45 protein-coding genes and 1 riboswitch (1 of these 46 running past the window's edge) are annotated in these 57671 nt (G+C 51.6%); of the genes, 7 read left to right on the forward strand and 38 right to left on the reverse strand.

The features are described 5' to 3' along the window. The 3 genes from I8J30_RS23235 to I8J30_RS23245 form a co-directional block, all read right to left on the reverse strand. Nucleotides 1–319, reverse strand: a 319-nt coding sequence (locus tag I8J30_RS23235) for a 5-oxoprolinase subunit C family protein (protein ID WP_476703948.1), incomplete at its 3' end; no start/stop codon positions are given. Further along, nucleotides 316–1035 (reverse strand): 5-oxoprolinase subunit PxpB, encoded by a 720-nt coding sequence (gene pxpB, locus I8J30_RS23240; protein WP_210662219.1) that lies wholly within the window; start codon nucleotides 1033–1035, stop codon nucleotides 316–318. The genes I8J30_RS23235 and pxpB, both read right to left, overlap by 4 nt. A 134-nt stretch (nucleotides 1036–1169) precedes the next feature. Further along, nucleotides 1170–2555, reverse strand: a complete 1386-nt coding sequence (locus I8J30_RS23245) for a VWA domain-containing protein (protein ID WP_240548318.1) — start codon at nucleotides 2553–2555, stop codon at nucleotides 1170–1172. 159 nt (nucleotides 2556–2714) lie between these two features. Between I8J30_RS23245 and I8J30_RS23250 the strand changes: the two genes are divergently transcribed. Next, nucleotides 2715–3017 carry a hypothetical protein gene (locus I8J30_RS23250; protein ID WP_210662221.1) on the forward strand — a complete coding sequence of 101 codons (303 nt, stop codon included), beginning with the start codon at nucleotides 2715–2717 and terminating at the stop codon, nucleotides 3015–3017. Nucleotides 3018–3108: 91 nt separating this feature from the next. On the opposite strand, the gene I8J30_RS23255 is transcribed toward I8J30_RS23250, so the two are convergent. Further along, nucleotides 3109–3690, reverse strand: coding sequence for a TetR/AcrR family transcriptional regulator (locus I8J30_RS23255; protein WP_210662223.1), 582 nt, complete (start codon nucleotides 3688–3690; stop codon nucleotides 3109–3111). Nucleotides 3691–3959: 269 nt separating this feature from the next. Between I8J30_RS23255 and I8J30_RS23260 the strand changes: the two genes are divergently transcribed. Continuing rightward, on the forward strand, nucleotides 3960–6884 hold the full coding sequence (locus tag I8J30_RS23260) for an MMPL family transporter (RefSeq protein ID WP_210662225.1): 2925 nt from the start codon (nucleotides 3960–3962) through the stop codon (nucleotides 6882–6884). 53 nt (nucleotides 6885–6937) lie between these two features. Here I8J30_RS23260 and I8J30_RS23265 read toward each other — a convergent pair whose 3' ends face one another. Together I8J30_RS23265 and I8J30_RS23270 are read right to left on the reverse strand one after the other, a co-directional pair. After that, nucleotides 6938–7552, reverse strand: coding sequence for a hypothetical protein (locus tag I8J30_RS23265; RefSeq protein ID WP_091212975.1), 615 nt, complete (start codon nucleotides 7550–7552; stop codon nucleotides 6938–6940). Between the two features lie 100 nt (nucleotides 7553–7652). Next, nucleotides 7653–8441, reverse strand: a complete 789-nt coding sequence (locus I8J30_RS23270) for a phytanoyl-CoA dioxygenase family protein (RefSeq protein ID WP_210662227.1) — start codon at nucleotides 8439–8441, stop codon at nucleotides 7653–7655. Nucleotides 8442–8582: 141 nt separating this feature from the next. Between I8J30_RS23270 and I8J30_RS23275 the strand changes: the two genes are divergently transcribed. Continuing rightward, nucleotides 8583–9473, forward strand: a complete 891-nt coding sequence (locus I8J30_RS23275; protein ID WP_210662229.1) for an AraC family transcriptional regulator — start codon at nucleotides 8583–8585, stop codon at nucleotides 9471–9473. A 57-nt stretch (nucleotides 9474–9530) separates the two neighbouring features. Here the strand turns inward: I8J30_RS23275 and I8J30_RS23280 are convergent, their stop codons facing one another. The 10 genes from I8J30_RS23280 to I8J30_RS23325 all read right to left on the reverse strand — a co-directional run bounded on the left by I8J30_RS23280 (nucleotide 9531) and on the right by I8J30_RS23325 (nucleotide 21368). Then, nucleotides 9531–10496, reverse strand: a complete 966-nt coding sequence (locus I8J30_RS23280) for an aldolase catalytic domain-containing protein (protein ID WP_091212968.1) — start codon at nucleotides 10494–10496, stop codon at nucleotides 9531–9533. Nucleotides 10497–10602: 106 nt separating this feature from the next. Then, nucleotides 10603–12144 (reverse strand): methyl-accepting chemotaxis protein, encoded by a 1542-nt coding sequence (locus I8J30_RS23285; RefSeq protein WP_210662231.1) that lies wholly within the window; start codon nucleotides 12142–12144, stop codon nucleotides 10603–10605. Nucleotides 12145–12218: 74 nt separating this feature from the next. Next, nucleotides 12219–12308, reverse strand: a riboswitch (cyclic di-GMP riboswitch). A 107-nt stretch (nucleotides 12309–12415) separates the two neighbouring features. Further along, complete coding sequence (gene fumC, locus I8J30_RS23290; RefSeq protein ID WP_210662233.1) at nucleotides 12416–13795, reverse strand: class II fumarate hydratase; 1380 nt, start codon at nucleotides 13793–13795, stop codon at nucleotides 12416–12418. 168 nt (nucleotides 13796–13963) lie between these two features. Further along, nucleotides 13964–14353, reverse strand: coding sequence for an acyl-CoA thioesterase (locus I8J30_RS23295; RefSeq protein ID WP_210662235.1), 390 nt, complete (start codon nucleotides 14351–14353; stop codon nucleotides 13964–13966). A gap of 713 nt (nucleotides 14354–15066) precedes the next feature. After that, nucleotides 15067–15495: a hypothetical protein gene (locus I8J30_RS23300; protein ID WP_210662237.1), complete on the reverse strand. Its 429-nt coding sequence runs from the start codon at nucleotides 15493–15495 to the stop codon at nucleotides 15067–15069. A gap of 53 nt (nucleotides 15496–15548) precedes the next feature. Continuing rightward, nucleotides 15549–16682 carry a galactonate dehydratase gene (gene dgoD, locus I8J30_RS23305; protein ID WP_210662239.1) on the reverse strand — a complete coding sequence of 378 codons (1134 nt, stop codon included), beginning with the start codon at nucleotides 16680–16682 and terminating at the stop codon, nucleotides 15549–15551. Between the two features lie 56 nt (nucleotides 16683–16738). Then, nucleotides 16739–17512, reverse strand: a complete 774-nt coding sequence (locus tag I8J30_RS23310; protein WP_210662241.1) for an SDR family NAD(P)-dependent oxidoreductase — start codon at nucleotides 17510–17512, stop codon at nucleotides 16739–16741. Nucleotides 17513–17522: 10 nt separating this feature from the next. Next, complete coding sequence (locus tag I8J30_RS23315) at nucleotides 17523–18845, reverse strand: carbohydrate ABC transporter permease (protein WP_210662243.1); 1323 nt, start codon at nucleotides 18843–18845, stop codon at nucleotides 17523–17525. Nucleotides 18846–18918: 73 nt separating this feature from the next. Further along, nucleotides 18919–19824 (reverse strand): carbohydrate ABC transporter permease, encoded by a 906-nt coding sequence (locus I8J30_RS23320; protein ID WP_210662245.1) that lies wholly within the window; start codon nucleotides 19822–19824, stop codon nucleotides 18919–18921. An 80-nt stretch (nucleotides 19825–19904) separates the two neighbouring features. After that, nucleotides 19905–21368 carry an extracellular solute-binding protein gene (locus I8J30_RS23325; protein ID WP_210662247.1) on the reverse strand — a complete coding sequence of 488 codons (1464 nt, stop codon included), beginning with the start codon at nucleotides 21366–21368 and terminating at the stop codon, nucleotides 19905–19907. A 205-nt stretch (nucleotides 21369–21573) separates the two neighbouring features. Here I8J30_RS23325 and I8J30_RS23330 point away from each other — a divergent pair, with 205 nt between their 5' ends. After that, on the forward strand, nucleotides 21574–23415 hold the full coding sequence (locus I8J30_RS23330) for a cache domain-containing sensor histidine kinase (RefSeq protein ID WP_240548330.1): 1842 nt from the start codon (nucleotides 21574–21576) through the stop codon (nucleotides 23413–23415). Then, a complete protein-coding gene (locus I8J30_RS23335; protein ID WP_210662251.1) occupies nucleotides 23393–24991 on the forward strand; it encodes a response regulator in 1599 nt (532 codons plus the stop codon). Before I8J30_RS23330 ends, I8J30_RS23335 begins: the two co-directional genes overlap by 23 nt. 525 nt (nucleotides 24992–25516) lie before the next feature. Here I8J30_RS23335 and I8J30_RS23340 read toward each other — a convergent pair. The 17 genes from I8J30_RS23340 to I8J30_RS23420 form a co-directional block, all read right to left on the reverse strand. Next, complete coding sequence (locus tag I8J30_RS23340; protein WP_091212936.1) at nucleotides 25517–26254, reverse strand: Bax inhibitor-1/YccA family protein; 738 nt, start codon at nucleotides 26252–26254, stop codon at nucleotides 25517–25519. A gap of 49 nt (nucleotides 26255–26303) precedes the next feature. Next, complete coding sequence (locus tag I8J30_RS23345; RefSeq protein WP_210662253.1) at nucleotides 26304–27089, reverse strand: DeoR/GlpR family DNA-binding transcription regulator; 786 nt, start codon at nucleotides 27087–27089, stop codon at nucleotides 26304–26306. Nucleotides 27090–27104: 15 nt separating this feature from the next. Next, complete coding sequence (phnW, locus tag I8J30_RS23350; protein ID WP_210662483.1) at nucleotides 27105–28205, reverse strand: 2-aminoethylphosphonate--pyruvate transaminase; 1101 nt, start codon at nucleotides 28203–28205, stop codon at nucleotides 27105–27107. Between the two features lie 11 nt (nucleotides 28206–28216). After that, complete coding sequence (gene phnX / locus I8J30_RS23355; RefSeq protein ID WP_276316175.1) at nucleotides 28217–29026, reverse strand: phosphonoacetaldehyde hydrolase; 810 nt, start codon at nucleotides 29024–29026, stop codon at nucleotides 28217–28219. Between the two features lie 8 nt (nucleotides 29027–29034). Next, on the reverse strand, nucleotides 29035–30714 hold the full coding sequence (locus I8J30_RS23360; RefSeq protein WP_210662256.1) for a putative 2-aminoethylphosphonate ABC transporter permease subunit: 1680 nt from the start codon (nucleotides 30712–30714) through the stop codon (nucleotides 29035–29037). Next, on the reverse strand, nucleotides 30711–31760 hold the full coding sequence (locus I8J30_RS23365; protein ID WP_210662258.1) for a putative 2-aminoethylphosphonate ABC transporter ATP-binding protein: 1050 nt from the start codon (nucleotides 31758–31760) through the stop codon (nucleotides 30711–30713). The genes I8J30_RS23360 and I8J30_RS23365 overlap by 4 nt, the downstream gene beginning before the upstream one ends. Nucleotides 31761–31894: 134 nt before the next feature. Continuing rightward, complete coding sequence (locus I8J30_RS23370; RefSeq protein ID WP_210662260.1) at nucleotides 31895–32998, reverse strand: putative 2-aminoethylphosphonate ABC transporter substrate-binding protein; 1104 nt, start codon at nucleotides 32996–32998, stop codon at nucleotides 31895–31897. A 739-nt stretch (nucleotides 32999–33737) separates the two neighbouring features. Beyond that, nucleotides 33738–35489, reverse strand: a complete 1752-nt coding sequence (locus tag I8J30_RS23375) for a sensor histidine kinase (RefSeq protein WP_210662262.1) — start codon at nucleotides 35487–35489, stop codon at nucleotides 33738–33740. A 136-nt stretch (nucleotides 35490–35625) separates the two neighbouring features. Next, nucleotides 35626–36468, reverse strand: coding sequence for an NAD-dependent epimerase/dehydratase family protein (locus I8J30_RS23380; RefSeq protein WP_210662263.1), 843 nt, complete (start codon nucleotides 36466–36468; stop codon nucleotides 35626–35628). A 35-nt stretch (nucleotides 36469–36503) separates the two neighbouring features. Beyond that, nucleotides 36504–37724 (reverse strand): enolase C-terminal domain-like protein, encoded by a 1221-nt coding sequence (locus I8J30_RS34065; protein WP_210662265.1) that lies wholly within the window; start codon nucleotides 37722–37724, stop codon nucleotides 36504–36506. A 45-nt stretch (nucleotides 37725–37769) separates the two neighbouring features. Beyond that, nucleotides 37770–40457 carry a glycosyl hydrolase family 28-related protein gene (locus I8J30_RS23390; protein ID WP_210662267.1) on the reverse strand — a complete coding sequence of 896 codons (2688 nt, stop codon included), beginning with the start codon at nucleotides 40455–40457 and terminating at the stop codon, nucleotides 37770–37772. Nucleotides 40458–40611: 154 nt separating this feature from the next. Beyond that, complete coding sequence (locus I8J30_RS23395) at nucleotides 40612–42225, reverse strand: DUF3502 domain-containing protein (RefSeq protein WP_210662269.1); 1614 nt, start codon at nucleotides 42223–42225, stop codon at nucleotides 40612–40614. A 69-nt stretch (nucleotides 42226–42294) separates the two neighbouring features. After that, a complete protein-coding gene (locus tag I8J30_RS23400; RefSeq protein ID WP_091212899.1) occupies nucleotides 42295–43179 on the reverse strand; it encodes a carbohydrate ABC transporter permease in 885 nt (294 codons plus the stop codon). A gap of 33 nt (nucleotides 43180–43212) precedes the next feature. Beyond that, nucleotides 43213–44250 carry an ABC transporter permease gene (locus I8J30_RS23405; protein WP_338044927.1) on the reverse strand — a complete coding sequence of 346 codons (1038 nt, stop codon included), beginning with the start codon at nucleotides 44248–44250 and terminating at the stop codon, nucleotides 43213–43215. A 326-nt stretch (nucleotides 44251–44576) separates the two neighbouring features. Beyond that, nucleotides 44577–44741: a hypothetical protein gene (locus I8J30_RS23410; RefSeq protein ID WP_210662271.1), complete on the reverse strand. Its 165-nt coding sequence runs from the start codon at nucleotides 44739–44741 to the stop codon at nucleotides 44577–44579. A gap of 90 nt (nucleotides 44742–44831) precedes the next feature. Beyond that, nucleotides 44832–46619, reverse strand: a complete 1788-nt coding sequence (locus I8J30_RS23415) for a cache domain-containing sensor histidine kinase (protein ID WP_210662273.1) — start codon at nucleotides 46617–46619, stop codon at nucleotides 44832–44834. Further along, nucleotides 46612–48255, reverse strand: a complete 1644-nt coding sequence (locus tag I8J30_RS23420; protein ID WP_210662275.1) for a response regulator — start codon at nucleotides 48253–48255, stop codon at nucleotides 46612–46614. Before I8J30_RS23420 ends, I8J30_RS23415 begins: the two co-directional genes overlap by 8 nt. A gap of 320 nt (nucleotides 48256–48575) precedes the next feature. On the opposite strand from I8J30_RS23420, the gene I8J30_RS23425 reads away from it, so the two are divergent. Beyond that, a complete protein-coding gene (locus tag I8J30_RS23425) occupies nucleotides 48576–49649 on the forward strand; it encodes a M42 family metallopeptidase (RefSeq protein WP_210662277.1) in 1074 nt (357 codons plus the stop codon). Between the two features lie 157 nt (nucleotides 49650–49806). After that, nucleotides 49807–50340 (forward strand): hypothetical protein, encoded by a 534-nt coding sequence (locus I8J30_RS23430; RefSeq protein WP_210662279.1) that lies wholly within the window; start codon nucleotides 49807–49809, stop codon nucleotides 50338–50340. A gap of 49 nt (nucleotides 50341–50389) precedes the next feature. Here I8J30_RS23430 and gntK read toward each other — a convergent pair whose 3' ends face one another. The 5 genes from gntK to I8J30_RS23455 all read right to left on the reverse strand — a co-directional run. Beyond that, nucleotides 50390–51934 (reverse strand): gluconokinase, encoded by a 1545-nt coding sequence (gntK, locus tag I8J30_RS23435; protein WP_210662281.1) that lies wholly within the window; start codon nucleotides 51932–51934, stop codon nucleotides 50390–50392. 191 nt (nucleotides 51935–52125) lie between these two features. Then, nucleotides 52126–53718 (reverse strand): ABC transporter substrate-binding protein, encoded by a 1593-nt coding sequence (locus I8J30_RS23440; RefSeq protein ID WP_210662283.1) that lies wholly within the window; start codon nucleotides 53716–53718, stop codon nucleotides 52126–52128. A 78-nt stretch (nucleotides 53719–53796) separates the two neighbouring features. After that, nucleotides 53797–54717 (reverse strand): carbohydrate ABC transporter permease, encoded by a 921-nt coding sequence (locus I8J30_RS23445; RefSeq protein WP_210662285.1) that lies wholly within the window; start codon nucleotides 54715–54717, stop codon nucleotides 53797–53799. Between the two features lie 13 nt (nucleotides 54718–54730). After that, entirely contained in the window at nucleotides 54731–55711 is a 981-nt protein-coding gene (locus I8J30_RS23450) for an ABC transporter permease (RefSeq protein WP_240548321.1), read from the reverse strand. A gap of 657 nt (nucleotides 55712–56368) precedes the next feature. Beyond that, nucleotides 56369–57671: the 3' portion of a GH39 family glycosyl hydrolase gene (locus I8J30_RS23455; RefSeq protein ID WP_210662287.1), read on the reverse strand. Its footprint extends 707 nt past the window's final position; 1303 of the gene's 2010 nt are visible here — the last part of the coding sequence; its start codon lies off the right edge, out of view; the stop codon is at nucleotides 56369–56371.

Below are 57671 nucleotides of genomic sequence, written 5' to 3' on the forward strand. Positions count from 1 at the left end.
CCGCGGAACCGAAATGAATGACCGTTCCGGCGTCAATCCACACCGGCCGCCGCAGCGGAAGCGCCTCGCCGTCGATCGACGGTGCCAGGTCGGCGCCGCATACGGCGATCAGCATCGCCTCTTCCGCCAGCAGCTGCGGTCCATTCAGCGTGAGCTCAAGCCCTGCCGCGCCGGGCGCATTGCCGACGAGCAGATTCGCCGTCCGCAGCGCGATGCTGTCCATCGCGCCGCCTTCGGGAATACCGAAGCGCCGCCAGCCCGGTCGCCCCAAATCTTGTACCGTTGTATGTAAGCCCGGTTTGATGATGCGTAGACTCATGGCGTTTCACCTTGCTCCTTCAGGTCCTGCTCGGAAATCGGAACAAAACGCAGCCTATCGCCCATGCGAAGCAGAAAAGGCTCGGCTCTCTTCGGATCAAACAACCGAAGCGGTGTTTGGCCGATCAGCTGCCATCCTCCCGGCGTCGATAACGGATAAATGCCGGTCTGCCCGCCGGCAATGCCGACAGCCCCCGCGGGCACGCTGCTTCGCGGCCGGGCAAGACGCGGCTGACGGAGCTCGGCGGGCAAACCGCTCAAATAGGGAAAGCCCGGCATGAAACCGATCATGGCAACCTGATACTCCGCAGCAGCATGGCGAGTAACGAAACTCGCTTCCGTCATGCCCGCACGTGAGGCGCATGCTGCCAGATCAGGTCCATAATGACCGCCATAACATACCGGGATTTCGATAAGTCTGGGTTCAATCGCATACTGATGCCGCGTATCCAGCAGAACCCGTTCTACATCGGCAGCCGCCTGCTCATAGTCGAACCTTTCATAAACAACGGTTACCGTATCATAGGCCGGAACCGCATCGACGAGCCAAGTAAGCCCGGCCTCTCGCAGCAATTCCGCCATTCCGGCAGCGAGCAGCCAGCGCTCTCCTTCCTGCATCGCCGTATCCAAATATACGACAAGTGCCCGATCTCCAAGAGGTCTGATTCTGAATGCTCGCGCTGCAGACTCGCCCACATAATTCACCATTTTTCTCATATTTTCAACATTGCAATTCCGAATTGGAAGGGAATCCCGCTTAATGATAATCTCCTCTAGTTTGTACCATTACGTGCCTTTTTGTCCAGCATCTTTACAAAGCTTTTCTAAAACATTTTCCGACATAAAGCGTTCTATTCTGACGTGTAGCGACTAATGACCTCCACGAGTAAATCATTGAGACGTTTCACCTCATATTCCCCGACAGCCGGAGCCATGTGATCATTCCCGATACCGCTGTGATCCGTTAGAAATAAATAAGTCCCGCCCGTCGCCGTTGCCATGAAACGCATCAGATATTCGGTCTGTACATCTACGCCGCTGGAAGCTACCGGAATGATCCGTATTCCTTCTGCTGCGGCCGATTCCATCAGCTCATGAATGCGTTTGGTCACCTTGCGCTCATGATGCGGCGGAGCGTCAAGCACGAGAAACAACAGTCTGGCCCTTGCTTCGCCGCTCCATTTATGATCATCGATGGCATTTTCCAGTGCTTCGTCCACCGCTTCCGGAAAATCGCCTCCGCCTGCTGCGCTTTGCTGGGAAAGCTGTTTGACGGCCGTATCGATATCCTTCGTAAACGGATAATCTTTAACGAGATACTTATCGCTCCGATCCCGGTAGAAATTCGTGCTGACTTGAATATCCAGCTGCTGTCCGTTATCCCGGCCGACGCGGGCCACGACATCCTTCAGCTCCGATTTCAGAAAATCCAGCTCATCCTGCATGGAGCCCGTTGTATCCACTACGAGCATCAGATCAACGCCAAGCGACGGATTCACCCGTTCGTTTAGATCCACCTGCAGCGCGGAACCTCTTGGAATCTGCACATTCTCGTATTGCTTCTCCTGATTGCCCGAACGAATGATAACCCCGTACCTCTCTTGATTCTGCTGTTCATCGAATAATCCCGCATAGGCTGACGCTTCTCCATCGATATTGGTCCGCGACTCCCATACCGTATCGCCATCGTCATCAATAAGGCTGACCTCTGCATCGGACACCGGCTTCCCGCCTCCGGTCACGACAACTTCCAATCGATTCTGCGGAAACACAGACCAATAGGATTGCTGCTCTCTGCCCTCGCCGCTATTGAGCAGCTTGATCCATTCCCTCCAGGAGGTAAGATCGTTCCACTCTCCGGCAGTCAGCTGGCCCGGCTCTGAGTCGTCGTACTGACTTCCCGGCGAAGTCGTCTCGTCTTTATCGCCGGAGGCATCATCCGTCGGCGGTGCAGGCTCTTCCGAAACGGATGAATCTGCTTTGTCATTGCTGCTTGAGTCGGTAGTAGCTTCACCGCGGTCGCTTGTGCTGCTGTCGTCCCTTGCTTCCGTGTTCGAACTGTTGCTTGCAGAATCCGTATTCGCCGCGGAATCGTTCTGATTATCGGCCGAGGAGCACCCCGCCAGCAGGAATGTTAGCGCAGCCAGCAGCAGAAGCGACGTTTTCATCTTTCCTTTTACCATTACATTCGCTTTACTCGGTGCATGTTCTCTGTTTATTCGTTTCCGTTGTTGCATCCGAATTCCCCCTCGATTCTTTTGGAAGCCAAACCATTATATGTAAGAGTCGGCTTATATCCATCGACGGAACCCGGTTGTAAATTGTTGCATTCTCGGCGGCGCGACAGTACAATCGGGGGAAGTATATTTTGGGGAAGAAAGGATCGCTGCTGCCATATGGAAACTTACTCGCTTGCAGAGCTGAGCATTATCTACAACAATGTCATTACAAAATTAATTTATAGGTCTGCTCATTTGGTTGTGGTCACGGACGCCGGCTACAAGCTGTGGTACATCGAGATCGACGGCATGACGCAAACCGCACTCCTTCACATGTTCCATGAATCCGAAGATATCGGCATTTCCTTATCCGGCATCACGGTCGGCGGCAAGCCGTTCCAAGCAGGCGGGTATTTCCACCCGAATGCCCAGCATCACGCTGCGGCTATCCGCGGTGACGGCGAGCTGAACGGCTTCTAGAAGCTATAGATTGAAACGCATAAAAAAAGCAGCTCGGTTCTCCTTCCAAGGTGGAAGGAATGAACCGGAGCTGCTTTTGTCATATATGGGATTACTGCACGGCAATGCCTTTGAAGAAGAGCTCAAAGGTAATGGCCATTCGGGTATCGAGCGAATCCTCGGACTCTTCCATCGACCAGACGAAGAGCGTGCCGAAGTAAGCTTGAAAGGCTTGCTGCGCCATCATCTCAGCCGGCATGTCTCTGCGGAATTCGCCGTTCTCCTGCCCCTCGGCAATAAGCGGCAGCAAAGCTTCTTTGAGCGTAGTGAGCATCGAGTTATGGTTATCAAGCGCCTTGGCGCTGCCCAGCATGGCTTGAAATAATGCGCGCGTAAGCGGTTTGCTAAGCTCGAATTGCTTCACGATTTGGAATAACAGCAGCTGCAGACGGGGCACCAGCGGGCCGGGCTTGTCTTTGAGCTTCGCCACCTCGTTTAACGCAAAGATCGCTTGCAAGTCACAGATTAGTTCATCCTTGGAAGAGAAATAATTGAAAAAAGTGCCTTTTGCAACGCCGGCTTGCTTGGCAATACTTTCAACGGATGTCTGCTCGTAACCCAGCTCAGCAAATAAAGAGAGCGCAGCTTCTTTGATTCGAATGCGTGTCTGTTCTTTCTTGAGCTCGCGGTTCATCGCTATATCCTCCATCTGAGTTGTTCGCGTTCAGTCAATGCTAATTGTAGCACAGCCCTTACGCTCCGTAAACATGAGTTGACCACCGGTATAAAATGCTGCTTTTCTTCTCGAATTCATACGATCGAGAATGAAACCGAATTCATGAAACAGGCTAATTTTGAACCTGTGAAATAATTATGACCGTTAGTTCAAAATTATTGACGGATGGTTTTGTCTTGCGCTATAACTATTCATAGAGAACCTTTTAGTATCGAGGAGGTATTGAAATGTCCGAACGTATCGTTCGAGGAATTGCCCGCGCCAAATGGGCAGTCCTGATCGCTTGGCTGGCGATAACCGTCGCCTCCATGTTTGCGCTGCCTGATCTGGCGGCCATTGTCCGGCAAACCGAGCAGAAATTTATTCCGGCCGATTCCGAATCCGTCGTAGCCAAGCAGCTTATGGAGCGGATCAATCCGGAGACAACCACCAAATCCAGTGCGATCCTCGTTTATTCCCGCGAAGGCGGCATGACAGCGCAGGACCGCGATTGGCTCAAGGCCAAAGCTGCCGAGCTTGCACAGCTAAGCGGCAAGGATGGCTTCAAGTCGGTACAATCGGCTTATGAAACGCCGGAGCTTGCGGAGAAATTCCGCAGCAAGGATGGCACAACCGAGCTGCTTATCGTCGGGTTCACCCGTGCGGATAATGATACGCTCACCCAGGAAGCGGTCGATATACTCGCCGCTAAAGTGGAAGGCGCTCCGAGCGGAAGCAAGGTAGAGCTCACGGGGAGCGCTCCGATCGGCAAAGATTTTCAGCAGAGCTCCGAAGAGGGCTTGAAGAAAACGGAGCTGCTCACCGTCGCGCTCGTGCTCGTTATTCTTCTGCTTGTTTTCCGTTCGCCGGTCGCCCCGTTCATCCCGCTTATTACGATTGGCATTTCCTTAGTCATCACACGCGGGCTCGTTGCACTGGCCACGGATTACGGCATGCCGGTTTCGTCCTTTACTGAATCCTTCCTGATCGCCGTCTTGTTCGGTGCGGGAACCGATTATTGTATTCTGCTTATCCAGCGTTTCCGCGAGGAGCTCAGCCATGACGGCGACAAAGCGGAAGCACTCGTGAGAACGATGCGGACCGTCGGCAAAACCGTTGCCTACTCCGCAAGTACGGTATTCGTTGCGTTCTTCCTCATTGGTTTCGCCCAGTTTGGCCTCTATCAATCCGCCGTGGGCGTATCCATCGGCGTTGCCGTTACGCTCATCGCAGGACTTACCTTAACGCCTGCCTTGTTGATGATCTTCGGTAATGCCGCCTTCTGGCCGAGCAAAATCGCAAGCGGCCAAGGGCATGGCGAATCCAAACTTTGGGGGGCGATGGCCGCACTTGCCGCACGCAGACCCGTAGCCATTCTGGTTGTCACCGTTCTGCTGCTTACGCCCATTACGTTCCTGTACCATGGCAAACGGTCCTTTGACGACTTGGCAGAAATTAATCCGCAGCTCGGCTCCGTGCAGGGCTTTCGCCAAGTGGAGCATGCCTTCGGAGCCGGTGAAGTGTTCCCGCTCTCCGTAGCGCTGCGATCGGATGAGTCCATGCGCAATCCTGCCGCACTGGCCGCTCTCGAAACGGCAAGCGCGAACGTAGCGAAGCTAAACGGGGTCAAAGAAGTACGAAGCGCAGTAAGACCGCTCGGCGAACAGCTGGCTGACCTGACGGTGTCGAACCAGCTGGTACGAACCTCTGATGCGCTTGAGAAGATGAAGACCGGCGTCGATCAAGTAGCGGACGGCCTAACTACTGCCGGCAGCTCGATTGCGAGCGGGCAAGCCGATATTCAGAAGCTGACAGATGGCTTGCGGACGATGGCTTCTCGCACCTCGGAAGCGCAAAGCGGATTGAAGCAAATCTACGGCGGCATGCAGCAGGCGTCCCAAGGCGCCGGCCAGCTGTCCGGCGGACTCAAGCAGAGCGCTGAAGTATCCGGCTCCATGAGCCAAGATTTGCAGGCGCTGCTGAAGAAATATCCGGAGCTGAAGAATGAGCCTGCCATGCAGCAATTGCTGGGCAAGCAGCAAGGGTTATCCGGAGGATTAAATGAGCTTTACGCCGGGGCGGCTAAGCTGTCCGCAAGCTTCAATCAATTGAATCCGGGCGTAAACAAAGCAGCCGACGGACTTGGTCAGCTGGCTGAAGGTCAATCCCAAGCGGCGGATGGTACTGCGAAGCTGGGAAGCGGACTTCAAGCGCTTACTGGCGGCTTAAAGGACGGTGCCGCGGGTCTTGGGGACATCTCGAAGGGTCTCGCTTCGGTGAAGGATGCGCAACGTACAATTGGGGACAGTCAAATTCCGGGCTGGAATCTTCCTCAGGAAGCGCTCGACAGTCCTGAGCTGAAGCAAGCGCTCGATTACTATATTTCCGCCGACGGGGAAACCGCCAAGATGGAGATTGTCCTCGCGGTTAATCCCTATTCGCCTGAGGCGCTGACTACGGTTGATCAGATCCGGTCTGCGCTGAACCACAGCTTCGAAGGAAGTGCCATCGAAGGAACGAAGGTGTATCTATCCGGCACGTCGGCACAAATCTCGGAGCTGAAGGATATTTCGAAAAACGACTTTACGCGTACAGGCGCATTTGTGTTGCTCGGGATATTCATCGTACTCATGATTCTGCTGCGTTCCATTCTGGCGCCGCTCTATGTGCTGCTTTCCCTTGGCTTTAACTTCCTGGTCACCATGGGCATCGTCGAATTCATTTTCGTACAATTGCTCGGCAAGGAAGGGTTGTCATGGAGCGCTTCCTTCTTCGTCTTCCTTATTATCGTAGCGCTGGGCGTCGATTACAGCATCTTCCTCATGGCCAGATTCAAGGAAGAATATCGTCCGCGGGGCATTACGTATGCGATGACGAAAGCGATGTCGACGACAGGCGGCGTTATCATTTCCGCGGCGGTCATTATGGGCGGCACCTTCGCCGCACTAATGATGTCCGGCGTGAATACGCTCCTGCAGATTGGAGCAGGTATCGTCATCGGTCTGATTCTATATGCCACTGTCTTTATGGGGCTTGTCATTCCCGCTCTTGCAAATCTGTTCGGCGAAGCTAACTGGTGGCCATTCCGCCAGCGAACAGCACTTCAAACCGAAGCGGCGAAGAGCAACGAAGAAGGAACCGGCACGCGTTACAAAGAGCAAACGTCCGAATAAGATAAAAAAGCTGTATCCGCTCCTTCTCGAGGTGGCGGATACAGCTTTATTGTTTATATAGATGATTCTGCTACAGCACGTTTGGCCGCTTGGTGCGTATACGCAAACAGCTCCATTAGCTCCATGTGCTGCACATATTCAATCGCGCCTCTGGCTTCCTCGGAAATGGTCCCGCTCTCTTGCAGGGCAATCATGCTGGTGAGCGCCGGAGCCTGCCAGCGTACTTGTCGTTTGATCACCTGCAGCGCATCCCGAATAGCGCCTTCCTGCAGATCTCCTAATATGACGCTGTTCTGCAGCCAATCCGCTACTCGCGTTTGCAAGCTCTCCATCGCCGGATGGGCGCCTGCATTGCTGAACCAGTAGTTCGCATTGGAGAAATCACCTTCCATCCGGTGCATAATGCCGTGCCAATAGCAGCCTGTCGGATCGTCTTCAATCTCTTGGGACTGTTCATGCGACGCATCCAAGCTCTCGTTAAGCAAATGCAGTCCGGCTTTGAGCGCGATGAGCGCTGGTACCGCGGATTTCGGAGTTCCAGCGGAAATTAAAGGTAAAGCGGCTATTTCTTGATCGAGTGCAGCATCCCATACCCGTTTCGGAGACAGGGCTTGCATGGTCTGACGCGATTCCAATTGTTCGATGATTAGCGCTAATGATTTCTTCAAGCCGCATCCACTCCTTCAACAGTTCGTAACGCCAATCACTTCCATGAGTGGACTCTATTGTAATGGATGCCCTTCGAAAATTCAATGAGAATATGCCTATTTATCCATACGGCCCACGCGGATGAAAGCCAAGCAGCCGAGTAAGCCGTGGATTATCCTTCGCAGCCTCGATAACATGCTGCGGCATCTTATAATGAATGAACGGATAGAAGCGCTGCGATACCCAGCGGCGTCCATAGGTCACCTGTTGCACCATCCGAACATGACTGCTTTCATTGCGTGCGCCGCGGTGCCAGGTCTGGCCATTGAACAGCAGCATGTCTCCTTTCTTGGCGACGATGGAAACCGGACCTTGACCGTTAAAGAAAGGCGTTTCTTTCGGGGAGGCTGGATGCCTTCCGCTTCGGTGACTGCCCGGGACAAGCTGCGTCGGCCCCATATCTTCCGTCACATCCGTCAAATAATACATCGCCGTAAACATAAAGCATGGCATCTGAATTCGCGGATCCAGCTCGGCCTCCTCCGGCATCGGAAAGAACAGATCCTCATCCACATGCCAGAAATCAATGCCGGTGCCCGGCGTCGTGTACAGCCCGTTATTGGAGAACATATGGCAGTTTGTGCCGAGCACCGCCTCAGCAAAGGACACTGTCCGCTCTTCATCGATCAGCTGCAGAAACAGATTGTTTCGCTCAAACATTTTCGTGCGCAAATTGGCACCGTAGCCGTCAGGCCCCGTCGTCTTAAATTCATGCTCAAACGCCTTCCGATAAGTATCTACCCGTTCTTCGTCCAGCATGTTTCTGATTACGGTGAACCCCTTGCGGTAAAACTCCTCCAGATGGCCTTGCAAATCAAATTCCGCTTGCTTGTTCGAAGCTGTGTCCATCCCTTTCCCTCCCCTAGCGCCTGTTCATATTTTCCAACTGAGACGGTTCTGCTATAGTAAATTTATTACACAAACAACAGCGTTCGATTGGGTAATTTAACGCGAAGGTTGGACTTTCTGACAGCTTGGAGGGGGCAGCGCATGGATCATTATGTGAATCAACAGTTTATGGATAACCCTTCATTTCCTTTTCGGGCATTTCGCGCTCCGGTCACCACCGATTATGAGCTGCATACGCATGATTTTGTCGAAATCATCTATGTGACGGAAGGCCAAGGCATTCATTTATTTCAAGATCAGCAATTCCTCATTCGCGAAGGGGATATCTTCATCATCCATCGCCATGTCCCTCATGGCTACAAACGTCTGCCGGGCACGCCGTTTACCGTAAACAATATTATTTTCGATCCGTATTACTTCGAGCAGGAGCTCTCCCATATGGCCGGCGTGACGGCATTCATCGATTTCTACTACGTCGAACCCTTTCTTAGAGAGAAAACGCGTAATCCGTCCGTGATGAATATCGGCAAGCTTGACCGCATGGAGGCACTGGTCATCCTCGATCGGCTTGTATATGAAGATACGAATCGCGAAGCCAACTACGAACTAATGGTCAGAGCGCATATCATGCAGTTATTCATCTATCTTAGCCGCTGCCATGAACGATCGTTTAAGAAGCCGATGACTGCGGCAAGTGACGAGAATGCGCTTATTCGCAATGTTTGCGACTTTACGAGGCAGCATTACGCGAAGCCGCTAAGCCTGCAGCAGCTCAGCACTTTATGTAACCTCAGCCAGACGGCATTCACCACCAAATTCAAGCAGCATATCGGCATGACTTTCATCGAGTTCCGCAACCATATTCGTTTGCAGGAGGCGAAGAAGCTGCTCGAGACGACGTCCGGCAAAATCATGTCCATCGCGCTTGAGGTCGGTTTCGAGGATTTAAGCTTCTTCAATCGGATGTTCAAACGGCAATTCGGCGTAACGCCGAGTGAATATCGAACCGAGTATTGGCGAGAATCTTCCTAGAAACAAAACAAGCTCCCGGGCCTCGCAGGCCTGGGAGCTTATCTATTATAGAAGTGCTTATTTGCTGTGCAGTACTTCAGGCGTAGTCAGTTTGTCGTAGAAATCAACCGACTTGTCCTTGTCATCGGAATTGCGAAGTGCCATTGCGGAACGAGGATGCTCGTCCAACATGCCTGTAATCATATAAGGAATAATATAGCCCCACTCTTCTTTTTCACGCAGCGTAATCATGTGCTTCTCGATCATATCCAGCACCGGACGCACATTGTACTTCGTGTTCTTCAGATGTGCGACAAGCAGTTCCGTTGGGCAGTTGCCTGCCGCGCGGCCCATGCCGTATACGGAAGCATCCAGGAACTCGACGCCTTTCTCCACGGAGATGAGCGTATTGGCGAAAGCCAGCTGCATGTTGTTGTGCGTGTGTACGCCCAAACGTTTGCTTGGCAGGTACTTCTGGAATTTGCTGACCAAGTAGTTGAAGTCATTCGGATCCAAGCTGCCGTAGGAATCAACCACGTATACGACGTCAACCACGCTTGCTTCGATCAATTCGAATGCTTCAAGCAGTTGGTTCTCCATTACGTTGGAGAGCGCCATAATGTTCAGCGTTGTTTCGTAGCCGCGGGAATTGAATACGTTAACCAGCTCCAGCGCCTTCGGTACGTCTTGAATGTAGCAGGCAACGCGAATCAAATCGAGCATGCTCTCTTCGCGCGGAAGAATATCGTTCTCGTCTACCCGTCCGATATCGACAAGTGCAGAGAGCTTCGTATTCAGCTTCTGCGGGATGACTTTACGAAGGAAGTCGTCGTCCAGGAAGCGCCATGGACCAGCATCTTCAGCGCCTTTAAGCAGCTTCGGCGAGTTCTTGTACCCGATTTCCATATACTCGACGCCGGCTTCATTCAGCGAGTTGTACAGATGCTGAACGAACTCAACGCTGAAATCCCAATTATTGACGAGTCCGCCGTCGCGGATCGTGCAGTCGACGATTTTACAATGACTTTTTTTCGAAGCATTCATAGCATTGTGTCTCCTTTTTAGCCAGATCTTGTCTTTTCTACTCATAATACTTGATATTGGCTATGAACGCAAAGTCATTTTTGTCAGAATTGCACTACTCTTCGGATTATATGGCGCGGAAGGATTTCCTTGTGCTGACCATCGTTTGATCTAATTTATCGCTTAGTTTCTCCAGCATTGTCGCCAGCTCCGACGATCTGGAAATCAGCTGATGCTGCTCATTCGAGCTGCCTGTGACCGTCTTTACGCTGCCCGTCAATTCAACGGACATGCGGGAGATTTCCTCGATGTTGATGCTGAACTGCAGCGTGCTGGCAGACATTTGCTGAGAAGCGCCGGAGATGTAATGAATTTGCTCCGCAACGGTTTTAATAGACCGCATAATGCTTTCGAACGCTGCTCCCGCATCGCACACGGCTTGATTGCCTGATGCCACCTCTGCAATGACTTGATCCATGGATTGGATAGAAGCGCGGTTATTCGCCTGGATGTCTTGAACAAGCTCGGCGATTCTCTGGGCGGAAGCGGTTGTTTGTTCTGACAGCTTGCGGACTTCATTGGATACGACAGTAAATCCTCTGCCATGCTCGCCTGCACGCGCCGCTTCGATTGCCGCATTCAATGCCAGCAGACTGGTCTGGGAAGCGATGTCTGTAATTAAACTTGTAATATCATCTATTTCTTGTGAACGCTGACCAAGCAGCTTCACTTTGGCAGCAGACTCTTGAACGGCTTTGCTCATCGATGTCATCTGCCTGACAGCCTTCTGAATGGCTTCATTCCCGTTGTCGGCCTCAGTCGCGACCTCATTCGAGAAATTAGATACGGTGGCAGACGTTTCAGCGATGGTATGGATGTCTCGGAGCATCTCTCCGATAACCTTCTTGCCGGTCTGTGCGCCATTCTCCTGTAAAAGTGCCGCGGCATCGACCTTATGCATCGTTTGTACGATATCCCCTGCCAAGAGATTAAGCGTGGCCGCGTTGCAGCTGAGCTCCTTGGAGTTCATGAGCACCTGGTCCGACGTTTCCGTCACATTTTCGATAATTTGTTTGACCGCTGCTTGAATTTTCTGCTGTTGGGCCGATTCCAGTGCGTGGATGAAGGCTCTGCGCGTCAGAATTTGATAGGTAACGGCGCCGATAAACAAAACGACAAATACGATATGAATGGAGACCATGGCCAGCGAATAATCACGGGTTCCGTAGACAAGCTCTGGGAAGATTAAGAAGCCGAGTACATGCTGCAGAGCGAAGATGACGGTGCTGAAGAGAAGCATTGCGATGAGGTCGTAGTACAAAATAATGGCGAGTACCATAAAGATGGAGAAGTGGTATTCCACCATCCCGTTACCGCCGGCAATAATGGATATGCTGCTGAAGGTAAGCGACAGCGTCATCAGAAGCGGAACGCTCTGCTGTTCCTTCTGTAACCGCATGCAAAATCCGGCAAGCAGTAAGAAAATAATCGGTAATGCGAAGAACGTTTGCTTAAGTAAGGAGAGAAGCGTTGAACCTGAACCATTCTGATCCGGATGATGATCATGCTGCATGGACAAACCGAGCCAATCGAATGCGTGCACCAGAAGCGATAAAAGCACAATGATCGTAGAAATGAATAACATGACACGGTTTTTCTCTCTAAGCATACAACAAGTCTACCTCCCAATATTTGTATAAATATAAAAAGAGTCCACCCATGTTCAGGATGGACTCCTTTTCACCCGGTAACCTGTCCACCATGGCATCGGCATCGATGCTTTAGGCCTAGGCTTTGCGTCCCAACATTTCCATTGGTTTGCCTTTATCATATGAGAAGTAGTTGTAAGACTATGGTTTCGTTAATGTTAACAGGGTTAATTATAGGAGAGAAAAGCCCTAATTGTACATAGCGCAATTTGTAATCTTTTGTCGAATTTGTCAGATCATCTCTTCTGCTTTCACCACTTCGTCGAATTTATCGGCCGTAATAAGTCCGCTGCGAATGGCAGCCTCACGCAGCGTCAGGCCTTCCTTATGGGCGGACTTCGCGATAGCTGCCGCGTTCTCATAGCCGATATGAGGATTGAGCGCCGTAACGAGCATCAGGGATTCGTTCAGATGACGGGCGATTGCTTCCCGATTCGGCTCAATGCCAACCGCACAATGCTCATCGAAGGAGCGGATGGCATCGCTGAGAATGCGGGTCGACTGCAGAAAGTTGTGAATGATGACAGGCTTAAACACATTCAGCTCGAAGTTGCCTTGGCTGGCCGCGAAGCCGATTGCCGCGTCATTGCCCATGATCTGACAGACCACCATCGTCAGCGCTTCGCACTGCGTCGGGTTGACCTTCCCCGGCATGATGGAGCTGCCCGGCTCGTTCTCCGGGATACGAATCTCGCCAATCCCGCAGCGAGGGCCGCTTGCGAGCCAGCGCACGTCGTTCGCGATCTTCATCAAGTCCGCGGCGAGCGCTTTGATTGCGCCATGCACGAAGACGATCTCGTCGTGGCTCGTCAGCGCGTGAAATTTGTTCGGCGCGCTAATGAAGTTCTTGCCGGTGAGGCGGCTGATCTCCGCCGACACTTTCTCGCTGAAGCCCGCCGGGGCATTCAGGCCCGTGCCCACGGCTGTGCCGCCGATGGCAAGCTCGCGCAGCTCCTCGCGGCTTGCTCTAATATTACGCTCTCCTTTCTCCAGCATCCGAACCCAGCCGCTGATTTCCTGGCCGAGCGTAAGCGGAGTGGCATCCTGCAGATGGGTACGGCCGATTTTGATTACATCCATGAAGTCTGCGCTCTTCTGCTCAAGTGTGGATTTCAGCTGCGCAATGGCCGGCAGGACGAGATCCTCCACAGCAATCAGCGCGGCGATATGCATCGCCGTAGGGAAGGTATCATTAGAGCTCTGCGAGCGGTTCACGTCATCGTTGGGATGAACGGCTGCTTCTTGGCCTTTCTCCTTGAGCAGCTGCGCCGAACGTCGTGCTATCACTTCATTGACGTTCATATTGGACTGCGTGCCGCTTCCGGTCTGCCAGACGGCAAGCGGAAACTCATCCTGCCACTTTCCTGCAATCACTTCATCCGCCGCAGCCGCTATCGCTTCGGATTTCAGGGCATCCATCTTTCCCAAGCTTCCGTTCACGGTCGCTGCTGCTTTCTTCAAATAAGCAAAAGCGGTAATTAACTCACGCGGCATCTTCTCCGTGCCGATTTTGAAATTGTGCAGACTGCGCTCGGTCTGCGCTCCCCACAGCCGGTGCGCCTCAACCTGTATCTCACCCATGGAATCCTTCTCAATGCGAAAATCGCTCATCGCGACTACCTCCTCATACGAATGGTTTCTGGTCGTTTTACTTTCTATATACCCAAGATGGCACTTTACCTTACTTCTATTCCTATGAAAGAGGCGATGCATCTACGAGCATGCATCGCCTCTTTCCCATGATTACCTATTTGCCGGCTTGTAATACGGATTCTCCGGCTAAAACTGACTCCTCAGCTCCGGCGGCAGCTCCCTGCTCTTGCGCGTGTTCGAATCCATCGTTACGCAAGTAACGATAGCATCCCCGCACAGCTCGCCCTTCTCGTTCACGATCTCTTGTTTGAGCACATAGCTGCTCCGCCCAGCCCGCTCCGGCGTCGTTGCAACCGTCAGCCGATCACCTTGCCTGCATTCCTTGCGATAGTTGATATTAATATTAACCGTTACCGTCTGAACGCCCATTGCCAGTAACACATCATAGTGCAAGCCTGCCTGCTCATACCACGCTTCCCGCCCCCATTCGAGGTACTCCAAGTACTTGGCGTTGTTCACATGCCCGTTCACATCGATTTCCGTTGAACGAACGATAAGCTCCAGATTCGCTTGCATCGATCCTCACACGCCTCCTTTGCCGCGGCCGTGTTTTACAGCATCGGCCTAGTTGCCTTCATGTTAGCTCGCGATTGTATGGATGTCAAAGAGTTAGGCGAGGGGTACCGACGCGGGAAAGCTCCGATCCCAACCGAACCATAATAGCCTCGCGCAATGGTGCCTGAGAGTACGAAAAGCAAACTCTTACCGGCGATATCGCGCCGATTTGCTGCTGAAAGTTCCGATATCGAACTCTCAGCTTTCTAACTAACCTTGATCTCCACTCGATAGAAGCTGAGAGTTCCAATATAGAACTCTCGCCGCCGAAAACTCGCCGATTTGCTGCTGAAAGTTCCGATATCGAACTCTCAGCTTTCTAACTAACCTTGATCTCCACTCGATAGACGCTGAGAGTTCCGAAAACAAACTCTCACCGCCGAAAACACGCCGATTTGCTGCTGAGAGTTCCGATATCGAACTCTCAGCTTTCAAAGCAACTGCTAGACGCGCGAGCGCGGCATGCCATACATATGAGACTCCGAAAACTCAGAGCTGGGATTCTAACGAATCCTGGAAGCCTTATTTGAACAATATGGCTGAGTTTTAAATTCTAACGAATCCTGTAGGCCTTATTTCGGTTAGAAGTGCCCTATTTGGCTGTATTTCCCTCAAATAAGACCTGTACGATTCGTTAGAATTTTTTAGTGGCAATTTTCGAGCAAATAAGGCTCTCACGATTCGTTAGCCGTATCGTCGCCGACAACATTCAGAATAATTGCTGCTACCGTTGGGGTTGGGGTTGGGTTGGGGTTGGGGTGGGTGCCGGTGCTGGTGCCGGTGCTGGTGCCGGTGCCGGTGCTGGTGCCGGTGCTGGTGTTGGTGTTGGTGTTGGTGGTGATGTTGGTGCTGATGTTGATGTTGGTTTTGGTGTTGATGTTAATGCCGGTGCTGGTGCCGGTGCTGGTGTTGGTGTTGGTGTTGGTGTTGGTGTTGGTATTGGTGCTGGTGCTGGTATTGGTGCTGGTGCCGGTGCTGGTGCCGGTGCTGGTGCCGGTGCTGGTGCCGGTGCTGGTGCTGATGCTGGTGTTGGTGACGCGTTTCGGGTTTCGGGTTTCCGGCTTCGGGCTCCGGCTTCGGGCCTCAGCATTATCCACTCCCAAACAACAAAAAAAGCCGCCCTCTCCGAACCTGCCGGAGAGGGCGGCCTTTCATTCTACCACTCTGCGAACGAGCCGTCGTCGTACGCAAGACGAGGTGTATCCCAGTCGCCGGCGTAGCCGCGTTCAATGAGCGCTTCTTCGTTGATTTCGATGCCAAGCCCCGGTCCTTGCGGGATCGCGACGTGGCCGTCGATGACTTCAAACGGCTTCTTCAAGTAACCTTCGCCAAGGTCCCACTTCTCCGCCATCGAAGGATGCTCTTGGATCAAGAAGTTCGGCGTGCAAGCATCGAGCTGCAAGCAGGCCGCAAGCGAGATCGGTCCAAGCGGATTATGCGGCGCAATGGAAGCATAGTAGGTTTCCGCCATAGCGGCGATCTTCCGTCCTTCGAAGATCCCGCCGGCATGGCACAGATCCGGCTGAACGATCGCTACTGCGCCTTTCTCCAGCGCTTCGCGGAAGCCCCAACGTGTAAACAACCGCTCTCCCGTCGCAATCGGAATGCTTGTCGATTGCGCTACGCGCAGGAGCGAGTCTACATTCTCAGGCAAGCATGGCTCTTCGATAAACATCGGATAATACGGCTCGAGTGCCGCGGCAAGACGAATCGCCATAGCCGGGCTGACCCTGCCGTGGAAGTCGATGGCTATGTCTACCCCGCTGCCCACAGCTTCGCGGGCTGCAATGAACTTGTTCACCTGGCTCTCCACGAAAGCCAACGAATCCACATGCCGTACAGGCGCGTCTACGCCTGTTTTGATCGCGTTGAAGCCGGATTCTACTCTGCGCTTGGCATTAGCAGCGAACGCTTCCGGCGTCTCGCCGCCGCAATGGCAGTACATACGAATCTTGTCGCGCACTCTGCCGCCGAGCATTTCATAGACAGGCATGTTGTAAAACTTGCCTTTAATATCCCATAGCGCCTGCTCGATTCCGCTTATTGCGCTTACGAGGACAGGACCGCCGCGATAGAACGTTCCGCGGTACATGATTTGCCAGTGATGCTCGATGCGAAGCGGATCTTCGCCGATCAAGTAACGCTTCAACTCTTCAATGGCTGTCGCTACGGTAAGGGCACGGCCTTCGACGATCGGCTCCCCCCAGCCAACAATGCCTTCATCGGTCTCGATCTTCAGAAACAGCCAGCGAGGTTTCACATGATAGAGCTTCAAATCTGTTATTTTCACAGCTTCCGATCTCCTTTACGTCCTATACTGGTTTCATTGAGCTGGGCAGCCGGAAACTAGCCGTTCCCCTTCTCCGCCCATACCGGGAGCAATGCGCCGCCATCCATAAACATGGTCGTTCCTGTCATATAACCGGCACTGTCGGAAGCAAGAAACACCGCTGCTTCGCCTACTTCCGCCGGTGTACAGAACCGTCCCATCGGAATGCGAGTTGAGATCGATTCAATGGCCTTTTGGATGCGCTCGTTTCCATCGCCCCAGCCATTCTTCGTATAGCCCGGCGCAATGCCAACAACCCGAATGCCGTGAGGGGATAAGTCGAGTGCCATATTCTTCGTCAGCTTGTTTACAGCAGCCTTCGCCGCCGCATAAACGGTGGAATTCGCCCAAGTTCCTTCGGCATGATTGGAGCTGATTTGAATGATGACTCCGCGTGTTCCGTTCTTGACCATATGCCGCGCCGCCTGCTGCGAGCAGAAATAGAGTCCTTTCAAATCGGTATTGAACACTTCGTCGAACAGCTCCGGCGGCGTTTCGAGGAAAGGCTTCATCCGGGTAATGCCCGAATTGTTGACATGCACGTCCAGCCGATCGAAACGTCGATTAAATTGCTCGAACAAGGATTCGACGCCTTCAAGCGTAGAGATATTCGCCTGAACCGCCTCCGCCTTCACACCGAGGGCGTTGATCTCGCGCACTACTTCCTGAGCCATCTCCGCACTTGTATTGTAGTTGACACACACATCGTATCCGGATCGTGCAAAAGCAAGCGCAATGCCTCTGCCGATCCCGCGACCTGAGCCTGTTACTAAAGCAACTTTGCGATCCACGTAAGTCCCCCTACCCTTTCAAGCCTGTGAAAGAAACACCTTTCTCGATGAGTTTCTGACAGGAAGTGATGATAAGCATGAGCGGAATCGTAGCGATAACCAAGCTGGACATAATGACGTTGGAGCCCATGCTTTGCCGCTGCTGGAAGTCATTAAGCGCAACGGTGAATGTCCATACGTCTTGCGTCCGAGCAACGACAAGCGGCCACAGGAATTCGTTCCATACCGCAATAAACGTCATAACCGCAACAACCGTAAAGATCGGCGCCGACATAGGTACGATGATTCTCCAGAAAATCTTAAACTCGGAGGCACCGTCGATGCGTCCCGCCTGCAGCAGCTCGCCCGGCAGCTGTTCAAAGAACCCTTTGAACAAGAAGATAACGATCCCCCATGCCGTATGCGGCAAAATAATGCCCCACAGCGAGTTGACCAAATGGAGTTTATCCATCGTTAAATAAAGCGGAACGAGAATTGCGATTTCCGGAATCATAATCGTGGCCACGAAGAACAGCGTCAACCAAGTACCGACTTTGCTCCGAACTAGATGCGCAAGCGCATAACCAGCCGTTCCACCGATCAGCAATTGCAGGATAATGGTGGATCCGGTTACGATTACGCTGTTCAATAAGAAATGCGGAAAACCGAAATTGGCGCCTTTGCTTTCGTCACCGGATTTTTTCCAAAGCACGATGTAATTGTCGAACAGCCTTCTCCAGTCCTTCACCTCAGAGATGGTGAGCACTTTCCCTTTCACAACTTTCGATTCCGTCAGCCATTTCAACGCATTTGTCGCGTGTAACGGCAATTCCGCGGCAATTTCAGTGGAGCCCGTATACTTGTCGCCATCACCCTTGAAATCGAACGAGGTTAATTTCCCGGCACGAATTTTGGCCAGCTTGTTCTTCATAACCGCATGCGTGGCTACCATGGTCGGAACGATCTGCGGCCGTCCAACCGTAAAGTTATAAGCGGGCATCGACGCTTTATAGACGATAACGCCATCTTTCACGCCGGTTACCTTCATCGCGCCGACCGCTTCATTCTGCATTCGTTTCCAAGTGAACCAAATCGCCTCCATGGCATCCAGTTCATATTCCTCCGGCTTCGAAATATCCGCGCCATCGTAATTGAGCGTTACGCTTACGGTTTTGGGCACCTCAGGAATCCATTTAGGCGGAAAGCTGTAAATGGAAATGTTATCTTTCATTGATGAGCTGATCATCCAGACAAGCGGAACGATCGACGATAGAATAAAGAATATGGCAACTGAATAGGAGACGATTTTGACGGATAAACCGCCCTTCTCCCTAATGCGTCCGCGTCCAGCCATAAGATACTCCTTTCCGGATCCTCTAAATGAGAGGATTGCTGAGTCGACCGGAAGTCTCCTCAAACCAATCCTCTTAATCCCTGTTGGACAATTTGAGCTGCACGTAAGTGATCAGCGCGATAATTACGAACATGACGAGTGAGATCGAACCCGCTACCCCAAATCGGAACTCCTTGAAGGAACTATTGAATACGAGCATGGCCAGTGTCCGCGTGCTGTTCGCCGGTCCGCCGCCAGTCATAATGTACATCGGGTCAAACGTCAGGAATACACCGCTTATAAACGAAATAAACTGAATCCCGATAACGAACTTCAAGCTTGGAAACACGATCGCTGTCATTCTGCGCCAAGGTCCGGCACCATCAATCTTGGCTGCCTCTACGTTCTCGCTCGGAATGCCCTGAAGTGCCGAATAGTAAATGAGCATCCCCATTCCGGTTGCAAACACGCCGGGCAACACGATCGCCCACTTGGACATTGCGGGATCGTTGAGCCAGCCGTATGGACCAAGTCCGATGAAGCTGAGCAGGTAGTTCAATAAACCGTAATCCGGATTATAGAGCCATTTCCAAAGCAGATAGCCTGCTACTGAAGGAACGGCTGTAGGGAGCAAGTACAACGAACGCATCGTTTTGCTGGCAAATTTAACTTCGTTTAGCAAAACCGCCTGCACGATCGGCACCCAGAACGTAAGGATGAAATAAATAAAAAAGAAAGCAAAGGTGTTCCGGAGCGCGTTCCAGAACTCCGTCGAATGCCATAAATACTTATAATTATCCAGCCAGACAAACTTGCCCGGCGGGTTAATGACCTTATAATCAAAGAAACCCATATATACGGCTTGCAGCAGCGGGTAATATTTAAATACCAAGAAACACACGATAGCAGGTGTCAAAAACAAAATAGGCGTCCACGATATCTTAAATCGGTAGGGAGTTTTTAATTGCACTTGCGGCTGCTGCCCAGTGGCTGTTTTCATCGCTTCCGCTTCCTTTCGGAATTACAGGCGGAGCAGCTCGCGGCATGACTTGCCCGCTCGCTGCCTCCGCCTGCGTCATATTATTTCTTCACGGATGCGTTATACGCATCGACAACTTCTTTCTGAGCTGCATCTTGCGCTTCTTGAAGCAGCTGTTTCGGATCGGATTTCTCATCCGTCAACGCTTTTTGTACCGCTTTAACTACATAAGGAGTCAGACGCTCTTTCAAGAAGTACTCCAGGTGAGTATCGGAAGCCGCTTTGTTTACAGCAGCGACCAGCTCAGGTGAGATATCTTTCGCGAATTGGGAAGGATCCACGTCGTTGCGAACGGACAGCAGGTTCGGGAACATACCGTTGTCTTGTTGGAATTGCAGGAATTTCTCCATCACTTCTTTGGAGTTCATGTACGTGATGTATTTCCAAGCTGCATCTTGTTTTTCTTTGGAAGTCTTAGGATTGATGATCCAGTACGCGCCGCCGATTTGGCCTGGACCTTTGCCGCCAGGACCTACCGGATATGGTGCAAAGCCTACATCATTCAGATCCATACCTTGAGCAACATAGTCGCCGAATCCGCCGGATGCCGCATTGGACATCGCTGCGCGGCCTTGGAAAATATCGTTCATGTTGTCTTGGTAGCTTTGGAGCACGTTGTTTTGAACGATTTTATGCGTCCATTTCAAATCTTTGTAGAACTGAAGGGCTTTAACGGAAGGATCTTCTGTGAAGGCCAATTGTACAGTACCGTCTGGCTGCAGGTGCGTCAGGTCGCCGCCGGCTTGCCATACGTAGTACTCGAACCACCAGTCAGCCCACTCCATACCCAGAAGCGTGATTCCGTATTGTTTCTTGTCTACGTTAGTCAGCTTCTTACCGAACTCAACCAGTTGATCCCAGTTGGCAGGAGGCGTATCGCGATCAAGTCCTGCTGCTTCGAACATTTTCTTGTTCCAGAACAAACCTGTTACATACATATCATGAGGCACGCCGTAAACTTTGCCGTCGATTGTGCCGGCTTGCATCGAGGATGCGATAAATTTGTCTTTGTCCGCATATCCATCCCAATACGGAGTCAGGTCAAGCGCTAGGCCTTGGCCAACCCAGTCAGCAATGATTGGGAAGTGAGCTGCGTGGTAAGCATCCGGTCCGTTGCCGCCAGCCATTGCTGTAACGAAAACCTCACGGTCATTCGTACCTTGCGGCATCAATTCATGTTTCACTTTAATGCCTGGATTTTGGGTTTCGAACTCTGCGTAAATTTCTTCTTTCAGCTCTTTCTGTGTGTCTTCCGGTGTTGGCTGATCCCAAACCGTGATTTCAACGTTTGCTGCTGGTGTATCTGTTGTAGCTGCTTCGTCCGTTGCAGCATTATTCGTGTTGTCGGCTGCTGGTTCTGTCGTCGTATTCGTCGACTCTGTGTTTGTGCTTGTTTTATTTGCCGTGTTGTTGTTATTCCCGCCCCCACAAGCTGATACAATAAGCATCAAAACCATGACACAAGCTAAAACTGTCCATTTTCTAAGTCGTTTTGCGTTGTTCACTTGACTGCCTCCCTTGAATGATTTCGTCTACAAATGAAGTATATCCCCATCTTGATAGCGCTTTCTATGTAATATCGTAACATCCTATTAGCAAAATATTAACTTTTGTCTGTAAATTCAGAATGGCTAATAAAGGAAATGTTCGGAAGTTGTCGAATACACGAGGTAAGCGCTGTCAGTGCCGGAGGGGAATTCCTTGAAGCAGATGTGGACTTACTTTCAAAGCCTTAATAACCAATTCCGCAGCAAAATGATATTATCCTTCTTCATTGTCATCAGCCTTACGGCATTTATTATGGGCTATTCGTACTATAGAATTATGAGCAACGAACTTGAAGCCTCCACCTTGCAAGGACTTGAGAAGCTGACGGAACAAACGGTCGATACCCTTGACCTTCATTTCAAAACGATCGGCAATATCGGTTACAGCTATTTCAGCGATACGTCGCTGCAGAAATTTCTGGATGCTCCTCTCAACTTTGATATCCAGCAGTATTATCGCAACAAGCTCGCCTCCCAGAAAGTACAAAATCCACTCATCTCCTTCTTAGCGATCACTGACCTCAAAGGCGAGCAAATCAGCAGCTACTACTACTATAATGCCAGCGTAAGGACGCTTCTCGATCAGGAGCAAGCCATATTGTATCGCAAAGCGCTCGATCAGGATGGCTTCCCCTTCTGGAGCGTGTCCTATACGACGATCAGCACTACCGTTACCCCTGTCAAAACGATCAGCTACATCCAGCTGCTCAAACGAATCACGATGAATGCCCAGCATCCCATTGGCTACATCAAGATCGATATGGACCCCCGCGTGCTTGAGAAAACCTTGCTAGGCTTGCAAAGCGACGACGGCAGCAACTATTACATCGCGGATGCCGGCGGCACGATTGTGTTCTCCCGCAAAGAAGAGGAGATTGGCAAATCGATTGCCGGCACCCCTCTATACACGGGCTACAAGGATGCGCAAGCGAATAAGAAATACATGGATTTCCGATATGAAGACGACGATGAGAATACCAATATCGGCTTTTATCACAAGCTCGGCGTCAGCGATTGGGTTGTCATCGGCAGTGTACCGCTGGACCGTATCCTGCAGAAGGTGGATACGTTCCGAAATACGCTAATTCTGATTGCAGCCATCAGCTTCTTGATCGCGATGCTGCTCGGTTCCATTATTGCCGCAAGCGTTACACGTCCGCTCAAGGAATTGAATAAGAAGATGAAGCTCGTAGAGATGGGCGACTTTCAAGCGTTCATTGAGGTTAAAGGTTCTGATGAGCTCTCTACGATCCAGCACAGCTTTAATAAGATGACATCCGAAATAAGCACGCTCATTTCCAAGGTCTATGAAACGGAGCTCCTGAAGAAAGAAGCGGAAATCAAAGCGCTGCAAACGCAAATCAACCCGCACTTTCTCTATAACACGCTCAGCACCATCGACAGCATTTCTTCCATTCACGGCGATGAGCGAATCTCCTATATCTGTCTGGCGCTTGGCAAGATGCTTCGATACAACCTCAATGGCGGGAACATCGCTACGATCCGGGAAGAGATGGATCACCTGAACCAATATCTATCGATTTACAAAATCCGGTTTCCCGAGAAATTCCACTATGAGATCCATACGGACGAGCAAATCGACGACTACATTCTGCCTAAATTCCTCATTCAGCCGCTGGTAGAGAATGCAATCATACACGGACTGGAGCAAAAGGTGGGCTATAAGTTTGTCCGCGTTTCGCTTATGAGCCTTGATGAGCATTCGCTGCAAATTATCGTCGAAGATAACGGCGTCGGGATGGAGCCGGCCATTATTGAACTGTTTCATCGCAAGCTAAGCGATCCGAACGACATTATGTCGCGCCAGGTTTCCTCGCGGACGATGATCGGACTCGCCAATGTCTTTAAACGCATTCAGATGTATTATGATACCGACCCTCAGGTTGTCATTGACAGCAAGCCGGGGGCAGGGACGCGGATCTATTTTGTATTGCCAAAGCAAACGGCAGGAGGCGGTACCGGTGAAAGTATTAATCGTGGATGATGAGCCGTTGCTTCGAGAAGGGTTAATTCGCAAAATCGCCTGGGAGCCGCTCGGCTTACAGCTTGCAGGTGAAGCCGGAGACGGCTTCGAAGCCATGTTTCAGCTGGCGAACTGCCAGCCGGATATCGTATTGACGGATGTTCGCATGCCGGGGATGGACGGGCTGCAGTTTATCAACTCGGCGAGGGTGAATTTCCCGAGGACGAAATTCGTGATCATCAGCGGGTTCGATGAGTTCGAATATGTGCGCGAAGCGCTCCTCTATAATGTAAGAGACTACTTGCTCAAGCCGATCGACAAAGAGAAGCTGAACACCCTGCTTGAGGGCATATGCGAGGAGCTGCGGAAAGAACAGCAGGAAGCGGCCGATCGCAGCAAGCTGAGCGAGCTGAACGATATGATTCGCCAGAGCAATCTGCAGCCGCTCGACTTCCAATTGACTCATCTGATCTCGGAGCAGGAGCCCCGCTGGGACGGTATTCCCATGAGCCTCATGCAATGCACCTCCTTCGCCGGAGCATCCGTCAAGATCGTGTATCGCAACGAATCGTCCCGCTTTCAAGAGAATGAAGAGCCGCTCGCGAGATTTGCTATCCAGAATATTATTGAGAATACATTGGCAGCCGAGGCCGGCGTTCAATTCCTGGTATTCAAGCACGCGTATCACTCGGAGGAGATCGTTGTTTTCCTGGGTTCGCAGAGCGGCGAGCTTGGTCTGCAAGGGCTGATCGAAACCTTCAATCAAACCGTAGAGTGGATCAAACAGCATCTGGGCCTTGTCATCTCAATCGGCCTTGGCGGCATTAAGCAAGAGATGACGCAGCTTCGTCTCTCCTGCATGGAAGCGCGCAAGGCGCTGCAGAATCGCCTGCTCTTCGGCAACGGCAACGTATATACGGATGTTGAATCTCCAACTTCCGCCGCATCCGCTTACCCGCGCGTATTCGTTCAAGCAGAACGCGGTCTAAGCGCAATGCTCGAAGACGGCCGGCATCAGGAGTTTCTGGATTATGCGGGCCAGCTGTTCCGCACGCTCGCCGAAACGTCGGGTGCCAGATACGAGCAAGTGGAATATCTCTATACGGATATCATCCACATGCTGCGCAAATATGCGGCCAAGACCGCGACCGACTTGCCCAATTGGAATCTGGGCACGCCAATTGCCAGCTTAGACAATCTCAGAAGCTGGAAGGATATTATCGCGATCATCGAGCAGCAGCTGCAGCGTCTCAGCGGTATGCTGAACCGGGGAACCGATCAATCCTGCGACGAAATTATCGAGAGCGTCAAACAATACATTGAGGTTCATTATGCGGAGGAGCTTTCCTTGCAGTGGGTTGGAGAGTCGTATTTCATTCATCCCAATTATTTCTCCAAACGGTTCAAGACGGTCGTCGGCATCAGCTTCAATGACTATTTAACGAAGGTGCGGATTGAGCGTTCCAAGGAGCTGCTTCGGACAACAACACTTAAGATCGCCCGAATCTCGCAGCTTGTCGGCTACGAGGATCAGAACTACTTCTGCAACGTGTTCAAGAAAATAACCGGAACCAGCCCTTCGGCATTCCGAAGCTAGACTGGCAATTGTGACGGAATTAGCCGCATGGCTGCCGGTCATGCAGCGAGTTTGCTTGATCAGAAACAGCCTTGTTGCCGTTAGCTAACGATAACGAACTCGGTCCCATTCCCGCTTGCAGCCTGGTTATATCGTTGCGGTCATAAATGTCCGTTACAGGCATTTATCTGTATTAGGCTGACTGTAACGGTCATTTTTGTCCGTTATAGCCGAATTTTCAGTGCTTAGGGCTTAGTTTTCGGTTATAACGGACATTCGTGACCGTTAGCATTGTTGTTGTCGGTATTGTGGCTTCTAACGGACATTCTTGACCGTTAGGTGACAAATACATAGGGTCCTTCTTCTTCTCCGTCAACGCCACCAATAATTAAACTCGATAACAACAAAAAACCGACCGTATAATTACGGTCGGTTCATCGTGCCTGGCGACGTCCTGCTCTCCCAGGACCCTGCGGTCCAAGTGCGCTCTGCGGCAGCATCGTCTCTTCTCTCGAAGAAACGATGCTTCTTTGTTACCTGCGATAGTTAGCGGCTGCGAAGCTTCGAGAGCAGACGCAGAATTTCGATATAAAGCCAGACAAGCGTCACGATTAAGCCGAACGCGCCGTACCATTCCATGTACTTCGGCGCTCCGCGCTGCGCCCCTTGCTCGATGAAATCGAAGTCGAGCACGAGATTAAGTGCAGCTACGATGACGATTACGAGCGAAATCCCTATTCCGATCAAGCTGTTGTCATGCAAATACGGAACCGTCACGCCGAACATCCCAAGCACGATGCTGACCAGATACACCAGCGCGATGCCGGCTGTCGCCGCGAACACGCCAAGCTTGAAGTTCTCCGTAGCTTTGATAAGCCTTGTCTTGTAGGCTAGCAGCAAAGCGATGAACACACACATCGTAATTAACGCGGCTTGCAGCGTAATGCCGTTAAATCTTCCTTCGTAGCTGGCCGAAAGCGCCCCGAGGAACGCACCTTCCAGCGCGGCATAGACCGGTACGAGATATCGCGCCGTTGTCGGTTTGAAGCTGATCACGAGTGCCAGAATCAACCCGCCTATTGCTCCGCCAATCGCAAACCCCGTAACATTCTGACCATTGAAATACATCGACCATGTGGCGAACGCGGCCCCAAGCAGAATTGCCAGTGTGATAAAAGCTTTGTTCACGGTACCTTCGATCGTCATGCGATCAGCACCAAGATAATGGCCTGATTTCTCGAAGGACTTGTCATTCAAAGTGGGATTACCGCTTCGACCCAGCAAGATCAATCACCTCATCCATAGATTTACATCTATTATAGCATTCTCACTATTAATCGGCATTAATCCAGCTTACGTCTTTATCTTTCAAATAAGCATGCCATTCCTTCGGCGCTTCCACATCGCTGACGATAATATCGACGTCTTTGACATCGGCGATTTTGTAGAACTGCATGGCGCCGAACTTGGAGTGGTCCGACAAAATAATGCTTTGCTTCGCATGGCTCATCAGCTGCTTAGCCAATTGACCGCGCTCGGCATCGAAGCTTGAAATCCCCTTCTCGATCATAATCCCGTCTATCGAGATGAAGGCTTTATCCGCGTAGAAATGCTCTACCATCCGCTCCGTTAATGCCCCGCTCACTCTGGCGTGTTTCGAATTCACCTTGCCGCCTAGAAAATAAATGTCGCCGGAGAAGAACCCTTTATTCTGGTAATCGATAAGCAAATACATGATTGGGGCGGAGAGGGTGATCACCGTAATATTTTTACGATTGAGCAAATAGTGAACCATCTGAAGCGTCGTTGACCCGTCTTCGATAAAAATAATATCGTTATCTTCCACGAGCGAAGCAGCGGCGCGTCCGATCCGCTTCTTCTCTTCTGCCCGAATGACCTCGCGTTTGAGAGGCGTGGGCTCTTCGCGGGTTAAATTAATCTTCACCGCGCCGCCGTACACACGCTTCAGTTTATTCTGCTCTTCCAACTCCTCCATGTAGCGGCGAATCGTCTCCGAGGATACTTTTAACTGATCCACTAAAGCTAATGTCCGTACTTTTCCCTCCAGGTTCAGTACATTTAAGATATAGTCCTTGCGTTCCTCGCCGATCAACGACATGTGTACAGAACCTCCTTACAGCCAGAAGCGTCTCCGCGCTACGGCTTCAATTAACCGTTCCATATCCGCAGCGTGCACATCGCCGATATTACCGATTCGGAACGTATCTGCGGCTGTGATCTTCCCAGGGTAAAGCACGAAGCCTTCTTCCTTCATCTCATTGTAGAAACGCTCGAAGGTAAACGACGGCGATTCCGGGAAGAAGAAGGACGTAATGATAGGCGAATGGTAACGGGCAGGCAGCAGCGTTTGGAAACCAAGACGCTCCATTCCGCGAACGAGCATCCGCTGATTCGTTTCATACCGAAGCTGACGCGCTTTGACGCCGCCTTCATCCTGGAGCTCCAGCAACGCTTCATGGAAAGCATGCACCACATGCGTCGGGGAAGTGAACCGCCATTTGCCGTTGTACCGCTCCATCGAATCCCATTGATCAACCAAATCCAGCGATAACGAGCGGGCAATTCCTTTACATTGCTCAAGCTTCTCCTTGACTGCGATGACAAAACCAAATCCCGGAACCCCTTGAATGCACTTGTTGCAGCTGCTGATTAAGAAATCGATGCCGAGCTCCCGCACATCCAGCTCGATGCCGCCAAACGTGCTCATGGCATCGACGATCAGCACTTTTCCGTGACGCTTCACCGTGCCCGCAATGGCTTCGAGCGGATTTAACATGCCGGTGGTTGTTTCGCCGTGCACCATAGCCACATGAGTGATGGAGCTGTCTGCGGTCAGCACTTCATCGAGATGATGGGGATTCGCGGGCTCCGTTTCGCCGAAATCAAGCACGACCGTCTCTATCCCCAACAGGTTCGCCATTTGTACAATACGCTGCCCGTATGCGCCATTCACCAGCACCGCCAGCTTGCCGGCCTGCGGAATGACAGATCCAATGACCGACTCCACGCAATACGTGCCGCTTCCTTGCAGTAACACGCTCGTATAGGAATCAGGCCGTTTCGTTGCCAACTGCACCAGCTTTGCTCGAATGTCTTGGACCAGATCATTATAGTCTTTGTCCCACGTACACCAGTCCCGCAGCATGGCCGCCTTGACTCGTTTTGTCGTGCTGAGCGGACCTGGTGTTAGGAGTAAATACGGGTTCTCGGGAATGTTTGCGTAGGTCATGGTTTGTCCCCCTGCGCCAATCGAGCATTGATCTCCGCAATAACGGTGTCCAGCTCGCCAATAGAGTCGATGACATAGTGTGCGCCGGCTGCGCGATACTTGAGCTCGACAGCTTGCAGCTTCTCCTTTAATTCTTCCGGAGGACAAGCCGCCACTTCCGCTTCCGTCAGGCCGAGCTCACTGCTGCCTTTCAGAATGCCCACGGTCCAAACGCCTGCATTTACGCCTTCTTGAATATCGCTGATCGTATCCCCTGCTTTGGCCATGTGCTTCATCGGATAAAGGCCAAGACGAATGGCATTTTCATAGATCATCCACGGATATGGACGCCCAGCCGGCACATCATCCGGAGTAACGAGACAATCCGGCGCATACCCTCTCTTCTTCGCTTCTGCCGAAACGACTTTCATCATTTCGAAGGTATAGCCGGTCGTGGAACCGATCTTGATCCCTTGCTCACGCAGCCGCTCCATCAGCGCAATGACGCCTCGGATAGGTTCTGCATAGTTAGCCAGAATGGAGAACAGAAGGCGTTCGAAATCGGCATACATCTCATTCACATCGACATCATTCGGGGTTCTGCCGTATTTGTCCTCCCACAGCCCGGCAATACGCTCCATCTCGCATAATGTTCGCAAATGATCGATTTTCAGCATCCCCATTGGCTTGCGTGCTTCTTCCCATGTAATGTCGATGCCTTTATTGGCGAATACCTCTATAAACACCGCTACCGGTGCGAAACATCCGTAATCAACCGCAGTACCTGCCCAATCCAAAATAACTCCTTTAATGCTCATTGTCCTCATTGCCTCCTTTATTTGTGAACCTGCCATGCTTCGGACTGCCTTCTTATGCGTTTTACCGCCAGCTCATAGAGTGACCGGACGACTATATTCGTGAGGACTATCAAGGTGGACATGGCAGCTGCAGCCGCGACGTCGCCGGCATCATCCATATTAACGATGGAAACGGAAGCCAAGTTCGTATCGGCAGAGCGCAGAAAAATCACGGCAGATACGGTAACCATGGCATTAACGAAATAGTAGATCGCATTCTCCAGAATGACCGGCAACGACAACGGGACCGTTACGCGCAGGAAGGTGCGATAGAACGGAACACGCATCGATTCCGAGACAAGCTCGAACTCTTTATCCAGCTTCTTCAGTGAAGCTGTCGCCGTAATGAACGGCACGGAATAGAAGTGAACGATATTCGCGAGAACAATAATCGCCAGGGTGCCGTAAATTCCGCCAAGCGGGTTGCCCGGATTATTAAAGAAGAAGATATAAGCGAGACCTACGACCATCCCGGGCAACGCAACAGGCAGGATGGAGAGGAAATATCCGGCTTCGCGCAATAGCTTCAATTCTTTGGACTTCTCGATAAAATAAGCAAACACGAAAGTGACGATCGTACCGATTACAGCGGTGAAGAAAGCGGCTTTCAAGCTGTTCACATACGGTCCAAGTCCGCCGGCGGCGACTCTAGTAAAGTCGTAATGCTTCAAGCCGAAGCTCAGATCGTAAGGCCATACTTTGACGCAGGAAGCATACACCATCGTCACGAGCGGAATAAGAATGCCTAATGCCACGACCGTGCTGAATACGGTGAACAGGATATCGCGCGTTAGTTTCCTCTCCACGCGGTAAGGTGTGGATTTGGCTGACAGCATGGAACGCTGCTTACGGTCGACATATCGGTTCACAACGAACGCGATTACGGCCGGTACGGTAAGCAGGATGCCGACTGCCGCTCCCATGGACATATTTTGCTGGCCGATAACCTGCTTGTAGATGTCGGTCGCCAGCACATTAAACGAGCCGCCAACCGCCTGAGGTGCTCCGAAATCGGTAAACGATGCGGTAAAACATACAAACACGGCGCTGATTAAGCCATATTTGACCGAAGGCACTGTCACCGTGAAGAACCTTCTCAGCTTGCCGGCCCCCATCGACTCTGCGGCTTCATAGAGACGGAAGTCGGTCATCGAAAGGGCCGTCAGGAAAATCATGTAGGCTTGCGGGAAAATGTAGATGACTTCCGAGATGATGATGCCAACCGGGCCGTACAAATGGATGTTGATTCCCGGGATATGACCGAAAAACCCGGTCGTAATAAACCCTTGATTCCCAAACAAATACGTCAAAGCGATACCATGCATGATGGTGGGTTCAAATAACGGCAGCAAAGCCGCGTATTTAAAGAACCCTTTGCCCCACACGCCTGTTCTCGATATGCCAAAGGCATAGAAAAAAGCAAGCGTACCTGCGATTATCGTAGAAACAACAGAGATATAGATCGTATTCGTTAAGGATTGGGACAAGGCCGGTGTCGTGAAATAATGAATGAAATTAGCCAGTCCGTTAAATTGACCATCCCGATTCAGAAAAGCTTTGCTGAACAGGGTACATAGTGGGAATAATACGATCACCATTAAGATGAATACGACGCTCACGATCATGACGCGGCGTATCCATTGCTCACGGTCTCTCATCCGAGCACCAACTTTTCAGGCTGAAAGTGGATGCACTTGTTCGCGGGCAATTCAAGGGATACGTTCGCATTTCGAGTTAACTGCATGCGAGCGGCGGCTTGGGACGATATGTCCACAATCATCGTTTGAGCAGCAATGGTGCCCTTCGGAAATGCGACTTCCTGCTGCTCAACCTGAACAGTCAGACGATAGAAGGAACCGCGGAATTCAATCTGTCGCACAATGGCCGGAATCCCGTTAGCTACCGGCATCGCGTGAATATGAACATGCTCGGGGCGAATTGCCATTCCGCCTTGCACAGGTGCGTCTTGGCCGGGATTCATGAAATTGATCGCGCCGATAAAATCAGCTACAAACGGGGAGGCCGGCACATGATAAACCTCTTGCGGCGTTCCGACCTGCTTGATTTCGGCATTGTTCATGACTACGATGCGGTCTGCCATCGTTAACGCTTCTTCTTGATCATGGGTAACCATGACCGTTGTAATGCCAAGCTTCTCTTGCAGCTCGCAGATTTGCTCTCTCAGCTTCTCACGAACCTTGGCATCAAGCGCGGATAACGGTTCGTCCAGAAGCAGAAAGTCGGGAGACAATACAATCGCCCGAGCAAGCGCGATTCGCTGCTGTTGTCCGCCTGAGAGCTGCGCCGGGAAACGATCACCCATATGGGCCAGGTCTACGAGCTCCAGCACATGTCTGACTTTCTCGTCGATTTCTTTTCTGGAGAACTTCTTTCCATGCAAGCCGTAGGCCACGTTCTGATAGGCCGTCAAATTCGGAAACAGCGCGTACGATTGAAAAACCATTCCGAAATTGCGTTTTGCCGGAGGAAGCTTCGTGATCTCTTTGCCCCCTACCAGAACACTTCCTTCAGTGGGACTTTCGAGACCGGCGATAATGCGCAATAAGGTTGTTTTGCCGCATCCGCTTGGACCTAACAAACATATGAATTCACCTTTTTGAATGGTGAGATTGATATCCTTGAGTGCGGTAAATGAGCCGAAATGTTTATGAATATGTCGCAGTGACAGGTAAGCTTGTGACATAAGAGCCTCCCTTTAATTGACTTCTATCTGTAGCGTACGGTCGCTTGCCGGCTCATGGTTAAAGTAAAAGCTGCTCGGCAGCTTACCCGCGCAGCTTTTTCCTTTTTGACTACCGGTAGCGTGTCGATCAGCATTTATTCTGTTTTGGGCTCGCTCTTCGCGTTATAGCGTTTATCCCACTCCGCTAAGATGGCTTCTCTGTTTTTTGCCGCTTCATAGAAGTCATTCTTAATCAGCTGCTGCACCGGATCCTGCGAATAACCTTCGGGAATAACCGTTGTATCGGCTTTCGTCGCAAGGATTGCGTAGTTCTTGTTGTATTCCTTCATCGCATCGTCGGTAATGGCCCAATCCAGAAAATCCTTTGCCGTTTGCTTAATCGTTGCTTTCTTCATCAGTGCATTCGCTTCCACATCCCAGCCTGAACCTTCTTTCGGGAACACAACCTCAACCGGGGAACCGTTCTTCTGTTCTTCGATACCGCGGTAGCCGAAGGAGATGCCGATTGGATACTCTCCTGTTCCTGCCATCTTCGCGGGCTTGGAGCCGGAATGCACATACATCGCAATGTTGTCGTTCAGTTTATCCATGTACGACCATGCACCGTCTTGACCTTTCAGTTGAACGAGTCCGGATACAGTCAGGAATCCCGTTCCCGAAGAAGAGGGGTTTGGCATCGTGATAAGACCTTTGTATTCGGGTTTGATCAAATCCTCGTAGGATTGCGGAATAGGCAGGTTCTTCTTCTCAAGCTCGGGTTTGTTCACGACAAAAGCGGTTTCCCAAGCGTCGATGCCGACCCAATGAGCAGGTTCATTCTTGTCTTTGAAATCCGGTTGGATGCGCTCCACACCTGCCGGCGAGTAGCCTTCGAGCATTTCATTCTGGTCAAGCACGAGCAAGCTCGTTGCCGCAACGCCCCAAACGACGTCAGCTTGCGGATTGTCTTTCTCTGCCAGCAGCTTCGCTGTGATAACGCCCGTTGAATCACGGACGATGTTCAATTTAGTATCCGGGTACTTTTCTTTGAACGTCACCAGGTACGCGTTAATTTGATCATCTTCAAGCGCCGTGTAGATCGTCAAATCCTTGCTCTCTGTATCTGCTCCGCCGTTGGCCCCCGCATTCGCCCCAGCTGATGCTTGTTCTGTATTTGCTTCCGGTTTGGCTTGTCCGCAAGCTGCCATAATGGAGATTGTCATCAATGTTAGAACGATAAGTGCGATAAACCTATTCATGATTCGTTTTCACTCCCTATTTATTCAGCTCGGCTTGGCCAAGCTTCGATACTCTAAATATAGGGACCAATTGTAATTTCAATATTAAATGCAAGTTAAGAAATTGTTTTTGTTTATATATTCGTTGTTTTTGGTTGTGTTTCGAAGGTGGACAAAATTATCGAGGCATCGTACCGATGGGCACCTGTCATACATTCAACATTTCACCTTCCAACCAGTTGGCCTCCAACATTCACACATCCGGTTACTTAACCTGTTCCGTAGCCCACATTCCTCGCATTCAGCATTCCACGCTCCCACCCATTCCTCCATCCACACAGTCGGCCTAATATTCACACATCCGGTAACTCGAATCCCATTCCGCAGCCACATTCCACGCACTCAACATTTCACTTTCTACCCTCCGCTTTCCACGCCCCAACTTCAACATGTTCCGAAATTCTAACGAATCGTACAGGTCTTATATTGGGAAATCCGGTTCCAATTCACATAAAAACTCCAAAATAAGGCTTCTAAGATTCGTTAGAATTTTTCTGGTGCCATTTTGGCGCAAATAAGGCCTGTACGATTCGTTAGCGCATTCCACGATCTCCACTGGGCTACGGTGAAAAACGGTAAAGGCTGACCGCCGTCATGCGAACTGGCCGCGCACGGGGAGCCGCTCGAGGCCTGCCAATAACAAAAAGAACCTCCCGCGCTATGCTGAAGCGCAAGAGGTTCTTCATTGTTGGATCCAACTTTAAAGCATGGGAATGCCAAGCTGGAAGTGGATATATCCGTCTACCATTTTCACATCGATCGTGCCTTTGTAAAACTCGATACGTTCTTTCACTACAGCCAGGCCAAGCCCGCTGTGCTCCCCGCCGACTTTCGTGCTGAAGCCCGTCCCGAACATCTGATTGACGCGCGCGGGGTCGAAATCATCCTGCACCAGATTAGCAACGGAGACATACAGCATGCCCGTTTCCGACCAGCCTTTCACGATGACGTGACGCAGCTCCGGGGCCAGTCCGCTTACTTCATCGAAAGCATTGTCGATGAGATTACCGATGATTTTCACGATATCCACCGATTTCACGCCAAGCGATAACCCTTCGAGTCCCGTAAAATGATGGTCGAACAAGATCTTCGTTCTCATCGCCTGCGCCAGCTTCGCCTGAATCAGCGCGGCAACGGCAGGATGGCCGATGCGAATAATATCGTTCACTTCATTGATTTCTTCAATCAGCTCTTCCATGTATCGCAGCTGTTCTTCCTTCTTCCCTCTGGACAGAAGAGCATACATCGTTTGAACATGATTCAGAAAATCATGCCGCTGGCTGCGAATCTCCGTAAACATCACATCCATATTCTGAATATACAGCTCTTGCGTGGAGCGCACGGCATTTTCCTTGCTTTTGCCCATAAACCGGAATACGAGATACATGCATAAAATGCTGAAAATCGTAAACAGCACGACGAGCAGCGCAAGCCGTACCAGCTGCATATTCAACGTTCGCTCAACAGAGCTATAATCGGAAACGATCGCAATCACGTAAGGAATATCTCTTTGTACTTCGGCTACTCGCGTTTTGGCTCCGATATAGACGAAGGTTTTGAGAACGGTCTTCCCTTTCCACTTCCCCAGACTGCTCACCGGCTTGTTCGTTTGAACGGCCTCCGTAAAGCTGTCTATGTCATCCGCGTGTTTGATTTCGTAGCTGCCAAACAGAACAGGTCGATCATAGATGGACATAAACGATGCTCCATTGTTATCCGTATACATTTTCGGAGGCTTGCCAAACGTAATGCCGTTTAAGCCCGCGATTTCGATAATATCCGGATTCACCGCAATGGTCTTCTTCACAATGGTATCGCTGCCGACGATCTCCTGATATTTCAGAACCTGATCGGCATTCACAAATACCGCAATAATATAATCTGTCGATCCGTCATTATAGAAGCCGAATTTACTGACCTCGCTTGCACCGGAGGCCGGAACCTCAGCGATGCCGGACCAGAAGTTAGCTAAGCTTTGGCCTTCGGGGATCGTCACATTGTGGTTCGTTAGCAGCTGATCGTACGCCGTAAACCAATAGCCGAACGGCTTCGTGCTCGTAATCTTAAGCTCGTTGGGCTCCGAGGATTTGCGCACTGCGATGTCGTCACTGCCTGCAACGCGCTGCATGAGCGAGATACCGGCAACGCCTGCCTGCTTCGCAAGCGCACGAAGCTGATCGTTCGTGATCTGGTTCAGATCTGGACTAAGCTGTCCATGGATGAACATTGCGGCCGTGCGCAATTTCTCGCCGATTAGATCCTCTGTGTAGAAAGAGCCTTCTTTGGATTGCTCAATGGAGGTTCGGATTTGAAGGGCTGTTGAGGCCATACGCGCGGACAAGTCATCTTTTAATAAGGTCTTCGTATACCAATAATATGAAGCGTTGTTAATAGTAACCAATAATATGGCAATACCGAAAATAATATAGATGATTCTGGGATTAATCCGCATGAAACTCACACTTTCTTTCAGGGACAAATTGGAACTCTCTTAGTAGTATAGTTCCATCCCATGTAAGCTGTCTATGTACAGATTTCCTAGTTTAAAACAAAGAGCCCCACTACTCAGAGGGGCTCCCGACCTATACTTATTGCGAATCCTTCCATGAATAGATAGGTTTCCAGTTTAACAGCCGGCAGGCCGCCTCATTGCTGACCAGCGCTTCTCGGCCTTCAAAGCTTCTTCTGCGGTCTCGTACCTCCGGATAGAATTCGTTCAGCAGCCGCTCCGTATCCCAGTCGCTCAGCGTATCGCTGCTCGTAATATTGAGGGAAACCGCTCCGTAGCCATCCGTCTTCAAGGCAGCTATCGTAGCCGAAACGGCGTCTCTAATATCGACATAGCTCCATAAAATATGTTTGTAATTAAGCGGCTGATCGATGCGAGCCGTGAACGACTTGAGCTCATCCGGTGTGGCGATCAGCGAATAACGCATTGCAGCCACCTGCATGCCGGTACGGCGGTTGAACGTTTCGCCTGTCTGTTCATTGACGACCTTGGATAGACCATAGCATTCCTGCGGCAGCTGCGGATGCGCCTCATCGACAGGTACATAATGAGGATCAAATTTCTTCGGCGCCCAGCAGAAGCCATACGAGGATTCACTCGAGCCAAATACGACCTTCTGAATCCCCAGCACCGAAGCCGCTTCAAACACATTGTAAGTCGATAGGACGTTGTTCGAGAACGTAAACTCGTTCGAAAATTGGCCCGGTGACGGGATCGCCGCCAAATGCACGATAGCCTCAGCTCCGTTGATCCCGCCAATCACTTGCCCGAGGTTGGACAGATCTACGGTGATCTGCCTGCAGCGCAGTTTATCCGACTTCTTATTATCCAAAGCAATGACGGAATAGCCTTGGGCCAGCAGCTCATTCACGACCCATACGCCCAGCTTTCCGCTTGCTCCTGTTACGGCTATTGTTTTCAACGCATTCGCCCTCCTAGCTTGATTGCGCTCACCGTTTATGGACGGACAAGCGTTCCATCCGGTCTGCGGTCAAGTTTGTACGGAATATGATAGGCTGACCGGCTCCATCCATCATCCACAAGCAGTGCCGCTTTCTCCTCATCAATGTCGATCCCTAAGCCCGGCTTCTCCGATAAATAGAGATAGCCCCCTCTGCGTTCAACATGACCCGGGAATGCCTCGCATTCCGCTTCTCTGAAATGATTGATTTCTTGAATGCCGAAATTCCAGACGGCGCGGTCCAGATGAACGGCTGCCGCTTGGTTGACAGGGTCGTTCTCCCCGCCCTCCTGCCATGCCGTCCGAACGCCGAAGGTTTCGCCGAGTGCGGCTAGCTTGCGGCAGGCGCTGATGCCGCCGCCTTTGGACACGCGCACGCGGATGAAGTCGATGAGCCGCTCCGTAATGAGGTCGGTCCATTCATGCGGACTGGTGAACAGCTCGCCAACCGCTTGCGGGGTTGAAGATTGCTGCCGCAATTGGCGGAACCAGCCGATCTGCTCCGGCGGCAATATATCCTCTAAGAAGAACAATTGATAAGGATCCAGCCGTTTCGCCAGCTGTACGGCAGCAATCGGCTGCAGATGGGAATGAACGTCATGCGTAAACTGAATATCGTTGCCAAACGTAACGCGCAGCTTCTCGAACATTGCCGGAATCGCGTTCATATAGATCGCTTCATTGAACACATTGGCAGACCAGCTTGGAACAGGCACGTTCGCTTTGACTGCCGGCACGAAACCGCCGCCGCCGTAAGAGCCAAGCTGACAACGGATGACCGTGTAGCCTTCCTCGATATAGCGGTGAACCGCTTCGGTCAGCTCCTCTTGATCGCGTCCATCCGCATGACCATAGCATGGGACAGCCGATCTGCAGGCGCCTCCGAGCAGCTGATATACCGGCAAATTGGCCTCTTTGCCTTTAATGTCCCAGAGGGCCATATCGATGCCGCCGATGGCGGTTTGGGTGATGGAACCATGCCGCCAATACCCGCTCGTATGCATCATTTGCCAAATGTCCTCGATCTGGCCTGCCTCTCTGCCGATCAGCAGCGGAGCAAACAACTGCTCCACGACCTGAACGACGGCTTCCGGATTAAACATATCCGTCGCCGAGCCGATTCCATACAATCCGTCTTGATCTGTCGTTACTTTTACGATAGTCCAACTGCCGTCATGCCGCGTTCGGATACATTTCACACCTGTGATCTTTGCCACTGTTTGCTCCTCCGATTCTTGGACCTATGAATGGAATTTAACTGCTCATAGGTGCATTTCGTTATAGATTGTGACCGTTCCCAAGGATGTCGTACCGTTATAGCGCATCAGATTCATCACGTTGACCGAGCCGCTGTCCACTTTCACGGTGTATCCGCCGGAGCCGAGATTATCCGTTCCTAAGTTGAATGCGTTTACCGTTCCCGACTGGACAACTAACCCGTTCTTGGAGCCGTAGGCAAAAACGTTAACCAGCTTCTCATCGGAAGCTCCGTTCACGGTGATCAGCGTCTCATTCGGTCTCGTAAACGCATCGATGACCTGCGAGAAAACGTTGCTCTCCACGACCCAGCCGGGAATGTTGTAGCCGGTGCGGCATACGGCGTTGCCGTTGGTGAGGATGCCGGTGATATAACCCGACGTACTGAGCCCTACAGTAATACCATTCTTGAACAAGGTCCCTTGTACCTTCTCCACATAGTGGTTATCATTGCGATTTGTCATCAAATCAATGGCGTTATACGAGTTGGGCAAGCCCACATTAACAATGTATACGCTGCTGCCGTTGCCTCTAATCGTATAAGGAAAAGCTTTAATGCCTGCTGCGGGGTTATTCTCCGGATAAAACACGCGCAAACCGCGCAAGCCGGCTGTATTCCCGTTCAACGTAATAAACGCCGTGCTCGAATCCGGTGTCGCCGTATCCTTGCCTTCATAAGCGAACAGCACCGTGCCAGCGCTCGATCCGCCTTGATCTCTCGTTGGCGATGATGCCGAGCCGCGCAGCTCTACATTGGCCGGAACGGTCAAGTGCGTGCTGACTTTGAACCAGCCTGCCGGCACGTAGACGACACCGCCGCCGGCGGTTCCCGCAGCGTTCAATGCAGATTGGATCGCGGAAGTTGCATCCACCGTCGGCAATGCAGGACCGCGCGAGGAAGTGAATGGCGCATTGTAAGGCGCTTTGGTGACATCATACAGTACAGCGCGGCTGGCCTTCGGCGTAGCGGCAGAAGGGGACACCACCGGCGATGTTCCCGGACCTGAGATCGTTACTGTGCCGGATGTGCTGCCCGTAATATCGGAATCGGTCACTTTCACATAACCGGCCGTGTTGTTCTGAACGGAAGCGGTGCTGCCCTTCAGCACGCTGCGCAGGAACGATACGCCCCAGCGGGTATCGATATTGTCCACCTTGACCGCAATATTCGTGTTCTGGATATTCGCCCAAATAAAGGCGCCCGAGAACTGAATTCGCTGGCCGGTTACGATGTTGATGCCGATATTGAAGTCGGATGCCTCCATCGCATAGAACTGATCCCACTCCAAGTCGCCAAGCGTGAACGCGGTGGCATTCGTGCGCGTCCAGTTCTTGATCGTAGTCGCACTCGGCGCATTGTAGGAAGCTCCCGCATTGGCCCAATACGAGCTGTTGAAATTCACATGCTCCCAAGTGCCGACATCCGCGCCGTTATAAGCTTCTACACCGCGGTACAGAATGGTACCCTTCACGTTCTTCACCGTCGCTTGCTCATGAACCTGCGAGCCCCCGCTATGGTCAGAGGCCATCGTGCTGATACCGATTCCGCGGTACGAATTAAGCATCGTCACGTTCATGATGGACGCTGTCATATAATTCTCGCTGCCGATCCAGGCATTTCCCGGAATTTCGAAGGTGTAGTTGTAGTGAACCGGGCTTGTTGCATTCTGGTTGGGGTAATACACCGTCAAGCCCTGTACGGATGCGCTGCCCCCGATGCGGAATAGCACCGGCCCCGAGTCGCCGGATGCCAGATTCGCGGCGATTACAGTGCCGTAGCTCCCGCTCCCGCTGTCCGCATCGCGGTAATCGCCCCGAACGGAGCAGAATGCTTTGACCTGAATGGTACCGGATACTTTGTACGTACCTGCTGGCAGCCACACCGTTCCACCGCCGTCGTTGTAGCAAGCATCAATGGCATTTTGAATGGCTGCGGTCGCATCGTTTACCCCTGTGTTGTCCGCACCGAAGGCTGTAACATTGTAATCCGAAATAACAATGTCGCTTGTCGGATAGAGCGTGCTGACAATGACGCTGTTGCGGACGGAGCTCGTCGTCGTTGTATTGGAAATCGTAATATCGTCGATATACCCGCGGAAGTTGCCGGTACTTCCCGCACGGTCGTAAGCAACCCAGATCCGGTCGATCGTCTTCCCGGCATTCTGCACGCCGAAGTTCGAATTAATCGGCGACCAAGCATTGAGCGGAATCGTGCCGCCATGGCCGCCGGCCGGATGAACGGTGTTCCCGTTCTGATCGATCGATCCGCTGTCGCGCAGCGTCGATCCGTCCGTGAAATGGAAATCAACCGCCATATACCTGCCATTATCCTGCTGCGGATAGATGAAATATTGCAGCTTCGACGCCGATGTCACGGGAATGTTGACAGTGAACACCTTGAAGTACGCATACGTCGTCGAGCCGCCATTCGCGTTGCCTGAGTACATAAGCGCCGAAGTGCCCGTATGCGCCTGCTCGCCCGAACGAGGTGAAGCCTCGGGTGAAAGGCCTGACGATAAGCCGCTCACATTTGAAGAAAAATCAATGGTGTCCAAGAAGTTTGGTGCGGTTTGACCGGATTCCAAGCCTGTCGAGAACAGCACGGTATCCGCCGATGCCACAAGGGGGATGAACGGAAAACAGGATACAGCGAGTAAGAAAGCCATGATGAGTGGGGAAAACCTCTTCTTCATAATCTACACCCTTCCATATTTGTAATCGCTTACAAATAGAGTATAAGGAGTCTCGCCGCACCTTGTAAGGAGTCAATCCAATCGTTATCTGAGGCATATTTAGCTGATTGCCCGGCAAAAAATCCGCACCCGGTAAGAGGCGCGGATTTCTCGATTATTTCTTCGAAGCCAAGTAAGCATCGATTTGTTGTTGCGCTTCTGCGATGATTTTATCAAGGCCGTTTGCTTTTTGCTTCTCGATGTAATCCGCTACTGCTTTATCGACATCTTTGGCATTCCCGAATTCGATCGGTTTGTGGAATTCCTCGATCGCTTGGTCGCGTTTGGCCACTTCGTTCTTGATGTTGTCTTCGGAGATGAACAGTCCGTCTACCGGGGAGTTTACGTTGACCGGCAGCGCTGCGAATTCCGCTTCATGTACCCAGAAGTCTTTGCCATAAGCCGGGTTTGGACGCATGAACTGCGGTTTCCACAGTGCCCATTGTCCGCCCCACTCCATGTAGTTGGACGTCGTCGTTTGCATGCCTTCCGGATAATTCGCTGTTTCGCCGTCAAGAACATAGGTTTTGCCTTCGATTCCGTATTGGACGAGGTCATAGAGCGTTTTGTCCGTTTCGAGCATATCCAGGAATTGCAGCACGCGGTCCGCATGCTCGGAGTTGCGGTTAATGGCTACAACGTTGGCCAACGCTGTACGGTTGACATATTTCTTGTCTGGGTAGAGCAGCGAGCTGGACAGCTTATAAGAAGGATCCGCGAAGCCCGGATTTGCGTTCACCCATTCATGCGAGGAGTCGGTGTAGAACATTTTGCCGTTTCTCCATTGTGCTGCGCCGTCTTCTTTGTCGATCATGGCATCTCTGTTGATAATACCGTCGTCGTACCACTTCTTAGCCATAAGCGCTGCTTCTTTGTAGAACGGTTGTTGTTCAACCGGTTGGATCTTCACTGCCGGATCGTTCAGGTAGAAGCCCATGCCGTGGAAGCCAAGGTCAACCCACTCATCGCGCTCCATGTAGATGCCAAGCGGCGTGGAACGGGACAGCTTATCTTTCGGGAATGCTTCTTTCAGCTTGTGCAGGAACGCATCGAGATCTTCGATCGTTTTGATGGAATCCACAGCCGGCGTGATGCCTGCTTTATCGGTCAGATCCACCCGCCACACCGCATATTTACGTTGGTTCATACTCATTGTCCAAGGAAGGCCGACGATTTGACCGTTGACCGTTGCGGCCGTGAGTGTGCCTTGTTCTTGATATTTGGCAAACAGGGTTGGCGCATATTTCGGGAGCAGATCGTTGAGCGCCATGTAGGAGCCTTTGGCAGCCATTTGCTTATAGGAGAGCCAGTCGCCGTCAAAGTTCATATCCCATTTATCGCCGGATGCCGCCATAACGAGCATTTTGTCCTTAAAGTCGCCAAACGGGATAAAGTTGATATCGAATTTCACATTAAGCCCTTTTGTTTTCACATAATCGCTGATTGCGGACCAAACCTCATCGGTAGCTGCTTTCTTGTCACCGCCAAAATAAAACTTCAGCGTTACTTCCTCTTGCTCCTTAGTTGTATCATCAGTCGTAGCCGCTGCATTGTTCGTATCGGACGTAGATGCATTCGTGGTGTTGTCAGCCGCTGCATTGGTGGTACCGGATGAATCTCCGTTGTTTTTGCTGTTCTCATTGTTGCCGGAACTACATGCTGATACTACTAGGCTAAGCATAAGCACAATCGTGAGCAGCAGTGGAAGCTTCGCATGCATCTTCTTCATCGTGTACCTCTCCCCTTGAGCTTGTTTTTTATACTATCCAGCGCCCCGGTAGCGCTGTTATAGCTGCTGTTACCCTTTAACCGCACCGACCATCAAGCCTTGGACAAAATACCGCTGCAAGAACGGATACAAGAAGATGATCGGCCCGATCGTCACTACCGTAAGCGCCATCTTGATGGACTCGGACGGCAGCTGCGCGGAAATGCGCTGCATATCGGCGGCATTGCTGGAGCTTCGGAGGAACTCCACGTTCGAGACGAGCGTTCGGAGAAGCAGCTGCAGCGGCTGCAGCTCTTGCTTGTCGACGAACATAAGGCCGAGAAACCAATCGTTCCAGTACCCCAGCGCGACGAACAAGCCGACCGTGGCGAGAACCGGTTTGGATAAAGGCATGATCAGCTGGTAGTAGATGCGGTACTCGCTTGCTCCGTCCATTTTGGCGGATTCATAGATGTCCTCCGGGATGGAGAACAGGAAGTTGCGGATCAGAAACATATTGAACGCGTTCGCCAGCGGAGGCAAAATCATCGCGAAGATCGTGTCCTTCAGGTGCAAATAGTTGACGCAGACGATGTACCAAGGCACTAATCCGCCGCTGAACAGCATCGTGATAATCACGTAGATCGAGAGAATGTTACGGTATTTAAAAGAGCGACGCGCCATCACGTACCCGCCTAAGCTGGTCAAGAAAACCGAGAGCACTGTACCTGCCACCGTGACGAGCAAGCTGATTCCGTAAGCATCCACGATTCGATTGGAGCCGAGCAGCAGGATCTCATACGACATGAACGTGATATGCCTCGGGAATAGCGAGTAGCCGTTGTTAATAATATCGTTCTCCGTTGCGAGCGAGCCGGTAATGACCATGAGAAACGGCAGCAGACAAGCAAGGCTGAACAAGGAAATGATGACGATAATGATCGTTTGCGAGATGGATATACGTTTTACCGGCATGGTGCCCCTCCTTATGATCGTCACGAAGTGAAGTTAGAAAATCGCTGAGTCCTTGTCGACCTTCCTTGCCGCATAGTTGCTGCCAAGCACGAGAACGAAGGCAACGACCGATTGGATAAAGCCGGCTGCGGAGGCCATCCCGATATCGCCGGACTTCCGTAAGCTTCGATAGACCAGCGTATCAATAACATCTGTTGTCGGATAGAGGAGAGAAGCATCGCCGACCATGGCGTAGAACATACCGAAATCCGCATTCATGATTCGCCCAACGGCGAGCAAGGTGAGGATGATAATCGTTGGCCTCAGCATCGGGATGCTGATGAACCGAATTTGCTGCCAGCGGGATGCACCGTCGATGGAAGCGGCTTCATAATAGGAGTTGTCGATGCTCGTGAGGGCGGCTAAATAAATTATGGTGCCGTATCCGGTTACTTTCCAGCGAATGGCGATGGTCAGAATAAGCGGCCACAGCCCTGCTTCGCTGTAGAAATCGATGGGCTGGAAGCCCAGCCATTCTACAATGCGATTGATCGCGCCATTCTCATAGTTGAGCAGGTTGTATGTAAAGACGCCGACAACGATCCAGGAAATAAAGAAGGGGAGAAACGTGATCGACTGCGTAATCCGCTTAAAATATTTGTTGCGCACTTCGTTCAGCATCAACGCAAGTCCCACCTCGAAAACGAGCCCCACTGCGATGAACAAGCCATTGAGCAGGATCGTGTTTCGAACTGCGCGCGAAGCGGCATCCGAAGAGAGCAGGTAGTCGAAGTTGTTGAGAATGGGCTGCGCCCACGGACTGCCGAAGATCCCTCTGGCAAAGTCGTAATTCTTGAACGCGATGATGAGACCCGCAAGCGGCAAGTAGTTGAAGACAAGGAGCAGGATGCCGACCGGGAGGAACATCACGTAGAGCGAGTGGTTCCGCATGAGATCGGAGACGAAGCTAGATCTCTTGCGATAGACAGCTGCAGATATCGGTTTATTCACAACTTCGCTGCTTGGTTTCATGGGCGTCCTTACCTTTCTTGTTCGTGTTTGGTAGCTGCTTATCGTTGCTATAATCATCATAATGGATGGCCCTCCGTGCTACTATGAGCCAAAATTAAACTTTGTGGTGTAAACTTGGCCTCTGTCAGAAACTATCTAAGTATGTGTTGCTCTGGAAGCTACTCTTGCTCTCAATTCGCTAACTAGCCGCTCATGTGTTCCTCTGGGAGCCACACTTGCTCGGAATTCGCCTACTAATCGTTCATGTGTTGCTCTGGGAGCCACACATTCTAGGAATTCGCCTACTAATCGCTCATTTGTTGCTCTGGGAGCTACACTTGCTCGGAATTCACTAACTAACCGTTCATGTGTTGCTCTGGGAGCTATACATTCACTCAATTCACCAACTAACTGCTCATGTAGATCTCCAGACGATCTTCTTTTGCGAATTTCGCCGATCTTCCTCTCATGTAGATCTCCAGACGATCTTCTTTTGCGAATTTCGCCGATCTTCCTCTCATGTAGATCTGTAAGCGATCTTCTTTGGCGGTTTTCGCCGATCTTCCTCTCATGTAGATCTCTAGGCGATCTACTCGCCTAAACAAAAGGGCACCTATTCCAACCTCGGAATAGTGCCCTCTCTTCGCTTCCCCTCAAGCCCGCTACCCCTGCTCCTCATCCGGCTCCATGATCGGGTGGCGCAGGACGATGCGCGTGCCGCTTCCTGCTCTGGCCTCGATCTGCAGCGTATAGGCCTCGCCAAAGTACAGCTTCAGCCGGTCGTTCACGTTGCGCAGGCCGACGCCGCGGCGCTTGGCGACAGGGACGGCCTTCTCCTCCGGATGGGTCAGCTCCTGCAGCACCGCTTCCGGAATGCCTTGTCCGTTATCGCTCAGCTCAATGACAATATCCGTCCCCTCGCGGCGACCGGTCAGCATGATCTTCCCTTTCTCGGGGTTGCTTCGAATGCCGTGATGAATCGCATTTTCCACTAACGGCTGCAGCAGCAAGCGGAGAAACGGCGCATGCAGCACCTCTTCGTCGATCGAAATCAAGAAGCGAACCTGGTTGCCGAGGCGCGCCTGCTCGATGCGGACGTACGCTTTCACTTGCTCGATTTCCCTCGACACCGTCGTAATTTCCTTGCCTTGATTGAGACTCAGCCGCAGCAAATTACCCAGCGAGGAAACCATTTCGCTTATATCCGGCATGTTATGGTACTCTGCCTTCCACCGGATCGACTCCAGCGTATTGTACAGAAAATGCGGATTGATCTGGTGGCTCAGCACCTGAAACTCCAGCTCTTTCTTCGTTCGTTCCGCTTGCGTCGTCTGATCGAGCAGCTGCTGGATTTTGCCGGTCATGTTGTTGAAGCCCCGATACAGCCAGCCGATCTCGTCTCTCCGGTCCGAAGGCGGCAGCATGAACTGGAACTCGCCGGACTCCAGCTTGCGCATGGAACGAACCAATCTGTGCAGCGGATGGGTGAAGTACAGCGTCATATAGATGACGACCCCGATACAGCAGATCAAATAAATGATCAGGAAGAAAACAAGCAGCTTATCCATTTCCTGAATCGGATGCGTCAGCTGCTCCAGAGGCGTCGTGCTTACCAGCATCCATTGCTCCGAATCCAGCTTCACATACGTGACGAGCTGCTTCTCTCCGTCAATCGTCAGCGTCTCCGCTTTCTGCGTCGAGGCTGCTATCGAATCGATGAGCGGCTTCGACGGAATTAGCTTGCCGGCCAGCTCATTATCTGCCGTATCATAGAGCACATACCCGCTGCGCGTCATCAGAAACATCCGCTGCCCCTTCATCCGCTGCGATGGCGAGAGATACCGCTTCAGCTGATCCTCCGTCAAATCCGTAATGACGATCCCCCGCGCAATTTGGTCATGCAGCCCTGTAAACCGCTTGATTTTGGACAGCATCGGCCGAAAATACGTACTTTCGGCGGGCATGAACAAATGCCACGTCGGCGTAATCGTCATCTGTGCCGCTTTAAACCAGCTGCTCGTCTGAAAACCCTTCTGTTCATCCAGCGTGTTGATATACATGGGATGTTTATCCGGATCTATCGGAAATACCCGTATGCGAAAAGCATCCACTTGCGACTTCGACTGATCGAGCAGCAGCATCATGCCGGAAATAAAAGCACTCTCGTCCTTCGTCGGTATCATCGAGTTCTCCATCAGCTGCTGAAACTTCGTATTGCCGATGATGCCGTTAATCTGCTCGTTCAGCTGATTGAGGTAACGGTCCAAATTCCGTTTGGATTGAAGCATGTAGTCCATCGAGAAAGAAGCATTGGCATTCGATATCCCTTCAACCGACTTGATATGCGCATAATAAGCGAAGAGCAGAAACGGCACGATGATGATCATGAAGAACATGCCGATCACTTTATTGCGTAAAGAGGCCGCTTGCTGAAGCGTATAGCTACTCATCGATGATTCCTCTCAGCTTCCGATATTCTTTAGGCGTATGACCGACGTTCTTCTTGAACAGCTTCGTAAAATGAACCGGGTCGCGATATCCAACCTCTTGCGAGACCTGATAGATTTTGTTGGCGACGTCGCCTAGCATCTCTTTCGCTTTCTCGATCCGCACCTCGGTCAAATATTCCAGGAACGTCTGCTGCTTCTCCTTCTTGAACAGCTTGCTGAGCCATACCGGCGTTACATGAACCTCCAGCGAAACGGTATGCAGCGTCAAATTATCCCCATAATTCCGCTGGATGACCTTCTCCGCCTCGGATATGATCTGGCTCTGAGGCACCCAATTTTTCCTGAAATCCGCAGCGATGGAGACCAGATAGCTCTCCACCTGAATGCGCAGCGAATCGAGCGTATCGTACTGCTCCAGCCGATCCCAGATCGCGATGGGATTGCGTTCCCAGCCCCGTTCTTTCCACCCGCCGGCGGCAGCTTTCTTGAACAGCTCCAGCAGCCACTCGAATATTTTCTGCTGAATATCTTTAATGTTGGTCGCGCCCCATGTCCGAACAAATTCGGGAAATGACTGCATGACCGTCCGGATTTCCCGATCGGAGCCATAACGAATGAGATCGAACATTTCATTGACGTTGCCGATCGACAGCTCCGAGAACTCCGCATCGACGCCGAGATCCTGACGAAGCAGCAGCCGATTGCCGCCGTATACGGCCTTCTGCTCCAGAATATCAGCCGCTTCCTGCCGCATTTCATGCAGCTGCTTAATGCCGCCGACCGTGGAGGCGAGCCCGATGCTGACCTTCACTTTGACATATCCGTTAATCCGTTCGATGCACGTAACGGCAATATCCTTGATGGAACAAAGCTGTTCCTGATGATTGCAGCTGAGAACGATCACGAAACGGGATTTCGCATCGCTGTACATGCAGGCCGGATGCGCATATTCCTCCTGCAGAGTCTGCTTCACGACATTGCTGATGCCGAACAAGACAAGCTCCTTCTCCTTGCGGTACAGCTTCCCTTGGTCAATGGCCTTCAGATCATCCACTTCAATGAGCATGAGCGCGAGCTTATGCTGCGTCAGCCACTCCAGCTGCAGATTGCCTAGCCTATGCATCATGCGCGATTCCCAGTAAGGGTTATACTCGTTCTCCGCCGCTTCGCGAACGACTTCCTCCTGCATTTTGGGCAATGCAAAATGAACCTGATTCTCCAGCAGCAGCTTATTTTGTTTATCGAGCCGTTCCTCGCGAATTTGACTAAGCGCTTTGCGAATAACCTGCGACAGCTCCTCGATATTAATCGGCTTGAGCACATAATCGATGGCGCCAAGCTGCATCGCATGCTTCACCAGATCGAAATCATCATAGCCGCTGATGACGATCGACTTGCCCGAGAAATTGCAGCGCTGGTGCAGGGACTGAATAAATTCGAGACCCGACATGCGGCTCATTTTGATATCCGTCACAATCAAGTCCGGGTTTAACTGCTCGGTCAGCTCAAGCGCGGTTTCACCGTCGTCAGCCGTATATATTTCATCCAAATCGATGCCACAATCCACCCAAGGAAAACGAAGCCGCAGCCCTTCCCTGATTTCCTTCTCATCATCTACAATCAGCACCCGATACATGTTCTCTCATCACCCTTTACCGAGTATGTATGCGACTTCAACATGAACGTACCGTTATCTTATCGCTCTTAATTCCAGGCAGGCAATGGGGGATTATTATCTTTATCAGGTCAATCGAAACCTACTTTGGAAGCGCTTTATTACAATTCGACAACAATTGCGCTTTCCCTTCCCCATGGTTTGCCAAAGCAACTTTGAGGCCATTATGAATAATGGCTTGGATGCCTCATTTACCTTCGTATGGAAAGGCGGTAGAATAGGGGTGTTTGGTGTTTGATCCGACTGCATACCCCATCCCATTACGATAGCGAGGAATGATCATGAATCAAGAAACAATGGAACTGATGCGTACGTTAACCGAATTTCAAGCGGCATCCGGCTTTGAGCGGGAGCTGCGGAGCTTTGTTCGCGGTGAGCTTACGAAATATACAGATGAAATCGTGCAGGATCGACTGGGCAGTATCTTCGGCGTCATGCGCGGCGATGAGAGCGGTCCGGTCATTATGGCGGCAGGTCATTTGGACGAAGTTGGCTTTATGATCACGGGCATTACAGAGAACGGCATGCTCAAATTCCAGACGCTTGGCGGCTGGTTCAGCCAAGTGCTGCCTGCGCAGCGCATTCAAGTGATGACCGAGAACGGGCCGATCGTCGGCATCATCGGAACGACGCCTGTTCATCTGCTCGATGAAGCAGCGCGCGGCAAGCCGCTGGACGTGAAGGGCATGTATATCGACATCGGCGCGGACAGCCGCCAGCATGCGGAGGAAGTCGGCGTGCGCATTGGACAGCAGGCTGTTCCCTATTGTCCGTTCACCCCGCTTGCGAATCCGAAGAAAATTATGGCCAAATCATGGGATAACCGATACGGCGTCGGGCTTGCCATCGAGCTGCTGAAAGAGCTGCGCGGACAGAAGCTTCCGAATGTGCTGTATGCCGGGGCAACGGTACAAGAAGAGCTCGGACTGCGCGGTGCCAAAACAGCATCCGCCATGATTAAGCCGGACCTATTCTTCGCGATGGATGCCAGCGCGGCCAATGACATGAACGGCGACAAATCCGCCTTCGGTCAGCTTGGTCAAGGCACCTTGCTGCGTCTCTATGATCCAAGCATGCTGACGCATCGCGGCATGGTGGAGTACGTGCTGGATATGGCGCAAACGCACAACATTCCGTACCAGTACTTCGTCTCCCAAGGCGGAACGGACGCCGGAGCGGTACATACGCAAGGAATCGGCATCCCTTCGACCGTTATCGGCGTATGCGCAAGGTACATTCATACCTCGGCTTCCGTCCTGCACACCGATGACTACGACGCAGCTAAGGAGCTGCTCGTGAAATTGGTGCAGCATTGCGATCGCTCGACTTACCAGACGATTATCGACCGCTCGTAAGCAGCGTTCTCAAGCAAAAGACCAGTGAACCGTTCGTAAATCGAACGTCCACTGGTCTTTTTTGATTAGTACTATTTTCTATTTCGCAGATCGAAACATTACGCTGTATCTATTCGTCCATAAAGTGAAAGCATAAAGGGTAGAAAGGATGATGGTAATGCAAGCACATATTGGTAAACGATTTAATGTCCTGTACAGGCTGACATCAGCCGTTCTCATAGCCGTCACCGTATTAACTGTAGTTGGCTGCAGCCGATCGGATCAAAATAAGAGCACTACGGAGCATCAGGTCAGCAATCTGCCAACGATCACGAGTCAAATCAAAGCCGGAACCAACCCGTTTGAAGTAGCCGGCATCGAGGATCCACAGGCATTCTTCGACGTATTCAACGCGGTCAAAACAGCCATTGCCGAAGGTGACAAGGTCACTGTAGCCAATCATATTCTCTATCCGCTCAGAGTGAACGGCACATCAGGCTCGCTGCTGATCAAGACGCGCCGCGATTTTGTCGATCGATACGACGCCATCATCGACAAGTCGATCAAGCAAGCGATCGCTGAGCAGTCAGCTGACCAGGTATTCGTGAATTATCAAGGCGTCATGGTCGGCAACGGCGACATCTGGTTCGGCGGCAGCGCCGATAAACCTCAGGTAATCGGGATCATCGCGATTAATCACGATATCCGCTGACGGTTGACGTTGAATATCACGCCGGCCGACGTCGCCGCGCCGCGCTGAACTACTGAAACAATTTTCGCTGATAATCGGCAATACTTGCGTAATCATCTGTAAGCTTCTCCGTTAGGCGCAAGTAGATAGGCAGCAGCTCCTCATAGTGGGCTGCTGCTTCTTTATTTGGCGTAAGCTCGAACGTGGAGCCCATCATCTTCGAGACAACCGACAAGGAATCGGCACGGCCGATCGCCATTAATCCGAGCACCACCGCTCCCAAGCAGGAGCTCTCGAAGCTCTCCGGAATGACGATTCGCTGCCCCAATATGTCTGCCATCATCTGACGCCATAGCGGAGAACGGGCAAATCCGCCTGTGGCATGGATTTTGGCCGGTTTACCGATCGTTTCCTCCAAGGCATGGAGAACCGAATATAAATTGTAATTAATGCCTTCCAGAACAGCACGCATCATATGCTCCTTGCTGTGATGCAGCGACAGACCGAAGAATGAACCACGCGCATTCGGGTTCCACAATGGCGCTCGTTCTCCTGTCAAGTACGGGTGGAATATCAATCCGTCCGAGCCGGGACGTACCTTCTCCATCATTTGCGTCAGCACATCGTACGGGTCTAACCCCATACGCCTTGCTTCTTCCGCTTCTGCCGAAGCGAGCTCATCTCTGAGCCAGCGGAAGATGACGCCGCCATTGTTAACCGCCCCTCCGATGACCCATTTGTCCGCCGTCAGCGCGTAGCAGAAGTAGCGGCCCTTCGGATCCGTCACGGGTTTATCGACAATCGTGCGGATCGCGCCGCTTGTTCCGATCGTAAGCGCCACTACGCCGGGGTCAATCGCATCCACGCCCAGATTGGACAGCGGTCCATCGCTTGCACCTACAACGAACGGCGTACTAGGCAGCAATCCGATTTGTTCCGCTATTTCACCATTTAGCCCGGTAAGCACATGCGTCGTCGGGACCAGCTCCGACAGCCGGTCGCTCGTGATGCCCGCAATCCGAAGCGCTTCCTCATCCCAGTCCAACTTCTCCAGATTCATCATCCCGGTAGCCGAAGCAATCGAATGATCGACGACATAGACGCCAAATAGCTTGAAGAAGACATATTCCTTCATCGAAATAAACTTCTTCGCACGTCCGAACAGCTCCGGCTCGTCGTGTCGCAGCCACAGCAGCTTCGTAATCGGCGACATCGGATGAACCGGCGTGCCTGTCCGAAGATAGATTTCATGACCGCCCATCTCGTTCTTGAACTTGGCCGCCCATGCCGCGCTGCGATTATCCGCCCAAGTCAAACATCTCCTAATCGGCTTCCCGTCGGCATCGACCGGAATCACGCTATGCATGGCCGAACTGAAGGAAGCGAACAGCACATCCGCCGCATTTACGCCTTGCATTATTTTCGTCATTGTGGACACGACCGCCGCAAAAATCTCATCCGGATCCTGCTCCGCCACTTCCGGCGTCGGCGTGTAAAGCGGGTACTCCACATGTGCCGAGGTGACGATACTGCCATCCTCCCGGAACAGCACGGACTTCGTGCTCGTTGTCCCAATATCCACGCCAATCATATAGTTCAACTGTTCGCTCTGCATCGCTAATCCTTCTTCCCCGCTAACAAATTCAAGTTGCGCGCGTTGTATAGAGTATGTATTTCGGTAATCATCACTTTCCATGTAGTATATATTCCTTGCCTTTATAGCGCAATGTCGAGAGAGGCGGAAGACCGCGGAAAAAGCCGCCCAAGCTTCCCCATTAAGAGGATGCATGGACGGCTTAGTATCACTTAACCTTTCGACTTATTCCACTCGTCGAATTGCTTTTGTTTCTCGGCAATGATTTTATCAACGCCGGACGCTTTCAATTTATCGAGGAATTGCGCAATATATTTGTCCGGGTCAACTGTCCCTGCATTCAAGGTGCCGAAGTATTCCTTGTAGACGTTCACACATGCGGCTACTTCGCTCTTCACGCTATCGCTGTTGAAGGTGAAACCAAGCGCGATGGAAGGCTTCGCCGAATCGTTGAACGTTTTGAACATGTCCCACTTCTTCGGATTCTCCGTATCGAACAGGAAGTTGAGGAATTGATTGCCGATTTGCCAGTTCGTACCCGGGCTGTAGGTGGAAGTCGCAGCATCCACGCCGTCCGGATACTTGATGACATCGTTCGCGCCTTCGACCTTCACATAGTGCTTGCCTTCGATGCCGTAGTTGATCAAATTGTTAAGCGTTTTGTCGGTATGCAGCAAGTTGATCAGCATCATGGCGCGCTCCGGGTTCTTCGAAGTACGGGAGATCGCGAGCATCGATCCGGTTGTGTCGCCTGTCGTCGTTGTCGGCTCCGTCAGTTCCACTTGTACAAGCGGAACACCGACCGAACGCATGACTTCTTCTGCTGCTCCCGGCTTCAGCGAAGCCGTATAGCTGAACACTTTGCCCGCTTTCATCAACTCGTCCGGTTTAACCTTCGTCGTTGCGGCGTCTTTGTTGATATAGCCTGCTTGATACCATTTGCGGCTAAGCGCGGCTGCATCCTTGAATTCCGGTGTTGACGGTTCATTCAATATCGTCGTTTCCGTGCCGATCTTGTGCAAGACGCCGGGAACCGAATTGTCGCCCAAGGTGTCGAAATTCAGATTCGTCAGCAAGCCGCTGTCGCTCGATACGTAAAATGGCGTCATATCGGCTTCTTTCTCTTTGACCGTCTTCAGCATCGGTTCCAAATCAGCGGTCGTATGGATGGTGCTCAAATCAAAGCCGTATTTCTCAACGATGTCTTTACGCAGCAGCAAACCGCGTGTCGCCGCCAGCTCCTTGTTCGTCGGGATGCCGTAATTGCGGCCGTTTACCTTCGAACCGCTCAGGAACGCCGGATTCATGACCGCTTTCATATCTTTTCCATACTCATCGATGAGATCGGTTAGATCCAGAAATGCGCCTTTACCGACATTTACGGTGAATCCGTTCCAAGCAGCAGTGAAAATAATATCAGCCGGCTGAGAGGACGAAATCATCAGGTTGATTTTGCTGTCCCAGCTGCCCCAATCGATTGGCATCAAATCCAGCTTGGCATTGATCTTGTCTTTCAAATACTCATTAACCGCCGCTTCCACTTCTTGCTCATCTTTCTGAGGGGAGCCCGGATAATAAAGCGTCAAATCCGCTTCTTCCAGCTTAGGCGCAGCAGGTTCATTCGTCTTGGTTTCGTTGTCGGTTGCTGCTGTCGTATTCGCTGCGTTCGCTTGCTTAGTCGTATCCCCGTTCGCGTTACTGCTGTTGCTGACATTGTTGCCATTGCTGCCGCAGCCCGTCAATACCAGACCAAGCGCACAAGTTAACGCGACTGCTGAATAGCTCTTTCTTTTTCTCGAAATCATTCGTTTACCCTCCCAAGTGGATGACTATGAATCTATGCTAACCGGACAAACCAATATCAGTAGTATAGCTTGCCGGAATCAGCCTTTGACAGCCCCGATCGTGAGGCCTTTTACAAAATAACTCTGAAAGAACGGATAAGCGAGAATAATAGGCCCGATGCCGATAACCGCCATCGCCATTCGGATGGCCTCGCTCGGCAGATGAAGCGTACCCCCTCCGCGAGTGAGCGCTTCTGACGCTTGCACATTTGAGGTGAGATACTGGATGTTCAGCATCGTCTTGTACATGAGATACTGCACGCTGACGGTTGCGTTATCGCTGATAAAGATTAAGCTGAGAAACCAGTCGTTCCAGTACATCAGCGTATTGAATAAAGCAATTGTCGCGATGACCGGCAGGGATAAAGGAAGGACGATGCTGTAGAAAATTTTGAACTCGCCCGCTCCGTCAATCGTCGCTGCTTCCAGCAATGCACCGGGAATCGTGGTCTGGAAGAACGTTCGCATGATGAGTATATTGAATGGCTGCACGAGCATCGGCACGATCAGCGCCCAGATCGAGTCACCCAGGTGGAGATATTTGACGTAAACGAGATACCAGGGTACAAGTCCCCCGTTGAACAGCATCGTGAAGAAGATAAAGAACGTGAAGCTGTTTCGGTACGGCAGTTCTTTGCGCGATATCGGGTAAGCGAAGGCTGCCGTGAGCAGTAAGCTCAGCATCGTGCCGACGATCGTAACGAACAAGGAGATGCCGTACGAACGTACGATTTGCGCGGAATCCTCGAACAGCAGCTGATATGCCATGGTACTGTATACTTTGGGGAACAGCTGGTAGCCGTCTTTCAGAATGGACATTTCGTCTGTGAACGAAACGGCGATAATGAGTACCAGCGGGAATACGCATGCGATGGTGTAGAGCCAGAACACGGCGCCGATCAAATAATTGGAGCGCTTCGAGATGGCGTTAGGCGAATGTGGAACCCGAGCTGCTTTCATCGTGAGAGCCTCCTTAGAAAAGCGCGTTGTCGCGGTTGATTTTTTTGACGATGAAGTTGGACGCGAATACGAGTACAAGTCCGATCGCGGATTGGTACAAGCCCGCTGCCGAAGACATTCCGATGTCGCCCATGACCATGAACGATCGGTAAACGTAAGTATCGATCACGTTCGTCGTTGGATACAGCGCCCCCGTGTCGAGCGTGACTTGGAAGAACAGACCGAAATCGGCGTAGAAGATACGGCCGATCTGCAGCAAGGTCATGATAACCATGACCGGCATCAGCAGCGGAAGGGTTATGCTGGTCATCTGCTTCCACTTGCTCGCGCCGTCGATCAGCGCCGCTTCGTAATATTCCTCTTCTATGCCGACAATGGCGGCCAAGTACACCACCGAGAAATAACCGACATTCTTCCAAGCGTTAATGATGGGCAGCAGAATCGGCCACGCTTCCGGCTTGGCGTACCAGGAGATCGGATCCAGGCCAAGCGACTTCAGCAGCACATTGTTGATGAAACCATGCTCTTCGCCCAGCATTGCGAACACGAGATAACTGATTACGACCGCTGACAGAAAATAAGGCAGGAACATCGCGCTTTGGAAAAACTTCGCCAGCACCCTGCTGCGCATTTCGTTCAGCATCAGTGCAAAAGCCACGGCAAGCACCAAGTTCGTCGCGATAAACACGATGTTGTATAACATGGTGTTGCGCGTAATATTCCAAGCATCCGTCGTGGCAAACAGAAACTTGAAATTCTCGAAGCCGATCCACGGACTACCCAGTATCCCCTGCTCGTAGTTAATCTTCTTGAAGGCGATGAGGATGCCGAACATCGGCAAGTAGTTATTGATGATGACGAGCGCAATCGTCGGAAGCATCATCAAGTAGAGCATGCGGAAGCGGATAATGCTCCGAAATCGGCTAGGTCTGGTCAGCTTTCCTTCAACCTTGGCAACTGCACCGGCGTTTAGCTTCGCGGGTATTGTTTTCATCTTTCATGCCTCACTTTCTCTCTTTCTCTATGGTGCTGCTCACTCTCTCCGTTTCTATCTGAATTATAGAAGAGCGGCACTGCCCCCCTCTACGCATGGGCGTGACATGATGAACGTTTTGGTTACACTGCGATGCGGTTTGAAGGCTAGGCGCTCCAACTGAGCGCCATCGCCTCTGCCTCTGCCTCTGACACTACACCTCTGCCCGCCCCCACCTCTACCTCTATCTTCGACACCACACCTCTACCCTACCCTCTGCCTCTGCCCCGCCTCTGCCCCGCCCCCCACCACTGCCTCTCCCCGTTCAATAGACAAGCAATAAATGTTGCTGATCATGCAACATTTCCCCCTCAAAATCGTCTGCTGCTTCTAAATGTTGCGCGATATGCAACATTTGGGAGCGGATTGGCGCCAATAAGTCATGCATAGGAAAATGCTGCATAATCGGCATCATTTTCTCTCCAGCAGCTCATTTCCCCAAGAAATGCTGCATAAATGGCAACATTTCTAATACCGATGTGAAAAAAACTGCCTCAAAAGTCGCATGACGCGCTTTCGAGGCAGCTTTTGCACAGCAATTCAGCTTTTAATCAGCATCATTCGGCGCTACATGGCGCTACTCGGCCTTATCCACCGATACTCAGCCTCCCGCCGTCATCAAGGAAGCGTTCCGTTCGTGATGACGATATCGTCGACATAGCCGCGATATTGTCCCGAATCGGCAGCACGGTCGTAGTTCAAGATGATCCGGTCAATCGTCTTGCCGGATAAGACCGTACCAATGTTGGACTTAATATTCGTCCATGTGTTCAGTGCGATTGCACCGCCATGACCCGCATTCGGATGCATGCTGAACCCGTTATAATCGACGGCTCCGCTGTCACGAAGCGTTGTGCCGTCGGTCATGATCAAGTCAACCGCAACGTACCGAGCTCGATCCACTTGCGGGTATAACCAGTAGCCGAGCTTCGTGGATGCCGTTATCGGGATATTCACGTCGAATACCTTGCACTTCGCATAGGATTGCGAAGTGCTGTTGTCCGTGCCTGAGAACATCAGCGCAGCCGTACCCGCATGCGGAGACTCCAGACGCGGCGAGCACTCCGGATTCGTGCCCGCGGTATAACCGGTAACGTTCATGCTGCCGTCTAACGTATCGAGCCAAGTTGGCGCCGTATCGGCACTTTCAAACCCGCTCGTAAACAACGTTGAACCGCCGCCACCGCTTCCCGGCGTGACTTCGAAAGCGACGGCTGTCATCGGGGCGATGGAATACGTGAACTGGCTGCCGGAATACGCTTGAGACATGCTGGAGGTCGGATTCGTTGCCGCATCCAGCTTCCACACGTTTACGGTACCGGAAGCAGAAGAAATATTTTGCAATTGCACCGCTGCATCATAAGTCACGCTCGCATCTTTGTTAACCGCAATGACATAGGTTTTGCCTGTTGCCGTGTCTTTGGAAGCGACAAACTCGAGATTGGTCGTACCACCCGAAGCGGTCAGCTTCTGGTTGCCGAAATGATTGCCGAACAGGTGGTACGCATAGTAAGGCTTATAAGGACTATAGGAAGTATTATCCAGCAAACCGAGCAAGTTCGTGCCTGTCTCCGCCAGATTGTAGGACATGAACATATCCGCGTTGCCTTTCATCGCATTCAAGATGGCACTCGCCGAAAAGATGGCATTAAACTGATTGTGGTACTTCGCGTTATAAGTGCTGCCGCCGTCTTGATGGCTCATGTTATATTCGGTAATTGCCGCTCCGTACAGCTTGCCGGATGGCCCTTTGAAGATGTCTCCGGCACCGCCCGCCTTAACCGTCGCCACGTTATCCTGATAGTGCGGCTTCGTCCATGCAAGGCGCGTGGCATCGGAATTCGTCGGATCCGGGCCATAGTCATGCCAGCTTAAAATATCAATTTGGCTCTCTAGTTGTTTGGCCGCATACGATACATAC

Origin of the sequence: Paenibacillus lignilyticus (assembly GCF_017942085.1) — a bacterium.
Classification (GTDB): domain Bacteria; phylum Bacillota; class Bacilli; order Paenibacillales; family Paenibacillaceae; genus Paenibacillus_Z; species Paenibacillus_Z lignilyticus.

Excerpts from the sequence above, each read along its gene's own strand:
- pxpB (WP_210662219.1), bottom strand. The coding sequence starts at position 1,035 with ATGAGAAAAATGGTGAATTATGTGGGCGAGTCTGCAGCGCGAGCATTC.
- I8J30_RS23245 (WP_240548318.1), bottom strand. The coding sequence starts at position 2,555 with ATGCAACAACGGAAACGAATAAACAGAGAACATGCACCGAGTAAAGCG.
- I8J30_RS23250 (WP_210662221.1), top strand. The coding sequence starts at position 2,715 with ATGGAAACTTACTCGCTTGCAGAGCTGAGCATTATCTACAACAATGTC.
- I8J30_RS23255 (WP_210662223.1), bottom strand. The coding sequence starts at position 3,690 with ATGAACCGCGAGCTCAAGAAAGAACAGACACGCATTCGAATCAAAGAA.
- I8J30_RS23260 (WP_210662225.1), top strand. The coding sequence starts at position 3,960 with ATGTCCGAACGTATCGTTCGAGGAATTGCCCGCGCCAAATGGGCAGTC.
- I8J30_RS23270 (WP_210662227.1), bottom strand. The coding sequence starts at position 8,441 with ATGGACACAGCTTCGAACAAGCAAGCGGAATTTGATTTGCAAGGCCAT.
- I8J30_RS23275 (WP_210662229.1), top strand. The coding sequence starts at position 8,583 with ATGGATCATTATGTGAATCAACAGTTTATGGATAACCCTTCATTTCCT.
- I8J30_RS23280 (WP_091212968.1), bottom strand. The coding sequence starts at position 10,496 with ATGAATGCTTCGAAAAAAAGTCATTGTAAAATCGTCGACTGCACGATC.
- I8J30_RS23285 (WP_210662231.1), bottom strand. The coding sequence starts at position 12,144 with ATGCTTAGAGAGAAAAACCGTGTCATGTTATTCATTTCTACGATCATT.
- fumC (WP_210662233.1), bottom strand. The coding sequence starts at position 13,795 with ATGAGCGATTTTCGCATTGAGAAGGATTCCATGGGTGAGATACAGGTT.
- I8J30_RS23295 (WP_210662235.1), bottom strand. The coding sequence starts at position 14,353 with ATGCAAGCGAATCTGGAGCTTATCGTTCGTTCAACGGAAATCGATGTG.
- I8J30_RS23315 (WP_210662243.1), bottom strand. The coding sequence starts at position 18,845 with ATGGCTGGACGCGGACGCATTAGGGAGAAGGGCGGTTTATCCGTCAAA.
- I8J30_RS23320 (WP_210662245.1), bottom strand. The coding sequence starts at position 19,824 with ATGAAAACAGCCACTGGGCAGCAGCCGCAAGTGCAATTAAAAACTCCC.
- I8J30_RS23330 (WP_240548330.1), top strand. The coding sequence starts at position 21,574 with ATGTGGACTTACTTTCAAAGCCTTAATAACCAATTCCGCAGCAAAATG.
- I8J30_RS23345 (WP_210662253.1), bottom strand. The coding sequence starts at position 27,089 with ATGTCGTTGATCGGCGAGGAACGCAAGGACTATATCTTAAATGTACTG.
- phnX (WP_276316175.1), bottom strand. The coding sequence starts at position 29,026 with ATGAGGACAATGAGCATTAAAGGAGTTATTTTGGATTGGGCAGGTACT.
- I8J30_RS23360 (WP_210662256.1), bottom strand. The coding sequence starts at position 30,714 with ATGAGAGACCGTGAGCAATGGATACGCCGCGTCATGATCGTGAGCGTC.
- I8J30_RS23365 (WP_210662258.1), bottom strand. The coding sequence starts at position 31,760 with ATGTCACAAGCTTACCTGTCACTGCGACATATTCATAAACATTTCGGC.
- I8J30_RS23370 (WP_210662260.1), bottom strand. The coding sequence starts at position 32,998 with ATGAATAGGTTTATCGCACTTATCGTTCTAACATTGATGACAATCTCC.
- I8J30_RS23375 (WP_210662262.1), bottom strand. The coding sequence starts at position 35,489 with ATGCGGATTAATCCCAGAATCATCTATATTATTTTCGGTATTGCCATA.
- I8J30_RS23390 (WP_210662267.1), bottom strand. The coding sequence starts at position 40,457 with ATGAAGAAGAGGTTTTCCCCACTCATCATGGCTTTCTTACTCGCTGTA.
- I8J30_RS23395 (WP_210662269.1), bottom strand. The coding sequence starts at position 42,225 with ATGAAGAAGATGCATGCGAAGCTTCCACTGCTGCTCACGATTGTGCTT.
- I8J30_RS23400 (WP_091212899.1), bottom strand. The coding sequence starts at position 43,179 with ATGCCGGTAAAACGTATATCCATCTCGCAAACGATCATTATCGTCATC.
- I8J30_RS23405 (WP_338044927.1), bottom strand. The coding sequence starts at position 44,250 with ATGATGATTATAGCAACGATAAGCAGCTACCAAACACGAACAAGAAAG.
- I8J30_RS23410 (WP_210662271.1), bottom strand. The coding sequence starts at position 44,741 with ATGAGAGGAAGATCGGCGAAAACCGCCAAAGAAGATCGCTTACAGATC.
- I8J30_RS23415 (WP_210662273.1), bottom strand. The coding sequence starts at position 46,619 with ATGAGTAGCTATACGCTTCAGCAAGCGGCCTCTTTACGCAATAAAGTG.
- I8J30_RS23420 (WP_210662275.1), bottom strand. The coding sequence starts at position 48,255 with ATGTATCGGGTGCTGATTGTAGATGATGAGAAGGAAATCAGGGAAGGG.
- I8J30_RS23425 (WP_210662277.1), top strand. The coding sequence starts at position 48,576 with ATGAATCAAGAAACAATGGAACTGATGCGTACGTTAACCGAATTTCAA.
- I8J30_RS23430 (WP_210662279.1), top strand. The coding sequence starts at position 49,807 with ATGCAAGCACATATTGGTAAACGATTTAATGTCCTGTACAGGCTGACA.
- gntK (WP_210662281.1), bottom strand. The coding sequence starts at position 51,934 with ATGCAGAGCGAACAGTTGAACTATATGATTGGCGTGGATATTGGGACA.
- I8J30_RS23440 (WP_210662283.1), bottom strand. The coding sequence starts at position 53,718 with ATGATTTCGAGAAAAAGAAAGAGCTATTCAGCAGTCGCGTTAACTTGT.
- I8J30_RS23445 (WP_210662285.1), bottom strand. The coding sequence starts at position 54,717 with ATGAAAGCAGCTCGGGTTCCACATTCGCCTAACGCCATCTCGAAGCGC.
- I8J30_RS23450 (WP_240548321.1), bottom strand. The coding sequence starts at position 55,711 with ATGAAAACAATACCCGCGAAGCTAAACGCCGGTGCAGTTGCCAAGGTT.